58 protein-coding genes (2 of these 58 cut by a window edge) are annotated in these 57,671 nt (G+C 39.4%); 12 read left to right on the top strand and 46 right to left on the bottom strand.

The features are described 5' to 3' along the window. From murD to MKX73_RS11460, 16 genes are all read right to left on the bottom strand, one after another. Nucleotides 1–935, bottom strand: partial view of a UDP-N-acetylmuramoyl-L-alanine--D-glutamate ligase gene (gene murD, locus MKX73_RS11535; RefSeq protein ID WP_340717554.1) — the 5' portion only. Its footprint begins 418 nt before the window's first position; 935 of the gene's 1,353 nt are visible here — the first part of the coding sequence; its start codon is at nucleotides 933–935; its stop codon lies off the left edge, out of view. Then, entirely contained in the window at nucleotides 932–1,906 is a 975-nt protein-coding gene (gene mraY, locus MKX73_RS11530; protein ID WP_340717553.1) for a phospho-N-acetylmuramoyl-pentapeptide-transferase, read from the bottom strand. The genes murD and mraY overlap by 4 nt, the downstream gene beginning before the upstream one ends. 142 nt (nucleotides 1,907–2,048) lie before the next feature. Beyond that, nucleotides 2,049–3,965, bottom strand: a complete 1,917-nt coding sequence (locus MKX73_RS11525; protein ID WP_340717552.1) for a penicillin-binding transpeptidase domain-containing protein — start codon at nucleotides 3,963–3,965, stop codon at nucleotides 2,049–2,051. Nucleotides 3,966–4,024: 59 nt separating this feature from the next. Next, the gene (locus tag MKX73_RS11520; protein ID WP_340717551.1) at nucleotides 4,025–6,214 is read right to left on the bottom strand and encodes a penicillin-binding protein; all 2,190 of its coding nucleotides are present in this window, start codon (nucleotides 6,212–6,214) and stop codon (nucleotides 4,025–4,027) included. A 38-nt stretch (nucleotides 6,215–6,252) separates the two neighbouring features. After that, nucleotides 6,253–6,633 carry a cell division protein FtsL gene (gene ftsL / locus MKX73_RS11515; RefSeq protein WP_340717550.1) on the bottom strand — a complete coding sequence of 127 codons (381 nt, stop codon included), beginning with the start codon at nucleotides 6,631–6,633 and terminating at the stop codon, nucleotides 6,253–6,255. 3 nt (nucleotides 6,634–6,636) lie between these two features. Next, on the bottom strand, nucleotides 6,637–7,587 hold the full coding sequence (rsmH, locus tag MKX73_RS11510; RefSeq protein ID WP_340717549.1) for a 16S rRNA (cytosine(1402)-N(4))-methyltransferase RsmH: 951 nt from the start codon (nucleotides 7,585–7,587) through the stop codon (nucleotides 6,637–6,639). Between the two features lie 119 nt (nucleotides 7,588–7,706). Next, the gene (mraZ, locus tag MKX73_RS11505) at nucleotides 7,707–8,138 is read right to left on the bottom strand and encodes a division/cell wall cluster transcriptional repressor MraZ (protein WP_014824545.1); all 432 of its coding nucleotides are present in this window, start codon (nucleotides 8,136–8,138) and stop codon (nucleotides 7,707–7,709) included. A 175-nt stretch (nucleotides 8,139–8,313) separates the two neighbouring features. After that, a complete protein-coding gene (bshC, locus tag MKX73_RS11500; RefSeq protein ID WP_340717548.1) occupies nucleotides 8,314–9,930 on the bottom strand; it encodes a bacillithiol biosynthesis cysteine-adding enzyme BshC in 1,617 nt (538 codons plus the stop codon). Between the two features lie 109 nt (nucleotides 9,931–10,039). Further along, entirely contained in the window at nucleotides 10,040–10,435 is a 396-nt protein-coding gene (locus MKX73_RS11495) for a DUF3397 domain-containing protein (protein ID WP_340717547.1), read from the bottom strand. Continuing rightward, entirely contained in the window at nucleotides 10,432–11,325 is an 894-nt protein-coding gene (locus MKX73_RS11490) for a ketopantoate reductase family protein (RefSeq protein ID WP_340717546.1), read from the bottom strand. The genes MKX73_RS11495 and MKX73_RS11490 overlap by 4 nt, the downstream gene beginning before the upstream one ends. Before the next feature lie 69 nt (nucleotides 11,326–11,394). Next, a complete protein-coding gene (locus MKX73_RS11485; RefSeq protein ID WP_340717545.1) occupies nucleotides 11,395–12,933 on the bottom strand; it encodes an acyl-CoA carboxylase subunit beta in 1,539 nt (512 codons plus the stop codon). A 17-nt stretch (nucleotides 12,934–12,950) separates the two neighbouring features. Next, a complete protein-coding gene (locus tag MKX73_RS11480; protein ID WP_079524997.1) occupies nucleotides 12,951–13,163 on the bottom strand; it encodes an acetyl-CoA carboxylase biotin carboxyl carrier protein subunit in 213 nt (70 codons plus the stop codon). A gap of 134 nt (nucleotides 13,164–13,297) precedes the next feature. Then, entirely contained in the window at nucleotides 13,298–13,684 is a 387-nt protein-coding gene (locus MKX73_RS11475; protein ID WP_339175443.1) for a transcriptional regulator, read from the bottom strand. Between the two features lie 127 nt (nucleotides 13,685–13,811). Further along, nucleotides 13,812–14,576, bottom strand: coding sequence for an enoyl-CoA hydratase/isomerase family protein (locus MKX73_RS11470; protein WP_340717544.1), 765 nt, complete (start codon nucleotides 14,574–14,576; stop codon nucleotides 13,812–13,814). A 155-nt stretch (nucleotides 14,577–14,731) separates the two neighbouring features. Further along, nucleotides 14,732–14,905 (bottom strand): 50S ribosomal protein L32, encoded by a 174-nt coding sequence (gene rpmF / locus MKX73_RS11465; RefSeq protein ID WP_008403415.1) that lies wholly within the window; start codon nucleotides 14,903–14,905, stop codon nucleotides 14,732–14,734. Nucleotides 14,906–14,928: 23 nt separating this feature from the next. Beyond that, a complete protein-coding gene (locus MKX73_RS11460) occupies nucleotides 14,929–15,462 on the bottom strand; it encodes a YceD family protein (RefSeq protein WP_340717543.1) in 534 nt (177 codons plus the stop codon). A gap of 184 nt (nucleotides 15,463–15,646) precedes the next feature. On the opposite strand from MKX73_RS11460, the gene MKX73_RS11455 reads away from it, so the two are divergent. Continuing rightward, nucleotides 15,647–16,855: a nucleotidyltransferase gene (locus tag MKX73_RS11455; protein ID WP_340717542.1), complete on the top strand. Its 1,209-nt coding sequence runs from the start codon at nucleotides 15,647–15,649 to the stop codon at nucleotides 16,853–16,855. On the opposite strand, the gene MKX73_RS11450 is transcribed toward MKX73_RS11455, so the two are convergent. After that, nucleotides 16,852–17,901, bottom strand: coding sequence for a SepM family pheromone-processing serine protease (locus MKX73_RS11450; protein WP_340717541.1), 1,050 nt, complete (start codon nucleotides 17,899–17,901; stop codon nucleotides 16,852–16,854). The two genes, MKX73_RS11455 and MKX73_RS11450, sit on opposite strands and share 4 nt — an antisense overlap. Before the next feature lie 212 nt (nucleotides 17,902–18,113). Here MKX73_RS11450 and MKX73_RS11445 point away from each other — a divergent pair, with 212 nt between their 5' ends. Next, nucleotides 18,114–18,992, top strand: coding sequence for a hypothetical protein (locus MKX73_RS11445; protein ID WP_340717540.1), 879 nt, complete (start codon nucleotides 18,114–18,116; stop codon nucleotides 18,990–18,992). Nucleotides 18,993–19,161: 169 nt separating this feature from the next. Here MKX73_RS11445 and coaD read toward each other — a convergent pair whose 3' ends face one another. From coaD to MKX73_RS11430, 3 genes are read right to left on the bottom strand one after another with little or no spacing between them, the layout of a single operon-like run. Further along, nucleotides 19,162–19,647, bottom strand: a complete 486-nt coding sequence (coaD, locus tag MKX73_RS11440) for a pantetheine-phosphate adenylyltransferase (protein ID WP_340717539.1) — start codon at nucleotides 19,645–19,647, stop codon at nucleotides 19,162–19,164. Beyond that, entirely contained in the window at nucleotides 19,644–20,216 is a 573-nt protein-coding gene (gene rsmD / locus MKX73_RS11435) for a 16S rRNA (guanine(966)-N(2))-methyltransferase RsmD (RefSeq protein ID WP_340718891.1), read from the bottom strand. Before rsmD ends, coaD begins: the two co-directional genes overlap by 4 nt. Before the next feature lie 41 nt (nucleotides 20,217–20,257). Beyond that, nucleotides 20,258–21,667 (bottom strand): RNA polymerase II, encoded by a 1,410-nt coding sequence (locus MKX73_RS11430; protein ID WP_340717538.1) that lies wholly within the window; start codon nucleotides 21,665–21,667, stop codon nucleotides 20,258–20,260. A 52-nt stretch (nucleotides 21,668–21,719) separates the two neighbouring features. Here MKX73_RS11430 and MKX73_RS11425 point away from each other — a divergent pair, with 52 nt between their 5' ends. Next, a complete protein-coding gene (locus MKX73_RS11425) occupies nucleotides 21,720–22,109 on the top strand; it encodes a DUF7147 family protein (RefSeq protein ID WP_251689531.1) in 390 nt (129 codons plus the stop codon). A 7-nt stretch (nucleotides 22,110–22,116) separates the two neighbouring features. Here MKX73_RS11425 and MKX73_RS11420 read toward each other — a convergent pair whose 3' ends face one another. Continuing rightward, a complete protein-coding gene (locus MKX73_RS11420) occupies nucleotides 22,117–22,389 on the bottom strand; it encodes a YlbG family protein (RefSeq protein ID WP_008403430.1) in 273 nt (90 codons plus the stop codon). Nucleotides 22,390–22,665: 276 nt separating this feature from the next. On the opposite strand from MKX73_RS11420, the gene MKX73_RS11415 reads away from it, so the two are divergent. Together MKX73_RS11415 and MKX73_RS11410 are read left to right on the top strand one after the other, a co-directional pair. Continuing rightward, complete coding sequence (locus MKX73_RS11415) at nucleotides 22,666–23,574, top strand: glycerophosphodiester phosphodiesterase family protein (protein ID WP_340717537.1); 909 nt, start codon at nucleotides 22,666–22,668, stop codon at nucleotides 23,572–23,574. 325 nt (nucleotides 23,575–23,899) lie between these two features. Further along, complete coding sequence (locus tag MKX73_RS11410) at nucleotides 23,900–25,468, top strand: IS1182 family transposase (RefSeq protein WP_340715958.1); 1,569 nt, start codon at nucleotides 23,900–23,902, stop codon at nucleotides 25,466–25,468. Between the two features lie 111 nt (nucleotides 25,469–25,579). Here MKX73_RS11410 and MKX73_RS11405 read toward each other — a convergent pair whose 3' ends face one another. The 3 genes from MKX73_RS11405 to MKX73_RS11395 all read right to left on the bottom strand — a co-directional run bounded on the left by MKX73_RS11405 (nucleotide 25,580) and on the right by MKX73_RS11395 (nucleotide 28,682). After that, nucleotides 25,580–26,026, bottom strand: coding sequence for a YlbF family regulator (locus tag MKX73_RS11405; protein ID WP_008403432.1), 447 nt, complete (start codon nucleotides 26,024–26,026; stop codon nucleotides 25,580–25,582). A gap of 48 nt (nucleotides 26,027–26,074) precedes the next feature. Then, nucleotides 26,075–27,556, bottom strand: a complete 1,482-nt coding sequence (locus MKX73_RS11400) for a UDP-N-acetylmuramoyl-L-alanyl-D-glutamate--2,6-diaminopimelate ligase (RefSeq protein ID WP_340717536.1) — start codon at nucleotides 27,554–27,556, stop codon at nucleotides 26,075–26,077. Nucleotides 27,557–27,632: 76 nt separating this feature from the next. Continuing rightward, nucleotides 27,633–28,682: a CAP domain-containing protein gene (locus tag MKX73_RS11395; RefSeq protein ID WP_340717535.1), complete on the bottom strand. Its 1,050-nt coding sequence runs from the start codon at nucleotides 28,680–28,682 to the stop codon at nucleotides 27,633–27,635. A 148-nt stretch (nucleotides 28,683–28,830) separates the two neighbouring features. Between MKX73_RS11395 and MKX73_RS11390 the strand changes: the two genes are divergently transcribed. Continuing rightward, the gene (locus MKX73_RS11390) at nucleotides 28,831–29,187 is read left to right on the top strand and encodes a YugN family protein (RefSeq protein WP_008403436.1); all 357 of its coding nucleotides are present in this window, start codon (nucleotides 28,831–28,833) and stop codon (nucleotides 29,185–29,187) included. Between the two features lie 84 nt (nucleotides 29,188–29,271). On the opposite strand, the gene MKX73_RS11385 is transcribed toward MKX73_RS11390, so the two are convergent. The 6 genes from MKX73_RS11385 to coxB form a co-directional block, all read right to left on the bottom strand. Further along, the gene (locus MKX73_RS11385; RefSeq protein ID WP_079524966.1) at nucleotides 29,272–29,733 is read right to left on the bottom strand and encodes a DUF420 domain-containing protein; all 462 of its coding nucleotides are present in this window, start codon (nucleotides 29,731–29,733) and stop codon (nucleotides 29,272–29,274) included. Nucleotides 29,734–29,820: 87 nt separating this feature from the next. Then, the gene (gene ctaG / locus MKX73_RS11380) at nucleotides 29,821–30,732 is read right to left on the bottom strand and encodes a cytochrome c oxidase assembly factor CtaG (protein WP_340717534.1); all 912 of its coding nucleotides are present in this window, start codon (nucleotides 30,730–30,732) and stop codon (nucleotides 29,821–29,823) included. Between the two features lie 429 nt (nucleotides 30,733–31,161). After that, nucleotides 31,162–31,509 carry a cytochrome C oxidase subunit IV family protein gene (locus tag MKX73_RS11375; RefSeq protein ID WP_251689544.1) on the bottom strand — a complete coding sequence of 116 codons (348 nt, stop codon included), beginning with the start codon at nucleotides 31,507–31,509 and terminating at the stop codon, nucleotides 31,162–31,164. A 1-nt stretch (nucleotide 31,510) separates the two neighbouring features. Further along, nucleotides 31,511–32,137: a cytochrome (ubi)quinol oxidase subunit III gene (locus MKX73_RS11370; RefSeq protein WP_340717533.1), complete on the bottom strand. Its 627-nt coding sequence runs from the start codon at nucleotides 32,135–32,137 to the stop codon at nucleotides 31,511–31,513. After that, a complete protein-coding gene (locus tag MKX73_RS11365) occupies nucleotides 32,137–34,077 on the bottom strand; it encodes a cytochrome c oxidase subunit I (RefSeq protein ID WP_340717532.1) in 1,941 nt (646 codons plus the stop codon). Before MKX73_RS11365 ends, MKX73_RS11370 begins: the two co-directional genes overlap by 1 nt. A gap of 39 nt (nucleotides 34,078–34,116) precedes the next feature. Beyond that, nucleotides 34,117–35,187 (bottom strand): cytochrome c oxidase subunit II, encoded by a 1,071-nt coding sequence (gene coxB / locus MKX73_RS11360; protein ID WP_340717531.1) that lies wholly within the window; start codon nucleotides 35,185–35,187, stop codon nucleotides 34,117–34,119. An 881-nt stretch (nucleotides 35,188–36,068) separates the two neighbouring features. Here coxB and MKX73_RS11355 point away from each other — a divergent pair. Further along, nucleotides 36,069–36,980 (top strand): COX15/CtaA family protein, encoded by a 912-nt coding sequence (locus tag MKX73_RS11355; RefSeq protein ID WP_340717530.1) that lies wholly within the window; start codon nucleotides 36,069–36,071, stop codon nucleotides 36,978–36,980. A gap of 238 nt (nucleotides 36,981–37,218) precedes the next feature. Here the strand turns inward: MKX73_RS11355 and pyc are convergent, their stop codons facing one another. From pyc to MKX73_RS11340, 3 genes are read right to left on the bottom strand one after another with little or no spacing between them, the layout of a single operon-like run. Next, complete coding sequence (gene pyc, locus MKX73_RS11350) at nucleotides 37,219–40,653, bottom strand: pyruvate carboxylase (RefSeq protein ID WP_340717529.1); 3,435 nt, start codon at nucleotides 40,651–40,653, stop codon at nucleotides 37,219–37,221. A gap of 17 nt (nucleotides 40,654–40,670) precedes the next feature. After that, nucleotides 40,671–41,843, bottom strand: a complete 1,173-nt coding sequence (locus tag MKX73_RS11345; RefSeq protein ID WP_340717528.1) for an FtsW/RodA/SpoVE family cell cycle protein — start codon at nucleotides 41,841–41,843, stop codon at nucleotides 40,671–40,673. Between the two features lie 60 nt (nucleotides 41,844–41,903). Continuing rightward, the gene (locus MKX73_RS11340) at nucleotides 41,904–42,185 is read right to left on the bottom strand and encodes a YlaN family protein (RefSeq protein WP_340717527.1); all 282 of its coding nucleotides are present in this window, start codon (nucleotides 42,183–42,185) and stop codon (nucleotides 41,904–41,906) included. A 170-nt stretch (nucleotides 42,186–42,355) separates the two neighbouring features. Between MKX73_RS11340 and MKX73_RS11335 the strand changes: the two genes are divergently transcribed. Both MKX73_RS11335 and MKX73_RS11330 read left to right on the top strand, forming a co-directional pair. After that, nucleotides 42,356–42,856, top strand: coding sequence for a peptidyl-prolyl cis-trans isomerase (locus MKX73_RS11335; RefSeq protein WP_340717526.1), 501 nt, complete (start codon nucleotides 42,356–42,358; stop codon nucleotides 42,854–42,856). A gap of 12 nt (nucleotides 42,857–42,868) precedes the next feature. Then, entirely contained in the window at nucleotides 42,869–43,072 is a 204-nt protein-coding gene (locus tag MKX73_RS11330; protein WP_340717525.1) for a YlaI family protein, read from the top strand. 103 nt (nucleotides 43,073–43,175) lie between these two features. On the opposite strand, the gene MKX73_RS11325 is transcribed toward MKX73_RS11330, so the two are convergent. From MKX73_RS11325 to typA, 3 genes are all read right to left on the bottom strand, one after another. Beyond that, on the bottom strand, nucleotides 43,176–43,814 hold the full coding sequence (locus tag MKX73_RS11325) for a fucose permease (RefSeq protein WP_340717524.1): 639 nt from the start codon (nucleotides 43,812–43,814) through the stop codon (nucleotides 43,176–43,178). A 126-nt stretch (nucleotides 43,815–43,940) separates the two neighbouring features. After that, nucleotides 43,941–44,339, bottom strand: coding sequence for a YlaH-like family protein (locus MKX73_RS11320; RefSeq protein WP_340717523.1), 399 nt, complete (start codon nucleotides 44,337–44,339; stop codon nucleotides 43,941–43,943). Between the two features lie 24 nt (nucleotides 44,340–44,363). After that, nucleotides 44,364–46,214, bottom strand: coding sequence for a translational GTPase TypA (gene typA, locus MKX73_RS11315; RefSeq protein WP_340717522.1), 1,851 nt, complete (start codon nucleotides 46,212–46,214; stop codon nucleotides 44,364–44,366). Nucleotides 46,215–46,342: 128 nt separating this feature from the next. Between typA and MKX73_RS11310 the strand changes: the two genes are divergently transcribed. Continuing rightward, on the top strand, nucleotides 46,343–46,558 hold the full coding sequence (locus MKX73_RS11310) for a DUF5325 family protein (protein WP_340717521.1): 216 nt from the start codon (nucleotides 46,343–46,345) through the stop codon (nucleotides 46,556–46,558). A 38-nt stretch (nucleotides 46,559–46,596) separates the two neighbouring features. Here MKX73_RS11310 and MKX73_RS11305 read toward each other — a convergent pair whose 3' ends face one another. Next, nucleotides 46,597–47,391 carry an inositol monophosphatase family protein gene (locus MKX73_RS11305; RefSeq protein WP_340717520.1) on the bottom strand — a complete coding sequence of 265 codons (795 nt, stop codon included), beginning with the start codon at nucleotides 47,389–47,391 and terminating at the stop codon, nucleotides 46,597–46,599. A gap of 143 nt (nucleotides 47,392–47,534) precedes the next feature. Further along, a complete protein-coding gene (locus MKX73_RS11300; RefSeq protein WP_008403454.1) occupies nucleotides 47,535–47,732 on the bottom strand; it encodes a hypothetical protein in 198 nt (65 codons plus the stop codon). A 171-nt stretch (nucleotides 47,733–47,903) separates the two neighbouring features. Between MKX73_RS11300 and MKX73_RS11295 the strand changes: the two genes are divergently transcribed. Then, on the top strand, nucleotides 47,904–48,527 hold the full coding sequence (locus MKX73_RS11295) for a YktB family protein (protein ID WP_340717519.1): 624 nt from the start codon (nucleotides 47,904–47,906) through the stop codon (nucleotides 48,525–48,527). 201 nt (nucleotides 48,528–48,728) lie between these two features. Here MKX73_RS11295 and MKX73_RS11290 read toward each other — a convergent pair whose 3' ends face one another. Together MKX73_RS11290 and MKX73_RS11285 are read right to left on the bottom strand one after the other, a co-directional pair. Continuing rightward, a complete protein-coding gene (locus tag MKX73_RS11290; RefSeq protein ID WP_340717518.1) occupies nucleotides 48,729–48,998 on the bottom strand; it encodes a UPF0223 family protein in 270 nt (89 codons plus the stop codon). A gap of 22 nt (nucleotides 48,999–49,020) precedes the next feature. After that, nucleotides 49,021–49,980, bottom strand: coding sequence for an NAD(P)H-dependent flavin oxidoreductase (locus MKX73_RS11285; RefSeq protein ID WP_340717517.1), 960 nt, complete (start codon nucleotides 49,978–49,980; stop codon nucleotides 49,021–49,023). 126 nt (nucleotides 49,981–50,106) lie between these two features. On the opposite strand from MKX73_RS11285, the gene MKX73_RS11280 reads away from it, so the two are divergent. Next, nucleotides 50,107–51,576 (top strand): aminotransferase class I/II-fold pyridoxal phosphate-dependent enzyme, encoded by a 1,470-nt coding sequence (locus tag MKX73_RS11280; RefSeq protein WP_340717516.1) that lies wholly within the window; start codon nucleotides 50,107–50,109, stop codon nucleotides 51,574–51,576. A 36-nt stretch (nucleotides 51,577–51,612) separates the two neighbouring features. Here the strand turns inward: MKX73_RS11280 and MKX73_RS11275 are convergent, their stop codons facing one another. The 6 genes from MKX73_RS11275 to MKX73_RS11250 all read right to left on the bottom strand — a co-directional run. After that, the gene (locus MKX73_RS11275; RefSeq protein WP_340717515.1) at nucleotides 51,613–52,302 is read right to left on the bottom strand and encodes an LrgB family protein; all 690 of its coding nucleotides are present in this window, start codon (nucleotides 52,300–52,302) and stop codon (nucleotides 51,613–51,615) included. Next, nucleotides 52,265–52,678, bottom strand: a complete 414-nt coding sequence (locus tag MKX73_RS11270; protein ID WP_340717514.1) for a CidA/LrgA family protein — start codon at nucleotides 52,676–52,678, stop codon at nucleotides 52,265–52,267. The genes MKX73_RS11275 and MKX73_RS11270 overlap by 38 nt, the downstream gene beginning before the upstream one ends. A gap of 380 nt (nucleotides 52,679–53,058) precedes the next feature. Beyond that, nucleotides 53,059–53,622 carry a hypothetical protein gene (locus tag MKX73_RS11265; RefSeq protein WP_340717513.1) on the bottom strand — a complete coding sequence of 188 codons (564 nt, stop codon included), beginning with the start codon at nucleotides 53,620–53,622 and terminating at the stop codon, nucleotides 53,059–53,061. Between the two features lie 289 nt (nucleotides 53,623–53,911). Continuing rightward, nucleotides 53,912–55,324: a dihydrolipoyl dehydrogenase gene (lpdA, locus tag MKX73_RS11260; RefSeq protein ID WP_251689582.1), complete on the bottom strand. Its 1,413-nt coding sequence runs from the start codon at nucleotides 55,322–55,324 to the stop codon at nucleotides 53,912–53,914. A gap of 4 nt (nucleotides 55,325–55,328) precedes the next feature. Continuing rightward, nucleotides 55,329–56,702 carry a dihydrolipoamide acetyltransferase family protein gene (locus MKX73_RS11255; protein ID WP_340717512.1) on the bottom strand — a complete coding sequence of 458 codons (1,374 nt, stop codon included), beginning with the start codon at nucleotides 56,700–56,702 and terminating at the stop codon, nucleotides 55,329–55,331. A gap of 18 nt (nucleotides 56,703–56,720) precedes the next feature. Further along, nucleotides 56,721–57,671: the 3' portion of an alpha-ketoacid dehydrogenase subunit beta gene (locus tag MKX73_RS11250; protein WP_251689586.1), read on the bottom strand. 27 nt of this gene lie beyond the right edge of the window; the window shows 951 of its 978 coding nt (coding positions 28–978); the start codon falls outside the window, past its right edge — the gene reads right to left on this strand; it ends in the stop codon at nucleotides 56,721–56,723.

The raw sequence follows: 57,671 nt of genomic DNA, 5'->3' as shown, positions 1-57,671 counted from the left end.
CGTACCCCTGCAAATGTTGATAATACTTCTTCGATCGCTTCAACAGGACATTGCTGCAGTAGCGCTGCTGCCACAGCACATAAAATGTTTTCCAAATTATGCTCACCCGGCAATACAATATTATCACGTTTTAAGATCACATCGCCTTGCCAATAAATGTTTTCTTTATCAGCGCTGATTCCTTGTTTGGCATGACCTTTTGTCGTAAATGGAATGAGTTGGGCATTTGATTTTTGAGCATATTTCGCCACAACTTCCTGATCGGCATTATAAATAAAATAATCTTCGGCTGTCTGATTGCGTGTGACCCCAAATTTAGCCTCGGCATATTCTTCAAATGTCCCATGGTAATCCAAATGGGCTTCATACAGATTTGTCAAAATTGCGATATGCGGTCTGAATTCACGTGTTCCCATCAACTGAAATGATGATAACTCGGTAACGATGACCTCATCTGCTTTTGCTTCTGCTGCAACACCACAGGCAACGGTTCCAATATTCCCGGCGATTAATGGTTTCAAACTGCCAGCTTTTAGCATTTCGTAAAGTAAAGTTGTCGTTGTAGTTTTGCCATTCGAACCGGTAATACCGATAAATGGCGCTTCACTTACTAAATAGGCAAGTTCCATTTCTGTAATAACAGGCAGACCCTTTGTTATCGCATCGGCAACGATCGGATTTGTGTATGGAATCCCGGGGTTTTTTACGACAAGCTCAAAACCTTCATCAAGCAAATCTTCCGGATGTCGTCCACAAATTACGGTAATTCCTTTTGATAAAAGCTCCTGCGCTTCAGGATTTGCATCAAATGGCTTTGCATCATTGACTGTTACAAATGCACCTAACCGATGCAAAAGCTCAGCAGCCGCAACACCACTTTTCGCCAATCCTAAAACGAGTACTTTTTTAGCTTGTAATCCTTTATAATCCATCATAATAACGCCTCCGCTAATACTGCTATAAGTGCTACGATACATCCTGTTGACCAAAATACTACTACGACTTTCCACTCGGACCATCCGGATAATTCAAAATGATGGTGAATCGGACTCATTTTGAATATACGTTTTTTACGCAGTTTATAGCTTCCTACTTGTAAAATAACGGATAATGTTTCAATAACAAATACGAGACCGATTAATAGTAAAAGCAATTCCTGTTTTACGAGTACCGAAATCATTGCCAATGCACCGCCAAGCGCAAGGGAACCTGTATCTCCCATAAAGACTTTAGCCGGGTTTGCATTAAAAATAAGGAAACCAAGTAATGCACCAGTTACAGCAAATGCAAATAATGCGATATCGGCTTGTTCGTTAAATAATGCAATGACACCAAATGCAGCAAATGCAATTGAAGCCGTTCCGGATACGAGTCCATCCAAACCATCCGTCAAATTGACCGCATTCGAAAAGCCTACTAGCCAGAAAATTAAAAACCCGACATACAGGATTCCTAAATCAATTGATATATCTGTGTACGGAATACCTACAGATGTATCAAATGAACCTAAACGTAATAGTAAAAATGCTGCAATCGCAATTGCAATTTGCCCAATCAATTTTTGAAGGGATGTCAATCCTAAATTACGTTTGAAAATAACTTTTAGCCCATCATCTAAAAAGCCAATTACGCCAAATCCAACTAAAACAAGTAATAATACAATCGTTTGTGTTGTAAACAAGTCGAAAATCATTGCGACGATAATTGTCGAAATAATAATGGCTAACAAGAAAATTAAACCACCCATTGTAGGTGTACCCGCTTTTTTCATATGTGATTGAGGGCCTTCTTCACGTATGCTTTGCCCGAATTTCAATCGGCGTAAAAGAGGGATTCCTACTGGTGCTAAAATGACCGTTACTAAAAATGATGAAAAGAGTATGGTCAATGTTGTTGATAATGTCATAATATATCTCCTTTAAAACTTCTGTCTGAATATGGTGGAACGTTTGATTTTCAACGGTTACGATTTCTGATTTATTATTGTGAAAAAACGTCCTTCACTATAATAGTTGTTTTAGTTGCATTTTGAAAGATGGAAATTCTATTTAATTTCCTAAATATAGATGAACACTGTCACTTTGGAGAATGAGACTGTCAGCCGACGGTACTTGCTGAACTACTTTTTCGCCTTCTCCATGCCATTCAATCTTATACGGATATAAATGCGGAATCACTTCATTTTTTGTCATTCCAATAAAGTTAGGTGTACGCTCAGTCAATTCATCGCCCCAAACATAATCCCGTTCTATCTGGTCTTTTTGCTTTTCGATATTGTACAGAGGTGCTGCATCTTCAATAATACGGCCTACAATCGGTGCAGCGATAACACTTCCGAATTGCAGTGAACTTTTCGGATTATCGATCGCAACATAGACGATAATTTCCGGATCATTGGCCGGCGCAAACCCGATGAACGATACAATGTAATCACCGTCTTTATAGCGGCCATTTTCCACCTTTTGCGCTGTCCCGGTTTTGCCCCCGATGCGTAAGCCATCACGAAATGCCTGGCGACCGGAACCTTTCGCAACTACTAGTTCCAATGCATGACGCACTTTTTCAGATGTCTCTTCACTGATGACCTGTGCTTTTGCTTCCGGATTCTGTTCCATGATGACTTCGTTTGTTTTTGAATCCAGAATTTTCGAGACCGTATATGGTGTATATAATGTACCGCCATTAATAGCTGCCGAGACCGCCTGCATCTGCTGAATCGGCGTAACGGAAACTCCCTGGCCGAAAGAGGTCGTTGCATGCTCTACCGGTCCAAATGCTTCTTTCGAAAATAATATACCTGTTGATTCTCCGGCAATGTTCGAGCCTGTTTTTTTCCCGAATCCGAATTTGTGGATATACTCAAGCAACTTTGTTGAACCAACTCGTTGCCCTAGCTCTACAAATCCGGGGTTACAGGAATTTTGCACAACTTCGTAAAAAGTCTGGTCTTTATGCCCTTCTCGTTTCCAGCAGCGCAATCGCGCCCCCTCGACCATTGTATAGCCATGATCATGAAAGTGTTCTTCCTCCATATTGACCACACCTTCTTCAATCGCAGCACTGAGCGTAATGATTTTGAATGTGGAACCCGGCTCATAAGACATAAATACAGGAAGGTTCCGGTTGTATATACTTGGCTCGACTTCCGAAAATTTCGTTGGATCATATGTGGGGAATGATGCAAGCGCCAGTATTTCACCACTGTTTGGATTCATGGCAATGGCCAATGCCTGATCTGCGTCATACTCCAGCATTGCCTGTGATAATTCTCGTTCAACAATTTTCTGAAGCTTTAAATCAACCGTCAGCTGAATTGTCGCTCCGTCTTTTCCGTCTTTCCATTCATCATCCACATGTTCCAGTGCATTGCCTTTCGCATCAGTAAATAACCGAATGGCTGCATCCGAACTTTTTAATAATTCATCATACTCATATTCGATTCCTGCCAAACCTTGGTTATCCGCACCTGTAAAACCTAAAAAGCGTGCAAGCAAATTACCGTGCGGATAAGACCTTACATAGTCGACTCCGCTGTATAAACCCGGAATTTGGAGCTGTTGAATTTTCTCCGCTTGCTCATAAGTAATGTTTTTGGCTTCCGGAGCAATTTTCACCAAGGATACGCGCTGCTGCAATCGTTCCAATATTTTGGCTCGATCTTTATTGAGCACGTTTGCAATGGCATCTGCTGCTTGTTCTTTATCTTCGTTTTGTGAAGGCATGAAGTACAGAGTCGGGGCAAGTTTATTCGTTACAATTACTTCATTGTTACGGTCAGTAATTTCGCCTCGCTGTGTATGGAACGGAATCTCTCTGTCCCAGTTTTCTTTTGCCTTTGTCGAAAGCTCATCATACTGAATAATTTGGACGGATACTAATTTAACAAAAATCGCCACGCCGTATAGTCCAAGTGCGATGGCGATCCATGTTAAACGTTTTTTAGATTTTGTAGTTACCCATTTCATAATATGACACCTCACCTAAAACAACGTATGTTAAAGATGAAGTTTGTATTCAAATCTCTCTAATCTTGTGGAATTTCTTCAATAAATTCTTCGTCAACCTCTTCTTCCAGCTCCATATCCACCGCCGGAGGGGTCAAATGTTTTTCCTCGGGAGTTTTCAGCTTGACGACGATCGGTGAATCATCTGTTATCGGCGTCCCTTGGGAAACACTTTGGCTTTCTACATAGCCTTCCCCGACAATTTCAATCGGCAGTTTAGATAGTGATTTATAAACAAGTAAATTACGAAGTGACCACTCACTAAACGATGGTAATGTAATTTCTCCATCTGTCTTTAAGAAAACGATGCTCCCACTTGTTAATGATGCATCTGCTGCAGGGAACTGTTCCGTAATTTCTCCGCCTTGACCAATAATTACAGGTACCAGTCCTTCCGCTTCCAATTGAGCCATAACCGTATCTGTCTGATTCCCAACATAATTATCAACATTTGCCGTTTCGACTTCCGCTACGTCCGAAGGATTGATATTCATGTACTTTAAACTGTTCAGAACAACAGAATTGAATACTTGGGAAACCGGATCAGAGCCTATTTCCGTTGCTTCCAGTTTCGGCTTTGCAACGGCAATAAATACAGCCAGCTGCGGATTTTCTACTGGTGCCATCCCTAAGAATGAATAGAGGAATTCATTTTTCCCCCAGTCATAACCGATACCATTGGCTTTCGGCATCTGGGCAGTTCCTGTTTTCCCCGCAACTTTATAGCCATCAATCTGGAAACGTTTCGCATTCCCGGCTTCCCCGTAAATAGTCGAAGCCAGAACTTCACGCGTTTGCTTTGCTGTCTCTGCCGAAATCGGCTCACCTTTTATAGTAGGTTCTGAATCTACTACAGTCTCACCTGTGTTCGGGTTGACAATTTTATCAATTACGTATGGCTGCATCATTTTCCCGTCATTTGCTACTGCAGTTAAACCTTGAATTAGCTGGATCGGAGTAACAGTCGAACCTTGACCGAATGTTGTCGTATACTTCTCTAAAGGATAGCGTGAGTTAATAATGCCGCTCGCTTCATTTGGTAGGTCAATGCCTGTTTTTTGCCCGAAACCAAAATCCTTTAAATAGCTCTCATACGTTTCCCATCCCATAATATCAAGCAAATTCGTCATTGCCGTATTTGAAGAGCGCTGAATTCCTTCTAAATAGGAGATTTTCCCCCAGCCATGTGTATTATGGTCACGTACCGTGTTTTCATAAACTTTGTACTGTCCGGACTGGTATGTGGCATTCGGATGCCAGTTCCCCGAATCGATTGCGGCTGCAACCGTAAATGTTTTAAATGTGGAACCCGGTTCAATTGTATTTTCAACCACATCATTCAGCCAGTTGCCATCTAACCCTGCACGCGTGTCAGGATTGAACGTAGGCCGTTGTGACATCGCCAGGATTTCTCCCGTTTTCGGGTTTGCCACGACAGCAACCATAGACTGTGGTTTATATTGATCATTAACTCGTGACATTGCTTCTTCCAGGAAGTTTTGGATTGTTTTATCGATTGTCAAATAAATATCGTTCCCGTCCTGTGCTTCCTGTACGACTTTATCGCTGCTTGGCAATAAGTAGTTACGGGCATCGCGCTGGTAGGTTAACTTCCCGTCAGTTCCTGTCAATTGCTTGTCATAAATATATTCAAGTCCCATTTTCCCGACTACCGACGAATTTCCGTCATCATCGGTTTCACGCAATGCAAAACCTATAAGATGCGAGGCAAAGGCGCCGTTCGGATAATAGCGTTTTTTGTCGCTGTATAATAGAATGCCAGGCAGATTCAGCTCTTCAATCTTCTTTTTTACTTCATGACTGATGCCGCGCCCTGCCAGACCAAACTCTACCTGATATAAATCTTTGGAAGGATTTAGCCGTTCATAAATTTTTTCTTCTTCCATCGGAATGTATTGTGCCAATAATTTTGCTGTTTCGGCTTTATCGACGACATGCCGTGGATTTTTTTTATTTTCTGTTGCCGATTCTTTAATTACGGCTACAAGACGGTAGCTTAATGTATCTTCGGCAATGACATTTTCATTGCGGTCCAGAATCTTCCCACGGTCTGCAGATAACACATATCCAGTTTCGTACCTTGATAATGCTTCTTCTTCCAATTCATGCCCTTTTACCATTCCTGTCGCCTGGATTGACGCAAAACGCCAATATAATAGTAAAAAGAGCCCTCCAAAGAATATAAACATTAGAAAGGCTCCTATCTGGTAACGAAATCTTCTCTTTTTCATTCTCCCGGCACTACTTTCACATTTTTCTCATTTAGTGTTAATCCGAGTTCTTTCGCTTTTTCCCAAATACGTTGGTGAGTGGAGCGTTCACTTACTTGTACTTTTAAATCTGTATTATTATTGTTGACTTCAGTTATGTCGTGTTCGATTTTTTGGATTTCCATACTGAGCGTTTGGATTTCTCCTTGAGTATGTAATATGGAAATAGCGAAAGATGCTACTACGATTGCAAATACTAGGAACAAAAACTTCTCCTGCGCCGAAAAATACTTTGCTTTGCGTTTTTTCGGCTGGACCGGCAGTCTTTGTTCCTGCTGCTGATGTTGAGGTAGTTCTGGCTGCTGTTGTATATAGGTTTGTCTTGCTCTTACTGCCATTTTTTACCCACGTCCTTTATCGTTGATTTTTTCAGCAATGCGCAATTTTGCTGAACGTGAACGATTATTCGCAGCTAACTCCTCGTCTGATGGTAAAATCGGTTTTCTTGTCACTAATTTAAGTATTGGTTTCATATGCTCCGGAATCACAGGTAAACCTGGAGGTAAATCCGGCAATGATGAAGCCTCTTTAAATAGTGTTTTTGTTAAGCGGTCTTCCAATGAGTGGAAAGTAATCACACTTATACGACCACCAATTTTCAATAAATCGATTGCATCTACTAAAGAATCTTCCGCTGCACCTAATTCATCATTTACAGCAATTCGAATAGCCTGGAAGATTCGTTTTGCAGGATGTCCACCTTTGCGACGTGCAGGGGCTGGAATACCATCTTTTATAAGCTCTACTAATTGACCTGTCGTTTCAACAGGAGCAATTTCTCGGGCTTGTTCAATTTTGCGCGCAACTTGTTTTGAAAATTTCTCTTCTCCATAACGGAAGAAAATACGTACTAGATTTTCGTATGACCATTCATTCACAACTTGATATGCGCTCAATTCTGCAGTCTGATCCATCCGCATATCGAGCGGTGCATCATGATGGTAACTAAATCCTCGTTCAGGTGTATCAAGCTGTGGTGATGAAACACCTAGATCATATAAAATTCCATCTACCTGATGAATGTTCAGATTGTATAATTCTTCTTTTAAATAGCGGAAATTTGAGTGTACGAAAATCACTCGATCCAAATAATCGGCTAGTCGTACTTTTGCGTTTTCAATCGCCGTTGTATCCTGGTCAAAGCAAATCAAACGGCCTTTTTCTGACAATTGTTGTACAAGGTACTCGCTATGGCCTGCACCACCTAATGTGCAGTCTACATAAATACCATCCGGATTGATGTTCAACCCATCAACAGTTTCTTTCAATAATACGGTTGTATGATCGAACATAGTTTAAAGCACCTCTTAATATTAATTCAATTACGTGTCGGTACCATTACACCCGGATTAAAAGTTCATGTCGGTTCTGTAATAGTGACCATTTTTTAATTTTTCAACTTCTACTAAATTTAAAAATCAAAGCCTATCAGATTTTCTGCGATTTCATCAAATGATTCTGCCGATTGTTCGAAGTATTGCTGCCAAGATTCTTTTGCCCAAATTTCAATTTTGCTCGATACCCCTAATATCACGCATTCTTTTTCAAGATTAGCGTATCCAATTAGTGTAGATGGAATATTAATACGGCCCTGCTTGTCCACTTCTACTTCTGTTGCCCCAGAAAAGAAAAATCGCGCAAATGCACGTGCATCTTTTTTGGTCATCGGTAAATCCTTTAATTTATCTTCGAGTTTTCGCCATTCATCCATAGGATATCCAAAAATGCATTGATCTAGCCCGCGAGTTATTACAAAGTGTTCTCCAAGTGATTCTCGAAACTTTGCAGGGACAATCATACGGCCTTTTGCATCGATTGAATGTTGATATTCTCCCATGAACATGCTACTCACCCCACTTTAATAAATAATGTACCACATCCCCCCACTTTCTACCACCAAATTCATTGCTTCTCATACCAATAAAACAAAATTACGTAAATGAGCATATTCTCACACATATGTTCGGTGCCAAAAGACACAAAAAGGAGTTATCTACATATGAGATAACTCCTGTTTTTTAAAAGGTAATAAGTTGGTGTTTCATAGAGATACTCATTGGCAACTCCAATAAATCATCAATCAACTTTTCCCCATAGGTATTTAGAAATAAATAAGGATTATACAGTCGCTCTTGGTAACTATTATTCGGATATAGCAGCGACTGGATTGTTTTATAGTGGCGAATAGCCACTTCATGCTTTTCTATATTTTGCTGTTCCAGTTTCGAACGTAAATATTGGAACTGGCGTTCATGGTAATTTTTATTCTTCTCCAGTAAATCTTCTACATGATAGTTGCCATGCTGCAGATAACTCGTCAGCTGTTCATACTGCTCTTCCATCTGTTTTTGCATCTGTTCAATTGCACGCGTTACTTGTTCGTCTTTCACACTTTCCACAAATTGCGATAAATGTTCTTCTACCTTACCAGTCAGCACATCCTCTACAGACAGCTCTTTTTGTTCCAGTAATGCATCAACTTGTCGTGTAATAAGCGTAATGCTGAGCCTTGGCGCAAATATCGGCATTTGCAGCTCCAACGTATCAAATGCAGGCTTTAATGTTGCCCAATAAGCCAGTTCGCCGGGACCGCCGACAAATGCCAGTACCGGGAGAGCCATTTCCTGCATTAATGGTCTCGTCACAACATTATTACTTAAATGTTCAGGGGACTCATTCGCAATAGCAACTAATTCTTCTTCTGAAAAATCCGCATGGGCTGATCCATTTTTAAAACGGCCGCCACTGCGCTCAAGCAGAAATCGCTCGCCTTCTTTAATGTAGAATAAATTCGCATTTTGCTCTGTAGCTTCGATCGGCATTGTATAGCCTGCCTCGGCAAGCTTTCTTTCCTGAGCTACTACACCTGTTGCAATCGATTCGTTCTTTTCAATCAATTGGACAAAATATTGTTTTTCATATTGTCTGAACGGCCCATATGTCGCATCCAGCATTAATAAACCGTGATTTTCAAATAAATCATTCATGAGCAATGTAAAGAAATCAGTGAATGTTTCACTGTTTTCCGCATGATTCATTACATTACTCAGTAAGTCTGCAGTATGTTCTGTTTCCCCGAAATCTTTAAATACCGTTAAAATAAACTGTTGCAATGCTTCTTTATTCAATTCTGTAGTCGAAGCCATTTTCTTCAGCTTAGAACGTTCACTGTAACCACGTTTTTTCACTTCGCCGTTTGCCATTGTATACGTATGATTGATCTCTTCAATATCGTGATCTTCACCCGCAATCCAAAACATCGGTACGACCGGGGCATTTAGTATTTTTCTTTGTTGTTCCGCCAGCAGAATAACCGTAATCGCTTTATGAACAGAATAGAGTGGACCTGTCAGCAAACCAGCCTGCTGACCACCTACTACAACTACCGCACCTTGCTCTAGTTCATCTAAATGGTGCGCAGTTTTTTCCGAGATGCCATACCGCTCCATAAAACTGCGGATAACTTGAGCCAATTCTTTCGAACGATATGTACGATTTTTTAAATATGCAAATCGTTGATCAAAAGCTCCCTCATTATATTTATATTCAAAAAACGAATGGATATCGGCATTTTCCGACCAATAGTCCGCTAATAGCTTATTCGTTACTGGTGAATTTATTTGTTCTAGCTCCATGAAAATTCTCCTCTACTTCTCTTTACTCAATTTTGAAATTACCTTTATCATTGTTTTGCTTTATGTTTTCCCGGATACTAGTTTACAGTAAAAGAAAAGTTTAGCCACCCTAATCAACCAGCATAAACATCATAACTGAATGGGTGATTCCAACAATCCAAATTATAAAATAAGTGATGCTGAACAATAGAAAGTAAAAGCGCCAAACTTTTTTCAGTAATGGCTTCAATTCAATTTCTTTTTTCGTTCGCCAATCAACATATGTAAAAACAATCGCGATTACGAGCATGACAATTAGCATCGGCATTAATATACCAATATTCCATATGCCTTGTAACGCAATTGGTATCGAAAATAACAAAAGAAATGTTGTAATATCCGCTGCAATGCCAATCGCTTTATGTTTTTTCACCCGAAGCTTACGGCATACGAGCAGCACAGTGATAAAAACAATAATCGGACATACAATAATTGTTGCCGCCAAATATCGGAAAAATAATATCACAGGTGTTCACCGCTCTCTTCAAATGCTTTCACTAGATGATAAAGTGTCTGCAACACAGGTAATTCTTTCTCATTTTGCTCCGCTTTTTTCAAAATCGCCCCCGCTATAGTATCAATTTCGGTTTTGCGGTTTGCAAGACGATCCGCCAGCATAGACGATGTATTCTCTGCTGTCCTTTCACAAAGTGCAACAACTTGTTCAAATTGGAACGATTCTTTAAATTGCGGAAATGCCGTCATAAGTTCGTTATATAAATTATTCAGTAATTGCAATGTATCGCTCTTTGTAATCAGCTGTCCATTTTTCACCTGCAAAATCGCGGTTAACGGATTGATAAAACAATTCAGCAGCGCTTTTTCCATCAGCATCATTTCGGCATCCTGCTCAAAGACAATCGGCAATCCGGACGTCGAAATTTCGTTCAGGAAATCAAACTTGCTGTGATTCCCTTTTGCTACAGCAACTTTCATCACACCTTCCCCTTTATGGGAGACATGATACTGTGACAGTTTAAGAGCCCCGAACTGAATCGAGCTAAATGCAATATGGGCCTTATTTAATCCAAGTGCTTCGTCATAATGTGCTAAACCATTCTGCAAAAATAATAGTGGAACAGATTCCTTTACATGCTCCATACTTGTATACACTTCATGAAGTTGTCCATATTTCACAGCTACAATGATTAGATCTGCTTCATTGGAAATTGCCGAAATATATTTAACGTTGACGGTTGTAACAGACTGATTCAAGTTTGTCCTGGCAATCTGGATGTCCTTATATACAGTTTTCTCAGCAGGTTTTCCGACAATGTACACATCCATATTCTTTTCAGCAAAATAACTTGCTACTAATAAACCAACTGCACCTGCCCCAATGATTTCAATTCGCATTATATTATACCTCAAATTTATTTCGAATTAAAAAGGTCTGCCTTCAAGACAGACCTTTAGGTAAATTTATTATACTGGATATACCGGATGTTTTCGATACGGTAAGACAATTTGTTTCGAATTATAGTAATTAAAGCGTTGAATTAATGTATGTCTTAGTTGATTTGGCGCGACAATATCATCAATTACCATTTCGGAAGCCAATTTGTATAAATCGATCTCTTCCTTGTATTCTTCGATTTTTTGTTTCACAAACTGCATTCGCTCTTTCAGATCTTCAATCGCCTCAATTTTATTTGAATAAACAGCATTTACGGCCGCTTCAGGACCCATTACTGCAATTTGGGCAGTCGGCAATGCAATGACCGCATCCGGTTCAAATGCCGGTCCGCACATCGCGTAAAGGCCCGCTCCATACGCTTTACGAACGATAACCGAAATTTTCGGTACTGTCGCCGAACTCATCGCCGATATAAATTTCGCCCCATGTCGAATAATGCCCGCCTTTTCAACTTTTGTACCGATCATAAAGCCCGGTACATCCGCCAAAAATAGCAGCGGAATCGAGAAAGCATCACAAAGTGTTATGAACTTCGCCGCTTTGTCGGCAGAATCGATGAACAATACGCCGCCTTTTACTTTCGGCTGATTGGCGATGATCCCTACAACCTGCCCATCGATACGGGCAAGCCCTGTTATCAGTTCGGAAGCAAAAAGCTTTTTAATTTCAAAAAAGCTGCCCTCATCAATCAGCTGTTCAATACATTCATACATATCGAATGGCGCATTTTGATTTTCCGGAATAATCTCTTCCAGTGTTCTCCCGCTTTTCGGTGCCTTCGCTTCATCAATCGGCGGGAATTCCGCAAAGTTTGCAGGGAAATAACTGATATAACGTCTCGCTTCACGGATTGCCTCTTCTTCGTTTGCAGCCAATACATCCCCACAGCCGCTGACCGTACAGTGCATACGCGCTCCGCCCATTTCTTCAAGCGAAACTTTTTCACCGATAACTTTTTCAGCCATTCTCGGTGACCCTAAGTACATTGAAGCATTTCCGTCCACCATTATCACGATGTCACAAAAGGCCGGAATATAGGCTCCTCCTGCAGCAGATGGACCGAATAGAATACATATTTGCGGAATCATTCCGCTCATACGTACCTGGTTATGGAAAATACGGCCTGCCCCGCGTCGCCCAGGGAACATTTCCAGCTGATCTGTAATGCGAGCCCCTGCAGAATCGACTAAGTAAAGCATTGGTACTTGCATTTTTTCCGCAGTTTCTTGGATACGGATTATTTTTTCAACTGTTCGCGAACCCCATGACCCAGCTTTGATGGTAGAGTCATTTGCCATGACGCAAACAGTTTGCCCGTCAATTTGCCCAATGGCTGTTACAACGCCATCTGCAGGTAAATCACCGGCCTCAAAATTTGCGAAACGTGCATCTTCCTCATAGATTCCATCATCAAATAGTTGTTTCAAGCGATCCCGGACAAAAAGTTTATTCGTTTCTTTTAACTTTTCATGATATTTTGGTTGCCCGCCTGCATATATTTCTTCTATTTTTTGCTGTAAGTGTTCGTTATAAGTAGGCTGTGTCATTATCTTTCCTCCATCACTTAAGCTAATTCTACTAAAATATCATTTTCTTCAACAAAATCTCCTTCAGCAACAGTAATTTTTGCTACTGTCCCATCCGCTTCCGCCTCATGCGGAATTTCCATTTTCATCGATTCCAAAATGATGAGTGTCTGCCCTTTTGTCACACTGTCCCCTTCTTTAACACTTACCTCGAATACTGTTCCTGCCATCTGTGCTTTTACTTCCGCCATGCAAAAGGCCCCCTTGTTAGAAGATATTTGCGCATCTTGCGCTATGTTTCTACTTCTATTGTAAGTAGCCTTAAAATTAATTACAATTATTTTCTCGAAAAATTATTTTATTTCTATTTACAACTCATTTTTCTTTAACTTGGTTTCCCTTTAGTTAAAGCTACGCCTTGTTGTAACCACTTCGTTATTTTATCGTACTCTGATTGCAATTCCGAATATTTCATTTCTAGTTCGTTATATGCTTCTGTCAATTCTTCAAAACTAGATAACGCCAGCTTTAAGTGACTGCGCATCAACTGCTTCGGGCGCTTTCTGACACTGTTCAAAACCTGTCCATACTGCGCTCGCAATGTTTTATTCCAGCGAAAGCCGCAAGCTTGCTTTGTCCGGTTTAATTCCTGTGCCGCCTGTTCAAAAGCTTCTAGTTGTGTACGCCCGTTTTGAACTGTCTGAATCACAATTTCCGCTAACTTTTCATCGTCTGCAATTGTCCATTGATCTTTCCTTCTTTTTTGCTCCACAGTTGCACCACCTCATATTTTTTACTACTATATGCCATGATGAACAAAATAGACTTAAAAACAAAAAAAGTTACGAGAAAAATAGTTTTCGTCGTAACTAGGGTTCGTCAGGCAATTTGCTGACGGATTATTTTTTCTTCTCAAGGAAGTTCTGCACTGCTTTATGATGAGCTTCGGACTCCCACAGCTTTGCACATAGTCTGATTTCTTCCATCACTCGCTCATACATGTTGCGTTCACGCCATTTTCTTAATTCAATCTCTTTATATGCCTGGTGGACAGAAGGATGGATCTTCGCCATATGCTCGATGAAATCTGCAAGAGCCTGTTCTTTTGTTCCTTCAATATAGACACGCATTGCCCAGCCGATCTCATATAACGTTTGCGCGTCATACGGTTTTGCATCGACCAGCATTTTTAATGCACGGTCATGACGAAGCCCACGCTCAAACAAATACGTTCCTCCGCCCCATCCAGATGTAATCGCCAGAGTCCCTTGGATAAATCCGGCTTTGGCGTGTGATGAAATCAGCCGGAAATCGCAGGCTGTCGCAATTTCACAACCGCCACCAACAGCCGTACCATTTATTAAAGCAATTGTCGGTACAGGCAATGTCGCTAAGTCATACAAAATATGCCCCATTTTACTCAGCATGCCGAACGCCTCTTCTTCTGTTTCCAAACTGTGAAACTCCGACAAGTCCCCACCTGAGCAAAACGACTTTTCCCCGGCGCCTGTAATAACTAAAAAGCGCACATCATTATGTTCTTTTATGTAAGCAATAACTTCTTTTAAACCATCCATCACCGCATAGTTTATAGCATTTCTTTTTTCTTCCCGGTTAATCGTAAATGTAAGAATCCCATCTTCATTCTGAATTAAATAATCCACTTCCCCATCCCCTTTAGTAATTATTTCGATATATCAAACTATTCTAATAATAGTGGAGTGCTATTGTTTTGACAATGCTTCTATACAAAAACAGAAAAAAGACTAGTTAAGAGCCATGGTCTCTTAACTAGTCTTTATATAGCGTAAATACTGAATTATTTCGCTACTACTTCTTTACCTTTGTATTGTCCGCAAGCTTTGCAAACACGGTGAGATAGTTTAGCTTCTCCACAGTTTGGGCAAGCTACCATACCAGGTACAGATAGTTTGAAATGCGTACGACGCTTTCTTTTTGCAGTTTTAGAAGTTCTTCTAAATGGTACAGCCATTGATGGCACCTCCTTACAGATATTTATTCATCTGTTTGATCAAAATACTTAGCTAAAGCAGCCAGTCTTGGATCCAATTTTGGTTCGTCAACTTCCTTAGCTTTTTCTACATCTTCATCCGTTGAATAGTCCCAGCCTTTACCGCCATGCACTTGTCCTTCGGTATTCTCTTTGAATACTTGCATCGGTACTTCCAGAAGAATTAATTCCTCCAGGACTGGTTTCATATCAACAACGTCACCATCAACATAATGGATATCGCCCTCAACATCCCCGCGATTTCTCTCATCGGTCCAGCTGAAAACTTCTACCGTTTCAATGTTCACAGGATATTCAACATCTTCCCACGTGCGTGCACATGGAAGCGTCAACGTAGTGCTAATCGTTAATTGACAAGTCATTTGCGATGCACCAAAAGTACAAAGCCCTTTTACATGAACGGGTGAAACGCTTCGAATATCGGGGTTACGAGTTTTTACTTCATCCAACTGAACAACTGTATCAATCGGCATTCCGTCTTTTCGAAACTTTGATAATTGATGAATTGACCATTTCATTCGTTAATCACCTCGAGACAACACTGTTTATTATATAGCCCATAAAAAAAGATGTCAAGATAATTTCTTGTCACTATTACAAAACGTGCTTATAATCAAATTAATTCTAACATATTGCAAAGATACATTCATTTCGAATGTATTGATGCGAACAAAAAACTATTTTAGCGTAAGGGGGAAGTTTATGCAAGCCGTCGGTATTGTTGTTGAATATAATCCGTTTCACAATGGCCATTTACATCACGTAAATGAAGCAAAACGCACAACGGACAGTGATATTGCAGTTGCTGTTATGAGCGGTCAATTTTTACAGCGAGGAGAACCAGCACTCGTCGACAAATGGCATCGGACAAAGATGGCACTCGCAAGCGGAGTGGACGTTGTAATCGAGCTTCCTTATATTTTCAGTACCGCTCAGGCAACTGATTTTGCTTCAGGTGCTGTACAGCTGCTGGAAGCAATGCAATGTACCACATTAGCATTTGGGAGCGAACAAGGAAGCATCACGCCCTTTCTAAACACCTATCACTTAATTGAGAGCAATCGCACACTCTATAACTCCATCATTAAAGAAACAATCCAGCAGGGCAAAAGCTACCCGCAAGCTCTTTTTCAGGCATATGAACAGCTTAAACAACTTTCCCCGGATGCATACATTGATTTAGGGCAACCAAATAATATATTAGGCTTCCATTACGTCGAAGCAATCGAGAAGAATCGGACAGTTATGCGGCCTGCCACCATTCAGCGAATTGCTGCAGGATATCATGATGCGATAGATACAGACAGTGAAATTGCCAGCGCTACCGGCATCCGTCAGGCATTGTTCAACGGTAAATCGCTCGAGCAGGTTACACAATATTTACCCGGACCAAGTATTGATCAACTAGAAAACTGGCAGGCTGAACATGGTCGTTTTGCAAGCTGGGAAAGTTTCTGGCCACTTTTACAGTATGCTATTTTAAGACATACTCCCCAGCAGTTAAAACAGTACGCAGATGTTTCAGAAGGGCTTGAAAACTCACTTATTAAGTATGCAAGAACAAGTTCTGACTTTGAGGAGTTTATGAATGCGTTGAAATCGAAGCGCTATACATGGACAAGGCTCCAGAGAATGCTGACACATATTTATACAGGGGTCACGAAAGAGCAGTTACACGCCTATTCAAGCCCTGCGTACATTCGGATATTAGGCATGACTTCAGCTGGACAGCAATATATTTCAAGTATTAAAAAGTCCCTTTCCCTGCCGCTTATCAGCCGGGTTGCAGCTGTCAGCGATCCGGTATTGGCCATTGATCTGCACGCAACCCAAATGTATCAGTTAGGCATACAGCAGTTTTCAAATAAAAAAATAGACGAAGATTATAAAACTCCGCCTATTCGCTATTAATTTTTCGGTTGTAGTTGATTTAAATAATTCAGAGCATCATCTATTGTTTTGACAGGTATGACTTTCATGTCGGAATCAATGTCTTTTGCTGTTTGGGCTGCCACCTCATAATTTGAAGTAATGCTTGGGTTATACTCAAGCATTTCTTTTGTTATTTCATCATCAGGTGCAAAGAAAATATCGACGCCTTCTTTATCCGCAGAAACTACCTTTTTCTCAATCCCGCCGATTCGGCCAACCGTTCCATCCTCCAGCATTTCACCGGTACCTGCAATTTCGTAGCCTTTCGTTAAATCTTCATCAATCAGCTGATTTAACAGCTCCAGTGTAAACATTAATCCGGCGGACGGTCCGCCAATATCCTCTGTTTTGACGGTCACTTTCGGATCGGTTTTGATTGATTTACTTTCTGAATAGGTAATACCGATACCGATACGTCCATCAGAACCTGGTATTTCTTTAATTTCCAGCGTTTCATCAATAAGTTTTCCATCACGTTTTACGACTAGATTAATCTGATCTCCCTTTACTTTCGGTGTTATGAGAGTAAGAAACGTCTCCAAACTATCAATACGCTCATTATCCACTTCAACTATTTCATCTCCCGGTTTTAAATGTCCGTCTGCAGCACCATCTGCAAGTACATTCAATACATAGAGTCCTTTGTACGTCACCTGATACTCAAGCCCTGCGCGATTGAACGCTACATACGTTGCATTAAACTGGGAGTCCGTCATATATTTCAACTGACGAACATTATATTCTTCGTCATCTTCTTCCTCTTGGCGTACATCTGTTAATTTTACAATATCATAATAGTCCGCTACGGCTGCCATTGCATAAGTTAACGGAGTCGCCTGCCCCATTGCAACGGTCGTCATATAAAATGAACCTTCATCGTCCTGGTCACCATTTTGAATCGCCAAAAATTCGCTTACATTATATGTACCACCCGGTTTTGTAATATAAAAATCCAACCTGTAGAAAGACAAACCCATTAATATAATCAGAAACAAGCCGAATGCTATTTTACCTTTATTCCCCATTTTTTTAGACTCCTCTATATATAATCGATTTCGCATTGGCGTAATTGTATCAGGACTAATTTTTGTCAGCTACCAACAAATTATAAGACGGTTTTATGTAAAAATTCGTTCCTTAAAAATTACTTGCCGATTAGTTGAAATACTAATTTAAACTTCAATTGCATACAATTAGTGTAGCATTTGAACGAGCGAATGACAAAATATTGAAAAGGATGAAAAATATTTGGACAATCCTTTTATGTATTGCATTAATTAGTTTATTATTATTTTTCCCGGAAGTGACACATGTAGGTGCAGATATTGGTGTATCGCTATTTATGGAAGCTTTATTTCCATATTTACTGCCGTATTTAGTATTGACGACATGGCTTTTAAAATTGACGCATTCTTATAATAACTCACCGTTTTTCGTTTTTTTGCAAACTTACGGAATTAGTGCCGTCGGGGGGTATCCTACAGGTGCTGCTACAATTACGCAACTCGTTAAACGTAATTCGATTACAAAGCAGCAAGCAGCCTATTTGCTAGGTATTTGCCATTGTCCAAGCCCCCTTTTTTTATTCGGCTTTGTCGGTAGCGATTTATTAAATTCCACAACATTCAGCTGGCAATATTTGATTTTATTACATAGCTTCTCATTCATTTTATTGATTGCCGTATACAAATTATGTCCTCCGCTTTCTAAAGAAGTGCATAGAGCACCTAAAGACCCGACGCCATTTACGTCAAGTATCAAGGAAAGTGCCCCTACTATATTAATTGTGGCAACAACGATCATCTTTTTTACGACGATTTACCAAGTGTTTCTACATAGTGTCGAAATGGTTTTCAAATCAATTCCTACCTATTTAGAAATTGGAATTGCCAGCTTTCTTGAGGTGACGAACGGGTTACATTTGCTACACCAGCAACTATATGGCGACATGCTCATATTATTCACAGTCATATTTTTGACGACTCAAAGTTTAAGTATTCATCTGCAGGTTATTGTAATTGCACGATCAGCCAATATTGCGATACGTCCGTATATTTTTACACGTGTTCTTTACAGCATCGTCATCCCTATATTATTTTTCCTGCTGTTTTTGTAGAAAAAGTTTTTTAATAAAGTCCGTTGATTTCCGTTGCGGGCTGACGCTTTCCACTCCAATCAACTCCGGTTTTATATAGGGTGTGTTATGCAACTATATATCCCACAATAATTATGCGAATACCAAAAAAGCTTCTGTGTAAGGGGTTATCCTTCACAGAAGCTCTTTTTTATTTGGCGAATTTTTCGTTTAGTGCTTGTTCAACGTGAGCTGGTACGAGTTCACTGACGTTTCCACCGTATTTCGCTACTTCTTTAACAATACTTGAACTTAAAAATGAATACTGATTTTTTGACATGATGAAAAATGTTTCAATATTTTCATCAAGCACTCGGTTCATCGAAGTAATCTGCATTTCATATTCAAAGTCGGAAACTGCGCGTAAACCACGTACAATAGCTTTCGCTTTCTTTTCGCGGGCATAATCGATCAGAAGTCCCGAAGAAGTTTCGATTCGAATATTCGGCAAATCTTTTGTCACTTCTTTAATTAGGGCTGTGCGCTCTTCAATTGTAAACAATGGTTTTTTAGCTGAGTTATTTAATACTGCGACATATACTGTGTCAAAAACATCGGCTGCCCGACGAATGATATCAATATGACCATTCGTAATCGGATCAAAACTTCCAGGTACTACTGCGATTTTTTCTGTCAAACGATTTCTCCCTCTTCCTCTTCATGACGATAAATAGAAATGATCGTACTCCCGTATTCTTCTTGTCTCACCAGGTTAAAGCAGCCGTAGTTTTCCGGCAATGTAACGTCCGTTGAATGCTCGCACATTATGATTGCATCATTCGCCAACTTCCCGCCTTCAACAAGTGTTTCAACTAAATCATAATATTCCTTTTTGTGATATGGCGGATCTAAAAATAGATAGTCAATGACAATATCTCTTTTTAATAATGCCTTCACCGCACGCGTTGCATCTGTACGGAAAAGTTCAGATACATCCTCATAACGGCATTTTTTTATATTTTCCTGGAGCACTTGGAAAGCACGGGCATCTTTCTCGATAAACAGCGCATGATCTGCGCCCCGACTTAGTGTCTCAATACCCAGCCCGCCGCTTCCGGCAAATAAATCAACCGCCAAGCCACCATTAAAGAATGGTCCAATCATATTAAAAATGGATTCCTTTACTTTATCTGTTGTCGGTCGTGTTGTATTTCCTGTAATCGCCTTTAAAGGCATCCCTTTTCTGTCACCTGCAACAACGCGCATGATTTCCACCAAACTTTCCTACTAAATCGTGTTCATAATTTTTAAGGAGCCGTAATATCAATTCGGTCTTCCGTTTTTTCAATTTCAACTATAAACAGGCGCTTTAACCACGATTCCTCAATGAAATATTGACCCGCAACCTGTTTAACCGGCAACGATACCGTATCATAGCGCCGCTGATTAAATACATAAAAACCAGGTTCATTCGGGAATCGGAATTCGCGTGTTTCACTTACTACATAATACCCGTGTTCTCCTATACTTACATCATACCCGATCGATTCCAGCAGCAAATCTGCCCCGTACAATACTTCGCCGTCTTTTAATACAACCTGAACGGCGGGCTGCTTTTCCGAATTGACATATAGATTTCTTGGGTCATTATATAAGAACGGATAGGACTTTTCTGATTGAGCATTCATTGAAATATATTTCGTAGAAGCTCCCAATACTTCAGAAAGCTCCTTGTCGAGCATTTCTCCACTAATCTTTTTGCCTTCCAATGCCTGTAACCGCTCTTGCCAATCCGTCAGCTGAGCGTCTGTTAATTGGGCGGTAATTGTTGCGGCGACTTCCCTTGTTTTCTCACCGCCAAATACTGTACCCGTTAAAAATGATGCCATTAATTCTTTCAGCCAATACGGACTGTCACCAAAATCATAAGTTGCTTCAAGTTGAGTAATCAGTACATTCTGCTGCACCTTTGCCACTGTTGCATTTGGCACAAAAAGCATACGGAATCCGTCTATACCATCAATATTCGTCCCATTAATTATTGCAAAATGATCCTTGCTTAAAAAATTGACTTTTTCAAGCTTTTCATAAAATGCAGCTTTTAAAGGAGTTCTTGAATAAATGGAAACCACGCCCACTTCATTTTGCAGGGCAAAGTCCCCATCTTGCCAAAAAAGATCTTTAACCGGGCCTTCCCCGCTAAACATCGAATAGTTGACCAGTGACAAATTTTGCTCTCCGATTAACGGCAAACCTGTTACCCACTGTCCATTTAGTTCTTTTCCAGTGGATATATGCACTGTAGAGAATTGAACATCACCGTTTTTTAATGTAGCAAAAACATTTTTCATCAGCTTCCGGGACTGTAAGCCGTTCGTTAACGGAATGACATAGGAAATCGATTGTGCCCGTGTTTCTCCCGCTTTAAACTTCGTGGAGTCTTCACTTAAACGTGCACAGCTATGTTCATTTTCTATAAAACAATCCGGATTAATGGAAGCTTTCGGCCATTCAATCGTTAGTTCTTCATTCGGCAAATTTTTGAAATGCTGACGAATATCCAGGCTTTCGCCACGGTACACAATTTCAATTTCCTGAGAATAACGATAGCCTTTTTCTGTCGAATCCACATTATCCGAATAAACTTGGAACTGCATAAAAAGTATAGTTCCGATTAGTATCATTAAAAATGAAAAAATACTAACGGCAATTTTCAAGTGCCTGACCTCCTGCATCATGTTACTATTATAAAGAAAGGATGTGCTAAAAATGATTCAACAATTTATCGAACTCGGTCAAGGCTATGGCGATATATATGAGCTTTGCGAACTGGTCAAAACAAATGAGCATCGATTCCATAACGCATTTATTTTCACCGCAACTCATGATGGCAATTCAGTCGCTTCAATAGCCGTGGCTTTTAAACCATCAGGTGAAAGCAAATTCATGCCAATATATATTTGCCGCGAAGGGATTCCATATAGCGAGGAAAAACTGTCAAAGCGAATTGAGATATTTAAACAAACGATTCAAGATGTTAAGCAGCAAGAAAACATTCTTGAAATTAAACACTCATCTGTTTTTTCGGAAAAAAATCAGTATTATCAATACTTAATTGGTATTTTAAGATTAAATCGTTACATACCACCGATGCAATAAGCAAAAATTATAGGCCTATTTTATAGTCATACTCTTTTGCCTTATCCGGCTTTGCATTTTCGAATTCATTTTTAACAAATGGACGGTATGATTCAACAACGTCTTTCACAAATGGAAGGCGTTGTATTTTATTTTTCAATGTTTCGATTTCGTCTCGATTACAATAAATCACAACATATTTTAATCTTCTGGAGATGAAATTTACGTGACCATACTTTCTTAACGACTTCGCATGTTTTAATTGATGAACGTATATAATTAAACCTTGTCTTTCATTCATGGAAAACTCCCCGTTTCTTCATAAAAAAATTTATATTCAGCTTAATCACGCAACAAATTTCTGTAAATTCCCTCAGTTTCAAGCCGTCTTTTTCACTAAAAGCATACCAAATGTGCAAATTGTTAGCAACAGAGTTTAGACAGTTCCACTTCTTTTCCGTTATAATGGAAAATAGTAGAGTGAGATATACACTTCATACTATTTTAAGCTTTTAAAACTCATTTATTGCACATAGCTTTCAACGAAACAATGTACGGTTAGAGGAGGACGAATTTAATGGGTAAGAAAACAAAAGTAGCTTTAGCAATCGCGGCGGCTAGTGCGGCGGCATGGGCAGGAACAAAAGCGATTTCGAAGCCGCAAAAACGTGAATCAAAAGAAGCGTTACAATTTGAACGTCCAATTATTATCGCACAACATGGAGGCGCGGGTCTGGCACCTGAAAATTCGTTACTTGCTTTTGAACGAGCAGCGGAAATCGGTGTGGATGGCTTTACAGTAAGTGTCCGCCTTTCAAAAGATGAAGAAATTATCGCTTTTCATGATGCAACGGTAGACCGCACAACAAATGGCTCCGGCTTTGTTAAAGACTTTACATTTGAACAATTAAAAGAACTCAATATTGGCTATAACTTTGAAGATTTAGAAGGTACTTTCCCTTACAGAGAACAGCATATACTAGCCGTAACATTACGCGAATTAATCGAGACATATCCGGATAAACTATTTATCGTTAACATTCAGGATAGCCCTGACACATATGAAGGCAGCTTAATGCCTTCTAAACTATGGCGCCTGATCGAAGAATTGAATATTCAATACCAGGTAATCGTTACAAGTCCTTATAGCGAACAAATCGACCGCTTCAATTTATACGCGCAAAACCGCATCGCTCTTGGTGCCGGTGAAGGCGATATTAAAAAGGCAATGACATCATTTACAAGCCAATTCGGCCATCTGTATCATCCGAAAGTAGACTTGTTCATCGTTCCATTAAAGCAGGGTGTTTTCAATTATGATTCACCGCGCTTCATTAAGTTCTTATCGGAACTTAATGTACCGACGATTTACAGCGACATCGATGATCTTGTAACAATGAACCGTGTCATCCGCCAAGGCGCGATGGGCATCGTGACAAACCGTCCGGATATCGCAGAAGTACTCATCCAAAAAGTATCGCAATAACAATAAAAGGGGGTGGGACAAAACCCGCCTCAAAATCAAAAGCCGTTCAAATTTTACGATGAGTAAAGTTTGAACGGCTTTATTATTATGTGTCTACTATGTAGTCGTTGTTCTCCGTTACGGCGGACGCTTTCCTGGGGGCACGGCTCGAGCCTGTAGTCTCTCCCACGTGCTTGTCCCCTGGGAGTCGCCGCCTTCACTCCGAACAACTAATTTTTCTTCTATATCAAGTAAATCTCTGCATAATTTCAGGCATGAAAAAAGGACATTCTCTGTTAAAATTTAAGTATCCTACAACCAAATTTCAAACGAAAGAAGTGTCCCTATGTTTAAAGATTATAACATGAATCAAATTATATTACCGCTAGATTTAGAAGTAAAGTTACATAAAAATGATATTGCCTTTTCTATCCATCATTTGGTCGAAAGCATTCCGAACGAAGCTTTCGCTCCTTTTATTCACCATACTGGTTGTCCATCATATCATCCACGTATGATGCTAAAGCTGATTTTATGCGGTTACACACAATCCACTTTTTCAGGAAGAAAAATAGAGGATCTGACAAGAGACAGTATCCGTATGATGTGGCTTGCCCAAGGATATGAACCAAGTTATCGCACTATTAACCGTTTTCGTGTACATCCCAATATGAAGGAACTCATTCGCCAATGTTTTGTACAATTCCGCTGTCAGCTAGTTGAAGAAAAACTCATCGATCAAGAAGCGATTTTTATCGATGGCACAAAGATTGAGGCAAATGCCAATAAGTTCACATTTGTTTGGAAAAAATCAGTGGAAAAACATCATACCAACCTCGTAGAAAAATCAAATAAACTTTACGATGAGTTATTGGAACATCAAATTATTCCTGAAATCAAACGTGAAAGTGATGAGCAGTTATCGATAGAAGAGTTAACTCAAGTAGCACATCACCTAGAAGAAGTAGTCGACGACTATACAAGCAAAATAGAACATTCTGAAGATGTCATTGAGCGAAAAAGATTACGTAGCGAACGAAAAACACCGAAGCAAATCCTCAAACAAGTACATGATTGGATCATAAGAAAGCAGAAATACCAAAAAGATTTTGAAGTGTTTGGCACACGTAACAGTTATTCAAAGACGGATCATGAAGCAACATTTATGCGGATGAAAGATGACTATATGCAAAACGGCCAATTGAAGCCAGGGTATAATGTACAAATCGCTACAGAAGGTCAATATACACTCGCGTACGATGTATTTCCAAATCCAACAGACACGAAAACACTTATTCCATTTCTTAGTCAAATTGAAGAAAATTATTTCGAGTTACCAAAACATATTGTAGCGGATGCCGGATACGGCAGTGAACAGAATTACCATGATATTCTTAACAAACGCAAACGAACTCCACTCATTACATTTAATCAATACTTGAACGAACAGAAGCGAAAATATAAAAATGATCCTTTTAAGACAAGTAATTGGGTGTATGAGAAAGAAAACGATGTCTACATTTGCCCAAATGAAAAGAGATTACGATTCCAATATAACTCTGTTCGTACAGATAAATCGGGTTTCCAACGAGAATTTAAAATCTATGAATGTGAGGAATGTACAGGGTGTCCTTTCCGTACAAAATGTACAAAAGCTGCAGAAGGTAAAAATCGTAGACTCATGATTAATGAGAAATGGGAAAAACAAAAAGAAGAAGTAAGAGTGAAGCTTTCAGAAGAAAAAACGGCTGCCATTTATCGTCGACGTAAAATCGACGTGGAACCAGTTTTTGGATTCTTGAAGGCTAATTTGTGTTTCCGTCGATTTTCTGTTCGTGGAAAATCGAAAGTTACTAACGAAATAGGTTTGGCATTAATGGCCACAAATTTAAGGAAGTATGCGGTAAGAGGATAACACCTCTTCCAATATTTTCTTTATAAAACGCAAAAAAGAGAAATTGCATTGTGCAATTTCTCTTTTTGCGTAAACTGGAACTAATTCTGTCCCAACCCCTTTTTTATTACATTAAGCTGAACACGAACAACCGCCGCCTGTACCGCATCCGCTGCCGCAAGAAGAACTGCTCGCAAAAAACGGATTGCTTACCGGAACTTTTACAGCTTCCGAAACGGAATGGCCGATAAGCAGGCTGATTTCATCAAGTAAATCCTGAAAATCATTTTCGGCTACTTTAAGTGCAGCAATTTGTTCATTCATATCGATCAGACGCTTTTCTGTTCGAATTTTTTTCATAATTATATTGTAATCAGGATGATATTTGCCAAAGCGTTGTACATCCTCATATTGGTCTTTTAATCGTTGAAAGGCCATAATCTGTGCGCTTAATTCCGCATCCTCGTAAACTGCCTTTTTCGCAAGGCGAAGGTTTTCGGCTTGCTCAGAGGAAAGGATCATCGCATTTAATTCATCGACCTCATCTAAAATAAAAACCCAATCAGAAGTCATGAGCATTGTTTATTCCTCCAATCTCACTTTATCATAACAGAATTGAAGGGAAAATCAATGATTGTTCAACCGGCGTTTTTCCAATTGTCTTACCATTTCCCGAACAAATACTAAATCGGAAAAATATTTTTGTTTGTCTCCTATTTGCTGTGTTTTTTCATGACCTTTTCCTAAAAGTACGATTGTATCGCCTTCTTCCGCATAATTAAGTGCATGCTCAATCGCTTCTTTTCGGTTGAGGCATTCAATATGCTCCTGTGAGGAAGAGAAGCCTTCACGGATCTGTTTATTGATCTGCTGGGGGTTTTCATCGCGCGCATTATCTGTCGTTAAAATTATATAGTCCGCATAAATCGAGGCAATCATTCCCATTTTCGGACGCTTTGCCTTGTCTCGGTTACCACCGCAGCTAAACATGACAATTAGCCTGCGCTTTGTATGCTTTTTCAAAGTTTGCAAAATCATTTTCATCGCATCCGGTGTATGGGCATAATCGACGACGATCGATAATCCTAACTGGTTTTTCACATGCTCAAACCGGCCTTCAGGCAGTACTAGATTTACGACTGTTTTGCATATATCAGTTAGCGGAAAACCAAGTTGTGCAACACAGCTTATCGCTGCAAGCACGTTGCTGCATTGATAGTCACCTACTAACGGGATGTTTACTATATGCTTCTCTTTTTTATGCTGAATACAGCAAGTAGTTGATGCCGGTCCGTCAACAAGCGTTTGGAAAAAGTAGTCGACATGGCTTCCCTTGCCGAAAAAAATACGCTTGCCTTTTGTCGCTAAACCAATGGAGCGACAAACACTGTCATCACTGTTGATAATATTTTTTTTCGCCAAGGTCGATAAAATCTGCTTTGATAGTTTGTAGCGTTCAAAACTGCCATGGTCTTCAATATGATCTTCTGTTACATTCAAGAAAATACCGATATCAATATCGCAATGATCCAGACGGTGTTTTTCCAGACCAATGGACGAAGCTTCCAGAACAACGTAAGGTACATCAAGGCGGATTGCTTCTTTAAACAAAAATTGAATATTTTTCGCCTGTAATGTTGTCAATGCTTCCATTTCCGGATAACATTTTTCACGGTCGATAAAAACACCGTTCGTACCGATTACCATAGTCCGCTGATCCAATTGGTTTAAAATTTGTCCGATAAAATGCGTAACAGTTGTTTTGCCGTTTGTGCCTGTTACTGCAATCACGGTTAATGCTTCTGCGGGAAAATTATAAATTTTTGCACTCGCATAGGCGATAAAACTTAAACAATTCGGTACCCAAATAATCGGTACAGGTAAATCGGCTTCATTAAAGTAATTTTCATCATCTACCACAATTGCTGCTGCGCCTTTTTCCAAAGCGCTATCAATATACGAAATACCATTCGATTTCTTTCCCTTCCTGGCGATAAAAGCATCTCCAGGCTGAATAAGGTTCGCATCGTCTTCCACTCGTTTTATTTCTACTCTAATGGAGCCCTTCATAGTGCACGGCCAATCTTTGATCAATTCTCCAATTTGCACAGTTTCACTCCTTACCATACTTTATGAAGACAAAAAAAAAACGCTACATATCGCAGCGTTAATTTTTAATTTATTTTTATTTTTGTTTCACGTACAGCTGTGTATAGTAATTCATGAAAGCCCCGGAACCGATATGCGTAAATTCCTCATCTGTAAGCAATGTCCGATGTTCTTTCGAGTTCATCCAGCCATGAATTACCTCTATGGCATCTTTATAGTTTGTTGCCACATTGATACCACGCCGCTCATAACTCTGCTGCATTTCATTCAAATGGTCTTCAATCTTATAATCATCATCAGTCACTTGAGAATCCATCATTTCCAAAAACATATGTTCACTATTATAATCCGCCAACGAAGCGAGCGTATCAGAAGGGAGTAAGGCTGGCAAACCATATTGCATACGCAGGGAATTGGCCAAATCCGTCAACTGTCTCCTGTTCGCCAAATTAATATCAATTTGTATATAGCTGGAAGGAGTACTCGCTTCATAAAGCTCCCCTATAAATTGCATTTCATACGGCTTATGCAATACGAGTGTTTCCCCATCCAGAAAACGGACACTGTATAATTGGTTCGTTTCATCATCTATGTATAATTGCGCATACAGATTCTCATATTTTACTAAAATACGATTATGTAAATCTTGTTCATTCATTGCAAAAATATAAATATTATCCTCGAGCTCCACCGTTATTTCCTGCCCCAATACTGTCGAACGGTAAATATCGTCCAATGGCTCTCCGATTATAAACGGTGCTATATCAAATTTACTATTATTTGTATAAATCTGATTTACTCGATCTTCCTTCATACTCACCATCAACAGTCCATTGTCTGTATCATAAATCCACCATTCATACCCATATTCCGATGGATCGATTCGCTTCGGAGTACTGTAGGTTTCCAATACTTCCTTAGATGTTTTTCCTATTAATGTTGAAATACCTGTAGCAGGTCGTGGAAGATACTGTTCAGCCGGTATGGCAGGTTCGGGTTCGACTACCGGTTTCGTAATACTCGGCGGACCTTCAAGTAATTCCGTTTGAGAGGTCTCTTCATTTGAATAATAAACGACAATCCCGATGCAAGTTGCAATAATTAATATGCGAAATAAAACTTTCATTAAAATCCTCCACCATTATTTTAGGTAGTATAATTATACCAATTATGGACTCTATGACACAATGTTGTCATTGCATCAATTACCATTTTGTTCTATTATTAGAATTGACCGTAAACTTATGTACGATAGGCAAAGGGAGGATAAAGAAATGTATTTTGAAAACACACAACTCGAACATGTTAAAGTTGATCAAGAAGTTTTAACGACAGTAATGGGCAAATTCGGTTTAGAGTGCCACGGTGCTTGGGACTATGACCGAATGACATTTGACCGCTGCTATGATGTACGTGAAGGTCGTTTTTATTTACGTGTTTTTTGTAATGCAGTATCAGGTGATGTAGGTGCACATAATGCAACTTTAAATATCAACAAACCTGCAATTGGAAAATACTATTATCCACACGGTGTTGAATACACAGATGAGGTATTCCCGGGACATCTTGTAAAAGAATGTGAAAAAGTACTGGCAGATGTTCGCCGAGAGCTATCAGCATACGGTATTTAATCCCTTTAAAAGCTGGCAACCCAACCCAGCTTTTTTAATTTGCCAAAAAAGCTCCCTATATTAAAATATAGGAAGCCTTCAAACTTAAAATCCTAAAATTGCCTTAAAAACGGATGTCGTTTCGCCGCCTTCATAAATAACATAAAGCAGTGAATATACAATAACTCCCGTAATCGCTACGAAGAACCAGATAATACTTGTAATCGCACCAATTTTGCGGTGTAATTTCAGATTGGATTTAAGACCTGAAATTATACTTGTCAGACCAAATACTGCACCCACTGTCGCTAATGTAATATGGAAAACTAAAAAGATTGTGTAATATATTTTCAGCTCATCCGGTCCACCGAAGGCCGTATTGCCGATGAACACAGTACGTGATACATAAATAATAAAGAATGCCAATGCCGAAACACCAGCTGCCAGCATTACTTTCCGATGTGCTTCCACATTTTTCTTTGCGATCAATACCCAGCCAATCGCTACGAGCACTGCACTAAGGACAATAAACGTCGTGCTTATTGTGGGTAATATAGGTAAATTCATTTGCAAATCTCCATTCTTACTTAATAATCAATATGAACAACATCAGTATGTTGATTGCTCCATTTTTACACAGTTTAATATCTCTATTTAGTACTGTGTTCTGTTTTGAAATTCTTTTAAAGCATTATCTGTAATTTCCTGCTGATTCGAACGCTCTGTATTCCACCACTTACGGAAAATTTTAAATAAAATAACGCCGAATATAATTTCCTGAATGATTTTCATCAAAACTCCACCGACTTGCTGATCGCTCAATAAATCCATGCTTGAGAACAACTCCGGACCAGATAATGTAAGCCCTGATAATGTAGAGGAAGGAACACATAATTCCATCGCCTTCAGCCACATATCACTATCACTGTATGTACCGTACATCGGGTTCGAAGCAAATATAATAAGCGCACAAGCTGGTGTGATTAACACGGCATTCGATGCAATATACGCCAATTTATTCATATTCTTCATTTCATGCTGTCCATCAACATTATTCAATAATGGCCAATACATAAAAATAGCAGAAATAAACAGAAGCGCTGTATATGCCAGGTGGTATATTTCGTTTAATTTAATCGTGTCAAATACAGATGGTAAATGATAGACCGAAAATAAGCCAATAAAGACGATGATAGAAACGAGCGGTTTTGTGAAAATCTTAAAAATTGTTCGCATAACCGGTGCTTCCACAACTACTTTCCAAACCCACCAAGGAATTCCTTTAATAAAGAATATCGGCACTAATAATAGTAAAAACGCCATTTGCGTCATATGCATCGTAAACATAATATGACCAAGCAAATCAATTGGAGATCCTTTAATTATATAAAAAGAAATGATTCCTAATACAAAATAAGCTGCTTCACTCTTTTTTAACGGTTCACTCAATTTAAACTTCTCTCGCCATGTAACAGTCAGTAAAAAATAGAACGCCGTTACAAGTAGTAAACACCCGAATAAATATGGGCTCCATAATGCTTGAAAACCGAATATACTTATTGGCATATGACCATGCTCCTTTAAACATCAGTAATTTTATCCCGCATTAGCGGGTAGTAAAAGCCGGATTGGTTCGGATAAACACGATGTTGGTCACACAAGCTTTGTCGTTGTCACAGGACGTGACGGCTTCAGCTAGTGTTGCTTCTATTTTAGTGGTAGATAAAAATCACTAATTGTACTATCACTTTATTATAGATGGCAATTTCCCCAACATCAATGAAAGAACTATGACAATTGCTTGAATCAAACATATATATTATATACAGGTTAGATTATCCATTACTTACAATGAAGCCAAAGTTTTCCTTCTCCTCTCCTTCAAGCCCCGTTTAACCCGAATATGCTACCTGATTTTAATGTATGTAAATCTATCCCTGTTAAAAAAACAAAAAACGTCCCCAGCATTTGCTAAGGACGTCAATTGTTATGCGATTAGTTCCCCCACCAGATAATTGTCGTAAACGCCAGGAAGAACGTGAACGCGATGAAGGCTGCACTCCAGATGAAGAACTCAATTACACCAACCATATGGGTTGTGCGATCTTCCAAGTGCATAAAAGCATAAAGTTGCAGTACTACTTGTACTCCAGCCAATAATAAAATAATCGGAATGATAAATGTCGGAGCAAAATCAGCCAGTACAGCGGCAAATGCGATAAAAGTCAGGAAAATCATGATCGCAAAGTTTACTACTTGTTTACGCATATGCGCTTTGGCATGTTCTCTGTCATATTCGAATTGTGCCTGAGTACGTACTTCTACATGAGTTTCGTGTCCCATTTTATCCAACCACTCCCATCAGATAGACTACTGTGAAAATGAATACCCATACAACGTCAATGAAGTGCCAGTACAGTGAAGCTGCAAAGAACTTCGGCGCGTTGTATAAGTTCAATCCACGGCTACTATTGCGGATGATTAATCCCGTAATCCAGACTAAACCGATAATAACGTGTAAACCGTGCATCCCTACGAGCGTAAAGAACGCAGAAGAGAATGCCGATTGTGTATAACCAAACCCGATGTGTACATAGTGCTGGAATTCATAGATTTCCAGTGCAAGGAAACCTAAGCCTAATAAAACTGTAATTCCCATCCAAGTACGGACACCGGAATAGTTAAAGTTTCTCATATGGTACATCGCATATACGGAAGTTAATGAAGATGTTAATAATAACATTGTCATCACAAACGCCAACGGTAATTCATAAAGATCCTTAGCTGCGAATTCCATCCCTGCCGGACCGCTATCTTTAAGCGCGATATATGTAGCAAATACACTCGCGAATAATACTGTATCCGATGCCAGGAAAATCCAAAGTCCAACTAACTTGTTTTTCCCTTCCAGAGTAGCTTGTTCAGGGTGTTTCGGCCAAGTTTGTGGAGTAAATTTTTGATTAAGATCCATTACTTGATACCCCCTTTATTACCTGTTGCACGGTAGTGAGCTAAATCCGCTTCCACTTGTTCAATTTCCGGAACTGTTACATGGAATCCTAAATCGTCTTTGAACGAACGGATGATCATACATGCAATTGTTAATCCAAGACCACCAATAATCAATGCTAATGAGATTGCGGGAGTTGTTCCAGTAGCTGTACCAGCCTGTACCTGATCTCCCCACGGGCTGTATAGAGCACCAAATGCGGCAATCATCATTCCGATTGACATAATGAACGGCAAAATTGAATTGTTTGGCATATGGATTTCACCTAACGGCTCAGCATACACCATACCTTCTTTGTTGCCCTCTTCTTTTTCAATCCAGTAAGGGTCATAACCACGAATAAGTGGTGTTTGTTTAAAGTTATAGAATGGCAGCGGTGTTTCAAGCGCCCACTCAAGTGAACGACCATCGCCCCAGTAATCACGGCGGTTAACCGGTTCTGATTTGATCGATAATATTGCATCGATTACTAATAATACTACCCCGATTCCCATCATAATAGCACCGATTGACGAGATAAAGTTGAATAAATCCCAACCTTGACCTTCCATGTAAGTGAATACACGACGAGGCATACCCATTAATCCTAGGAAATGCTGGATGAAGAATGTTAAGTGGAACCCGATAAAGAACATCCAGAAAGTAATCATTCCCAGTTTAGGGTTGAGTGCACGGTTGAACATAATCGGCCAGTAGAAATGCGCTGAACCGAATAAACCTGTTACGATACCACCTACAATTACGTAGTGGAAGTGAGCAACGATAAAGTAAGAATCATGCAGCTGATAGTCAAGTGGTGCAGTTGCCTGCATTACCCCTGTAACCCCACCAGCAACGAATGACGGGATAAATCCAAGTGCATAAAGCATTGGTACTGTAACTTTAATCGAACCGCCCCAAATTGTAAGAATCCAGTTGAATACTTTCATCCCTGTCGGAACAGCGATCGCCATTGTAGCAACAGCGAAAATTGCGTTCGCAGTAGCACCTAAACCAACTGTGAACATATGGTGAGCCCATACCATGAACCCTAGGAAACCGATTAAAATCGTAGCGAATACCATTGAAGAGTATCCGAATAAACGTTTACGAGCGAAAACCGGAATAATTTCCGAGAATAAACCGAATGCCGGCAATACTAAAATGTATACTTCAGGGTGACCGAAAATCCAGAATAAGTGCTCCCAAATAATTGTATTACCACCCATTGTATGATCAAAGAAGTTTGCCCCAAACATACGGTCAACCAACATTAAGAACAGTCCGCCAGTAAGCGGAGGGAATGCGAATAAAATTAGTGAACTTGCTACTAAAGTCGTCCAAGTGAATAAAGGCATACGCATGAACGTCATACCCGGTGCACGCATCGTAATAATTGTTACGATGAAGTTGATACCTGAAATCAGCGTACCTGCACCCGAGATTTGCAGACCAAGAATATAGAAATCGATACCATGGCCCGGTGAATATAAAGATAATGATGCATATGAAGTCCAACCTGCATCAGGTGCTCCACCTAAAAAGAATGATAGGTGAAGGAATACGGCACCAATAAAGAACAGCCAAAATCCTAATGAGTTTAAGAACGGGAATGCAACGTCGCGTGCACCAATTTGAAGTGGTACGACCGCATTCATAAAGGCAAATATTATTGGTGTTGCTGCTAAGAATAGCATCGTTGTGCCGTGCATTGTTAATAGTTCGTTAAATAGGCCTGCAGAAATGAACGTACTTTCAGGGAACATTAATTGAATACGCATCAGTAACGCTTCAAATCCTGCAATTGCGAAGAACAGAGTACCGGCTGCTAAATACATGATAGCGATCTTTTTATGATCGACCGTTGTTAAATAGTCCCATACATGTGCTCCAAAGCCCTTTTTCTGTGTAACAGAGCTCACACCTTTAACCTCCTTCAATGTTTCTCTCTAATGTGTTAATTACTTTTCAACTGATAATGTCATTAAATACTCGGCAATCGCCTGGGCTTCTTCCCGAGTAACATCGTATTTACCTGTCATTGTATTACCTGGTTTATACGGTTCTGGATCAACAATCCATTCAGTCGTGTTTTCAACTGTATGCTCCATGAAACCAGCAACACGGTTACGGTCGCCGAAAGTTGTTAAGTTAGGTCCTAATCCGTTGCCTGCCACTCCGGATACTGCGTGACATCCTAAGCACGAGTTCGCGAAAGTCGCTTCACCTAAATCAGACGACTCTTTATCCGCTGTAGCGCCTTCAGTTGCCTGCATTGCAGTCACCCATGCGTCGAACGCGTCCGGCTCAAGTGCTTTTACTTTGAAGTCCATTAAAGCATGTGAAGGACCACATAACTCCGCACATTTACCATAGAATACGCCTTCACCATCATTTAAACCGGCTGATTCTCTATCAAACTGTAAATAGAATTTGTTGATACCATCAACGTTCGTATCCATCTTACCGCCAATAGCCGGAATCCAGAATGAGTGCTTAACATCAGATGCGATTAAATTGAAGTATACTTTTTCTCCAGTAGGCACAACCAGTTCCTGTGCTGTAATAATTCCTTGATTTGGATATTCAAACTCCCACCAGTATAACTTTGCCGTAACATTTACTGTAAGTGCAGTATTGTTACCGCTTTCGTCTACTTCGTCCATTGCAGCAACGTTTGAAAATTTATACGTATAGTGCAGCGTTGGAACAGCTAAGACTAATAATAAAATAATTGGAATAACTGTCCAAATTACCTCTAAAGTATGGCTGCCTTCCACTTGCTTCGGCATATGGTCTTCGCCAACTTTTGAACGGCGGAATTTAAAGAAAGCAACTAAATAAATTGTCGATACGACAATAACGACTAACGCCATAATAGCTATGGATAAATATAAGATGTTTAATTGCTCTTTACCGACCTGACCAGATGGACGAAGCGTCGAGATATACTCTTCACCACATGCTGAAAGGAATACTGTCATTACTGTTAATAACGAGAATAAACGCCATTTTTTAAGCCCTTTCATCATAGCTTAATAAACCCCTCTTTCTTTGTTGTATTTTCATGTGTAACCATGACTGCGGTTATGTCTATGTGAATTCTTGTACAGCGCATTACTGTACTGGAAAGAATCCCGATTTTTCAGCCTCACTACTAGCTGCTTCCCTTTATAATCAAATATGGATTAGTCTTCTGTTCTTCAAATCGGGTTAAGTAATACAGATCGATTGGAAAATTCCTAATATATTTGAGTAAAGTTTCACTTGGCTCAGAAAATTATAAGTCCTCACATACTGACAGCAGTCACTGCTATCGGTTACAAAAATCCGCTTACGCTATAAGTAGGATTTTGAAATTACTGAGACATTTTTACTTATATCCCATTCTACTACCAACTTCTAGTTTATACTATTTTGCTAGAAAAATAAGCAAAAAATCTAGAAAACTTCAATTCTTCTTTAAGTATTCATTAATGTGAAGTACCGATTTCTATCTTATAAGTGCAAGAAAACTTAAAGAATAACTGTGCTAAAATAATCTATAGTTCGACGGGATTTTGGTAAAAGGGTCCAATAACTTACTTCTCCTTTCAAATTTGTAAGCATATTCCGTTAACATAACTATATCTAAATTTGGATAGGATTTCTAGACGTTTCATGAAATTTCAAACTACTTCATGTCAAACTTGACGAAACATGCAGAAATCTATATCAACAACTATATAGTAATGTATTTTTTACCAATATTTGTGAATGTAAGGAGACGAATTTATGAACAATTTGTGAAAAAATGGTTGCGTTTACAATCCAATCCTTAATACTGTTGTATTTTTCAGATATATTCGCTATTATCTACAATTAGAGACGCTTTTTGTAGCGAAGCGAAAATTAAAGTAGGTGAGCTCATTTTATGCAAAAAAAATATTACAGATTTCTAAAATGGTTTGCTGTTTTGTCTACCCTCGGCATGTTGCTCATCCTTCAAGGTGGAGCACTAGTTACAAAGACCGACAGCGGTTTGGGTTGTGGAAGAAACTGGCCTGACTGTAACGGATCATTAATACCGAAAGAAATTACGACAGAAGTATTAATTGAATTTTCTCACCGTCTTGTAACAGGGTCAGTGTCCATCTTTATCCTTATACTCGTTATTTGGACATGGCGTGCACTAGGTCATATTCGGGAAGTTAAGCTTTTAGGATTTTTGGCATTATTTTTCCTTGCTCTTCAGGCACTCATTGGGGCTGCCCAAGTATTATGGGGACAAGGTGACTTTATTTTAGCGTTACATTTCGGGATTTCATTGATCTCATTTGCGGCTGTACTGCTGCTTACCTTGATTGTATTTGAAGTCGACAAAAAGTTTGATGCCGATCGATTGTACATGAGCAGGAAATTAAAAATACATACTATTTGCGTTACTTTATATTCATATATAGTTGTTTATACAGGGGCTCTTGTACGTCATACCGAAGCGAGTCTTGTTTGCCCGGACTGGCCGTTCTGCCGTAATGATCAGCCAATGACGATGCCGTACAATATGTATGAGTGGGTTCAGATGGGTCACCGTTTTGCCGTGCTGATCTTCGTAATTTGGATTGCCTATATTGCCATCCATGTTATCAGAAACTACAAGAATCAGCGGATCATTTTCTGGGGCTGGACAATCGCTCTTTCACTTGTCATTTTACAAGTGATTGCCGGCATGCTTGTAGTCCTGTTGAAACTACACTTATTCGTATCATTGATGCACTCGTTATTAATTACACTTCTATTCGGTTTATTATGTTATTTGATTATGCTCGTTTCAAGGTCGAAATAAATTGAATAGATTTGATAGTTACTAGAAAAGGGAGATTGCCAAGTGCAGTCTTCCTTTTTCTTTTGTTGGAATTTGGTGGAATAACCAAATTGGAAGGGTGCAATATTTATCTTCAAATTCATTTGGATTTTTATACAGTAATAAGAATAATGGTTTTCAACAATAAACAAAATAAAGCGCCGCAAATTTTTAATTTCAAATTTGCGGCGCTTTTCATATTGATCCAGATAGACGTATTCTATTCTAATTCAATAAGCAGATCGCCTGTTGAGATGGCGTCCCCTGCTTTTGCATAGATTTCTTTTACAATACCGTCTTTTGGGGCTTGGACTGTTGTTTCCATTTTCATTGCCTCAGTAATGAGTAAATGTTCGCCACGTTTTACTGTGCTTCCTTTATTTACTACAACTTTAAGGACAGTACCCGGCATTGTTGCACCGATTTGATTCGGGTTGGCCGGATCGGCTTTCAATGCAATGCTGCCGTCTACTTCAACCGTTAAGTCTTGAATTACCAGCTCACGGGATTGGCCGTTCAGTTCAAAATAAATGATGCGTGTTCCGTCATGCTGCGGTTCACCGATTGATACAAGCTTAACAATCAGAGTCTTTCCTTTTTCGATTTCCACTTCAATTTCTTCACCAAGCTTCAACCCATAGAAGAATGTAGGCGTATCGAGTACAGAAACATCGCCGAATGAATTTACAGCGTCAATATATTGCTCAAATACTTTCGGGTAAAGCGCATATGCGAGTACATCTTGTTTAGACGGTGCTCGTCCACACTTTTCAGCTAATTCTGCTGTCAGCTGATCGAAATCAACAGGCGGCAATAATTCTCCCGGACGAACTGTAATAGGTGTACGATCCTTTAATACAACTTTTTGAATTTCTACCGGGAATCCGCCATGCGGCTGCCCTAAATAACCTTGGAAAAATTCAATAACGGATTCCGGGAAATCAATCGTTTGTCCACGCTCGACAATATTGTCTTCCGTTAAATCATTTTGTACCATGAATAACGCCATATCCCCTACTACCTTTGAAGACGGTGTTACTTTTACAATATCACCGAACATTAGATTTACACGGGAATACATTGTCTTCACTTCATCCCAGCGGTCGCCTAAACCGACTGCTTTTGCTTGTTGCTGCAGGTTACTGTATTGTCCGCCCGGCATCTCATGTACATAAATTTCAGAATGTGGTGCATTCATGCCACTTTCGAAATCAGTATAATATTTACGGACATCTTCCCAGTAGTACGATAATTTTTCCAGGCTTTCAATATCTCCGCGTACATTACGTTCAGAACCTTTCATTGCATAGTACAATGAGTTGGCGCTTGGCTGCGATGTTAAACCAGCCATTGAACCTAATGCTGTATCAATAATATCAACTCCCGCTTCAATTGCCTTCGCATATAAATAAATTCCGTTTCCGCTCGTATCATGTGTATGCAAGTGGATTGGCAGACTAGTCGCATCTTTCAGCTCGGAAATAAGTCGGTATGCAGCCTGTGGTTTCAACAGTCCCGCCATATCTTTAATTGCCAGAATATGTGCGCCTGTTGCCTCCAGTTCACGTGCCATATCTTTGTAGTATTGAACCGTGTATTTTGCACGGCTGTCATCTAAAATATCGCCTGTGTAACAGATTGCCGCTTCCGCTACTTTTCCGCTGTTACGTACTTCATCGATCGCTACTTCCATCCCTTTAATCCAGTTCAGCGAGTCGAAAATACGGAAAACATCCACACCTGAAGAAGCGGATTCCTGGATGAACTCACGGATCAGATTATCCGGATAGTTCGTGTAACCAACCGCATTCGCTCCGCGTAATAACATTTGAAACAGAACATTCGGAATTTTCTTTCTAAGTTTTTCCAAACGATCCCAAGGATTTTCACTTAAGAAACGATATGCAACATCAAATGTTGCTCCACCCCACATTTCAAGTGAGAAATAATCATGCATCAGACGGGATGTTTCGTCTGCGATTTCAAGCATATCCTGTGTACGCACTCGCGTTGCCAGCAATGATTGATGGGCATCACGGAATGTCGTATCCGTCAGTAATACATCTTCCTGCTCTTTAATCCATTTCACAAGCCCGTCTGCACCTCGTGCATCAAGAATTTGCTTTGTGCCTTCCGGGGAAGGAATAAGAATATCCACTTTTGGTTTATCCGGCTGTACAAAAATCGGCTTTGTCCGTTTTTCAACACCTGGGAATCCATTCAATGTAACATTTCCGATATAGTTTAATAGTTTTGTTCCACGGTCTTTACGTTCCGGGAATTCAAACAATTCCGGTGTCGTATCGATAAAGCTCGTATCAAACTCGCCTTTTATAAATTTTTCATGCAATACAACATTACCTAAAAACGGGATATTCGTTTTTACACCTCGAATACGGAACTCACGTAAGTTACGGTCCATTTTTGCCGCCGCTTCTTCAAACGTCATTCCCCATGTCGAAATTTTCACAAGCAAGGAATCATAAAATGGTGTAACAACAGCGCCCTGGAAGCCATTTCCTGCATCCAGACGAACACCAAAACCGCCACTTGAGCGGTAAACCATCAGTTTCCCTGTATCCGGCATAAAGTCATTTGCAGGATCTTCTGTCGTTACACGTGACTGGATCGCGTAACCGAACAGCGGAATTTTGTCCTGTGCAGGAATTCCTACTTCTTTCGAATGTAGATCAAGCCCTTCTGCAACTTTAATTTGTGCATGCACAATATCAAGGCCGGTAATCATTTCAGTAATCGTATGTTCAACTTGAATACGCGGATTTACTTCAATGAAATAAAACTGATTGTCTGCAACTAAAAATTCTACAGTCCCTGCATTGATATAGCCGACATTTTTCATCAACTTAACAGCTGCATCACAAATTTCATTGCGGAGCTGATCGGAAATCGAATTTGACGGTGCAATTTCCACTACCTTTTGGTGACGTCGTTGAATTGAACAGTCACGTTCATATAAATGGACGATATTGCCGTGTGTATCCCCGATAATTTGTACTTCAATATGCTTCGGCTTAATAATCGCCTTCTCCACATATACTTCGTCCGAGCCAAATGCCGCTTTCGCTTCAGATTTAGCACGCTCATAAGCTGATGCCAGTTCTTCTTTGGAATTCACCAGACGCATCCCACGTCCGCCGCCCCCTAGAGCTGCTTTAATCATGATCGGGAAGCCGTGTGTTTCACTGAACTGTTCTACTTCCTGCAAGTTTGCTACAGGACCGTCTGTACCCGGAATAACCGGAATTTCCGCAGAAACTGCCTGTTCACGCGCTTTAACTTTATCGCCAAACATATCAAGATGTTTAGAAGTCGGTCCGATAAACTGAATGCCTTCTTCTTCACAACGGCGTGCGAAATCAACATTTTCCGATAAAAATCCGTAACCAGGATGAATCGCATCCACGTTGGCCTCTTTTGCAATCTTAATGATGCCTTCAATATCCAAATAAGCATCGATCGGTTTTTTGCCCACGCCTACAATATATGCCTCATCAGCTTTATAGCGGTGATAAGATCCGCTATCTTCACGAGAATAAATTGCAACTGTTTTAATATGTAACTCATTACAGGCGCGTAAAATACGGATGGCGATTTCGCCTCGGTTTGCAACTAAAATCTTTTGAATCGACTTCATTTCTCCTTAACCCCCAATTACTTTCTTTTTTCCAATTTGTGATGTGTGGATACATTAATAAGTATCCCCATTGCTACTGAGAGCAATAATATAGAAGTACCGCCATAGCTAATAAAAGGTAACGTTACTCCGGTTAACGGGATAAGTCCCGATAATCCACCTAAATTAATAAAAGTCTGTAATCCTATCCATGTAGAAATGCCCGCTGCCAACATTCGTGCAAGCGGATCTTTTGTTGACATCGCGATAAAATAACCGCGCATCACAATAAAGCCTAAACCAAGAATAACAATTGATACACCAAAAATCCCTAACTCTTCGGCAATGATCGCCATAATGAAATCGGTTTGCGGTTCAGGTACATACCCCAGCTTTTGAATCGACTGCCCAAGCCCCCGACCTTCCAAGCCCCCCGCTCCAATTGCATAATAACCGTTGACAACATGATATCCGGAATTAAGCGGATCGCTGAAAGGATCTAAAAAGGATGTTATACGACCTCTACGACTTGCGTTAAAAACCGTGTCCCATTTAAATATTAAAATCCCGATCATTCCGACAACACCAAGAGCCGAGAGAAGTCCAAAAATTCTGCCGAGCGTTTTACCCCTAAGTCCGCTCGTGATAACAACAACAAGTGCAATAGCTACAATAATAACAAGTGCACCAAGATCGGTTTCAAAACCGACAACAAGAACGATAAATAACCACATACCCAGTGGATACGACACATCATCAAATGTTAACAGCTGCATCGAACCCCGGTTCACGCTTTTACGGTAAAAAGTTCCCGCAAAGAATATAATAATAAAGAGTTTGGCAAATTCTGACGGCTGGAAATTCATAAGGCCGAACAGGCTGATCCAACTTCTTGAACCATTAACACTTTTGCCGGCAATTAAAAGCCATAACTCTAGTATAAACATAAATGCCAGCAAAAGACCTAAAATAGATTTATTGGATAATCTTTTATAGGGTGTAATAACAGCGACTGTAAACAAAATCAGCGCTAAAATTATATTGACGAGCTGGCGATTGTAATAAAAGTTCGGATTTGCATCATATTGAATAATAGAAACCCAAATACTCGAACTGTAGATCATGACAAGTCCAAATAACATTAATAAAATGTAGACGAATAACAAACCATAATCAAAATTGCGGAAATAATTTTTAAAATACTGTTTCATGTAGTAAACCTCATCTTTGAAAAAAAAACTCAAACCGCAATGTAGCGTTTGAGTTTTCTTTTATTTGTCTGTATACGCATCATGTAATAAAGAAAGCTCTTTCTCTAAAGAATCGAGAATTTGCTTGCCTTGTTCACGTTCGATCAGCCCTAGTTTCGCGGCAAAGTCAATTTCACGCGATAAACCAAACATTTGTGTATCTAAAACTTCTTCATATAACGGACAAGATGGCATTGTCAGATTATCCATTTGTACGCGAATTAATCGAGCAATTTTATCTGCATCCGCAGTTAACAGCTCTAATGCTTTTTCCTGAAAGGAAGCTTGTGCTTTCGTATCCATGAGGACGCCCCCATCTATGATATTTCTTCGATTCTATCTTAGTAAAGTGTATCTTTTTACATTCAAAAATGCAAGTGTCTTTGTATGTTTTACATTCAATTCAATTATATTTCTTTCTATGGAGAATCGCGTTATAATTATGAAGGAACTTAGTGAAGGGGGACTTACAAATGACCGAAACAATCATTCCAATTACAGGTGCGGTTAAATTTGAACTAACATTAGATCCTACTGTATGGATTTTTGATGATCGTAAACTGGATCTGAATACATATTTTGTTTCAGAAAAAGTTGAAGAAAATAACGAAAAATATTTACGTGAAATGGGCGCACACTGGTCACGTGAAATTATGGAAGGTGCAGTATTTCCGCCTACATTGAAAACTGAACGTAAATTTGACCGTAAAGGCATGATGACAGGCACGTTTGGAATGGAAATTAAACCATTTCTGAAAAATGCCGAAGTTGCAGATGGTGCAAATGAAGTTGTTTTTGAATGTACAACAGACGAGGAATTTGCTTTTCCATTACAGCAGGCTGAAAGTTTCATTTTCAAATTCAGCCAGGATGGGAAGCCACTTTCAGAAGATGGACCGGTACATGTATTATTTGCTGATGGTTCAAATGTTGAAAATCCAATAAAGAATGTGCGTGCGATTCGTATTCAATAGGAGGGTTTCGTCATGCGTGTAAAATGTGTCATTTGCGATACACTACATGAACTACCAAACGATTTACCTTTAGCGAAAAAATTACGCAATCGTCCTATCCATACGTTTATGTGCCCGGAATGTTCAGAACGTATTTCCGAAAACACGCATAAACGAATAGCAACAGGAAAATTCCGCTTTTTCCGAACATCATCAAAATTTGATGAAGAATTTTAAAATATGATTCGAAAAAAACCATTTTTCTCATTTTGAGAAAAATGGTTTTTTGAGTATAAAATTCCCGTTTTCTTATAAGGTTTTTCCTTATTAAACGGTATCATCAATATTCAAAAGACTGTTCGTGGAATTTAAAGTCAACGAAACTTTCTCCGTTAATTTTGCTTAACTGGAAGAAATTCAATACTTCTGTTTTTACCCCTTCAAAAACACGTTCTTCATCAACAACATACGCTTCTACCGTAACCGGAATTTCACCGAATTGCGCTTTAACAGCATCTGCAATTTGCTGTGCTGTTGCTTCAGAAACTTCAGCGTCAACTAATAAATGCACAGTCGCTTTTTCCGCTGTCACATTTTCAAGTGCTGTCTCTTCTTCCAAACCTTCCTGGAAGACATTCGACATTACCAATATCTCTTCCCCAACGATCGGTTGAATCAGATCATTCACTTGCATATTTACATTTTCACCATAATATTCACCAAAGTATTTACCGTCTTTTACTTCAAAATCATATACTGTTTTTGAAGTTTCCGATTGGACCGTCACTTCAAAATCATCACCGATTGCAGGTGCTGTAGATTTTGTAACGACAAATTGATCGTTATAAATTTCACTTAGTTCCGCCGCTGCATTATCTTCATTTTTCGCCGATAATACTGCAGGTATAAAAATAACGCAAGATATAATAATCAGCGCTAATCCAACAATGATAAAGATTTGCTTTTTAGTAAGATTCATTTTCCTCTACTCCATCTTAGTTATTATCCCCAATTATGAATTATAACGCTCCGAATAAAGCGTTTTCAATCAAACTGCCTTAAAAAAAGAAGGGAATGTGTCCAAAATAACACACTCCCTTCTCTATTAGCTTAGTTGTTTCGCTTCTTCACGTTTTTCACGCCATAGACGTGATTTATAAATGATCAGAATTAACGCAGCTACAATTAAACCTTCAATCATCGGTAAGAATAGAGCTAAAAATGTTAACACCATACATCCTATAAACAGGAATGTATAGATGATGACATTTCTGCCGAATGAAAGTTTTTTTGCAAAGCCAAGTTTGTATACAATTGCCGACATAAGGAATACAAGAACGAATGTTGCATATCCGGCTATTTGGTAGCTCGGTAAATTTTCGTATAAATATCTTGTAATTCCGGACATACGATTAAATACGTAATCACTTTCATTTGTAGATACAGTTGCCAGTAATACTAAATTAAAATAGCTACCAAAAACAGCCATAATATTCAACATCATTCAACCTTTCCTTAATGACGCCAATTAACCTTCTAACTCAGCGTTCTTTTTCTTTTTAGCAACACGTTCACGTTCACCTTTATCAAGGATCTGTTTACGTAAACGGATTGATTCTGGAGTTACTTCAAGGTACTCATCATCACCTAAATATTCCAATGCTTCTTCAAGCGTTAAAATACGAGGTTTTTTAATAACATTCGTTTGGTCTTTGTTCGCTGAACGGATGTTTGTTTTTTGTTTTTGTTTTGTAATGTTAACAGTAATATCAGCATCACGTGTATTTTCACCCACGATCATACCTTCGTATACTTCAGTACCCGGCTCAATGAATAATGTACCACGATCTTCTACACCCATCATACCGTAAGTTGTTGCTTTACCGTTTTCCATAGATACTAATACCCCTTGGTGACGGCCGCCAACTTTACCAGCTACTACTGGTGCATAGTGATCAAATGTATGGTTAATGATACCGAAACCTTTAGTGATCGACATGAATTCAGTTGTATAACCGATTAAACCACGTGCCGGTACGTTAAAGATTAAACGTACTTGTCCAGAACCGTTGTTAACCATATCCAGCATTTCACCTTTACGAGTACCGATTGATTCGATAATAGATCCTACAGAATCCTCTGGTACGTCGATTTGAACGCGTTCGATTGGCTCAGATTTCACGCCATCGATATTACGGATGATTACTTGTGGTTTAGAAACTTGTAACTCATAGCCTTCACGACGCATGTTTTCAATTAGGATCGCTAAGTGAAGCTCACCACGACCTGAAACTGTCCAAGCGTCCGGAGATTCTGTATCTTCTACACGTAGAGATACGTCTGTTTGTAATTGTGCACGTAAACGCTCTTCAATTTTACGAGAAGTTACCCATTTCCCTTCGCGGCCTGCGAATGGTGAGTTGTTTACTAAGAATGTCATTTGTAACGTCGGCTCATCGATACGTAATGGCGTTAATGCCTCTTGATGCTCGATTGGACAAACTGTTTCACCAACGTTAATGTCTTCCATTCCTGATACTGCGATTAAATCACCGGCGATTGCTGTTTCAATTTCTTCACGTTTTAAACCGAAGAAACCAAAGATTTTTGTTACACGGAAGTTTTTAACTGTGCCATCTAATTTCATAAGAGAAACTTGTTGACCTACAGAAATTTTACCGCGGAATACGCGACCGATACCGATACGTCCAACGAAGTCATTATAGTCAAGTAATGCTACTTGGAATTGTAATGGTTCGTCCGAGTTATCTACTGGTGCTGGAATTGCTTCAATAATTTTCTCGAACAAGCATTTCATATCTTCTTCTTGGTTTGCTGGTTCTGGATCCAAAGATGCAGTACCGTTTACACCTGAAGCATAAACAACCGGGAAATCTAATTGATCTTCATCGGCACCTAGTTCGATCAATAATTCTAATACTTCATCTACTACTTCTAGTGGACGAGCTGAATCTTTATCTACTTTATTTACTACAACGATTGGTGTTAAACGTTGCTCTAACGCTTTCTTTAGTACGAAGCGCGTTTGCGGCATACAACCCTCATACGCATCGACAACTAAACAAACGCCATCTACCATTTTTAAGATACGTTCTACTTCTCCACCGAAGTCTGCGTGTCCAGGCGTATCAAGGATGTTGATACGAGTCCCATTGTAATTTACTGCAGTATTTTTAGCTAAAATCGTAATTCCACGTTCACGCTCTATATCACCAGAGTCCATTGCACGTTCTTCAACACGTTCGTTTGAACGGAAAGTCCCTGATTGTTTTAATAATTGGTCTACTAACGTTGTTTTACCATGGTCAACGTGAGCAATAATCGCGATATTACGAATATCTTGACGTAAATTTGTCATTATTCCACTCCATATTCTTTTTTCAATTGTTTAACTGTGATATTATAGCACATGAAAGATTAAATGTCTTTTCACAATAATTAATTACATTTATTGTCACATATAAAAAGTATATGGAGGTATAAACGATGAATAAAGCAAAATTTGTGATGTTTATTTACGCATTAGCTGCAATCCTTTCAATGATTAGCATTGGATTCGCATTCTCACTTGTTTTCATGACAGGACCAAAGTATGAAACTACCGGCTGGATCGGTGTTATTTTAGGTGTTATCGTTATGTGCGGAGTCTTCGGTATGGCATTTAAGACAAAACGTAAATTCAGAGATCAAGGTTTACTATAGAAATAAAAACTTCGGTGCAGCGATGCACCGAAGTTTTTTTATTTTTTTTCTTCAATATATTTATCCAAAATCAACTGATGAATAGAAGGATTTGCGATTAGGAATGTATCTTTCGATAAATAATCGAAATCTTTGCCTTTTAAATTAGTGGCGATTGCTCCTACCTCTTTTGCAATGATGACTCCCCCGCCAATATCCCATGGTGCAAGACGCATGGACATATAGGCATCCAGCTTTCCGCTTACAACAAAGGCGATTTCCATTGCGGCAGAACCGTATGAACGTGTACCGCGTACCTTGCGAACAAGTTCGATAATTTTTCCGTGATTGATGCGATTATTCGGTGTAACCCAGTTAGCATTGATGCCGATTACCGCCTCTTCGATTTTGACCGGCTGCAGCTTCCGCAGTGGAGAATCGTTATACCATGCCCCTACCCCTGCAATTGCATTAAATAGATCTTCCCGCATTACATCAAATATGTAACCTAATACTCCGACACCATCAACATAAATACCGATTGTAATCATGAAATGACGATGCTGCTTCACAAAATTCATCGTGCCGTCAATCGGATCGATAATCCACACAACACCTTCAAGACTTTCAACATTTTCGCCCATTCCTTCTTCACCTAAAATACGATGGTCCGGATTAAATGCCTTTATTTTTTCAATAAAAAATAATTCCGTTTCCCGATCTATATTCGTTACTAAATCATTGGGATTCGACTTTGTTTCGATTTCAATATTATAGGAAAATGCTGCTCGAATATTTTTTCCTGCTTCAAAAATTATTTCTTTTGCAAATTCATCCAATTTTTTTATATCCATCGTTCATCCACCTTCCGACAACAATCGCTAGTCTATATATGTAATTATGTTGAGCATTTTTAAAGTATCCTTATTATTATAACAAAAAATCACTTGCTTTCTTACGTCGGCAAGTGATTTTTTATTTTGGAAATGTTTTTTTGTTACGCATATGCATGTAGACCTTTTAATTCCTCTTGGATTTCGGTTAATCGTTTTTTAGATTTATCAATTTCAGATTGATTTTTATCATTCATCGCCGCATAGAGAGTAGCTAGTTCATAATCCATTTCCAACATTAAAATCTCTTCATATTGCTTTTCAATATCAACTTTGCGTATAATCTTAATCATCTGTTTCATAATAAATCACTTCCTTATCATAATTTTTCAGACTTAAACCAAACTGGATAATATAAGTAATTCCTTAAGACTTATAGCCTTTTTATATTTTCCATTGGTATAAAGTTTCTATTACAAGATTTTTTCCCAAAAAATTAATAAAATAAACATAAAACGAAAGGAAATATAAAAATGAGTATTGTCAAATGGACTAAAGAAGACTTCCAAGTATTTGATATTGACGGTCTGGATGAACGTATGGAAGCTTTAACAACAATTATCCGCCCAAAGTTCAATGAGCTATCAGAAACATTTCCAGGGTATTTCAGTGCACAAACAGGAGAAGAGTTTTTTGGTCATGTAGCCAAACATGCCCGCCGTACTGTAAACCCGCCAAAAGATTCCTGGGTTGCATTCGCTCCTTATAAGCGTGGTTATAAAGCTTTGCCGCATTTCCAGATTGGGTTATGGGGTACGCATCTTTTCATCGTCGTTGCAGTGATTTACGAAGCGCCTCAAAAAGAGGAAATGGCACAGCGCTTACTGAAAAATATGCAAGTGATTAAAGATTTATCCGATGATTTCGTACTTTCCGGCGATCATATGCAGCCGGATACGATATCTTTAAAAGAAGCGCGCACCGAAAAGCTTGAACAGCTTCTTATACGCCTGCGTGATGTAAAAAAAGGAGAATTTCTTATTGGGCGTCGTATACCTGCAGATGAGGCAATTAAATTGTCTGCAGAACAATTTTTACAATTGGCTGAGCAAACATTTGATGAGCTTCTCCCTGTGTATGAAATCATCAAAGGTTAATTTCAACCATTTATTATTAATATGTACAAAAGACTGCTAAACATTCCAACAATTTAAAAATAATTAAAAAAATTCTCAATATTAAAACTAAAGCAGCATTTTCCCCGCAGGAAAAATGCTGCTTTTTGCTGTACAGAAAAGCCGGTTCTTTTATAAGCGTCTTACCTTAACACATGAAATTTTTCCGTCACAGCATTTTAATTACATTCTTACAATTTGTCCATCCGTTAATTCTTTTGCCAGTTTAACGACGCGATATGGTACATATGAGCTTGCCTGTTCAAATTCACGGCAGATCGTTTTTTCTTCCGCCTGGGAAGGTACAATCTCTTTAAAACGTTTATAACGTGCCATGACCAGTTCACGCTTTGCTCCTTTTTCGTATGCCAATTCAACAACTTCAAAAAAGCGTACAACATCCACCATTTCATCTGTCGTCCAGTCCGTTGATAATGGGTATGAATATTCCATAGTTATAACCTGCCTTTAATCATTACTGTCCCCATTTTAAACGGATTTTTTCCGCTTGTACAACCATACGCTGAATTAATTCTTCCACTGACGGTACATCCTGAATTAATCCCGTCACTTGGCCTGCCCACCCGAAACCTTTTGTTGCATGGCCATCGTAAATGAAATTTTTGTTTGCTTCACCGCTAATATATGATTTCAGCGCTTCATATGTAGGCGTTTTTTGCTCCACTTCTAAAATCTCATCTGTAAATGCATTGCGGATAACTCGGGCAGGTGCACCGATTGAGCGTTTAATAATCGTTGTGTCTGTTTCTTCACTATCCATCAGTGCCTGTTTATATGCTTGTGAAGCGTGGACACATTCTTTTGTCGCAATAAAGCGTGTACCCATCTCAATTCCTTCCGCCCCTAATGCATGTGCCGCCATCCATCCGCGGCCGTCTCCGATTCCCCCTGAAGCGATAACCGGAATCGAAACACTATCGACTACTTGCGGTACGAGAACCATTGTTCCTACATCATCTCTGCCTAAATGGCCTCCGCCTTCTTGCCCGACAACCATTACTGCATCCGCTCCCAGCTGCTCTGCTTTTTGTGCCTGTCGTTTTGCAGCAACAAGTACGAGCTTTTTACACGATGCATCTTTTAATATGTCGAATATCGGGGCAGGATTTCCCCCGGTAATTGTTACTACAGGTACATCCATTTCACCGGCTACTTCAATCATCTTTTCGTATCCTTTTCCATGCATTCCTATCGCAAAGTTTACTCCAAATGGCCGATCTGTCATATCTCTCACTTTTTTTATTTCTTCTTTTAATGCTTCCGGCGATGGTAAGCTCATCGCGGTAATCTGTCCTAATGCTCCTGCATTCGAAACCGCCGCAGCAAGCTCAGAATAGGCCAGGTACGCCAATCCGCCTTGAATAATAGGATATTGAATTTGCAATAAATCAGTTACTTTTGTTTGCCATTTCATTGTTATTCCTCCTAAAATAATAGCTGTCATTTCAATTGATTGAAATATTTATATAGTCAGCAACTTTAATAGGTGCTATAATTCACTTGTTTTTAAAAAATACTAAATAGTGAGGTGGTACCTGCGTTGTCACAGTTAGAGACTCCTTTGTTTGATGCATTACTTAAGCATCGCAACAGACACCCTATCCAGTTCCATATCCCAGGCCATAAAAAAGGGCAAGGAATGGATCCAGCTTACAGAGAATTTGTGGGCGACAACGTTTTATCAATTGATTTAATCAACATTGCTCCACTAGATGATTTACACGCTCCTAAAGGTGTGATTATGCAAGCGCAAAACCTTGCTGCTGAAGCCTTTGGTGCTGAACATACATTTTTTTCCGTGCAAGGTACTAGTGGCGCCATCATGACGATGATTATGACTGTCGTCGGTCCAGGCGATAAAATTATAGTACCGCGGAATGTACATAAATCGATTATGTCAGCGATTGTTTTTGCAGGTGCTATTCCTATTTTTATTCATCCGGAAGTTGACAGCGAGCTCGGAATTTCTCATGGTATTTCACCTGAGTCTGTTGAGCGTGCATTGACGACATATCCAGATGCGAAAGCCGTGCTTGTCATCAACCCGACATATTTCGGTTTTGTTGCAGATTTAAAGCGCATTGTCGAAATTGTACATGCACGTAATATTCCAGTTATTGTCGATGAAGCACATGGCGTTCATATAAAATTCCATGATGAGTTGCCGCTATCTGCAATGCAAGCCGGTGCAGATATGGCTGCTACGAGCACACATAAGCTTGGAGGCTCCATGACAGGCAGTTCTGTCTTAAACGTCAGAGAAGGCCTTGTAACAGCTAAAAGAGTTCAGGCAGTATTTTCTATGCTGACAACGACATCGACTTCCTATCCGTTACTGGCGTCTTTAGATACGGCACGTCGCCAGCTTGCTGTCCATGGATATGACTTACTGGACGAAGCAATCCGTTTGGCAAAAGATGCCCGTAAACGCATTAACACGATTCCGCATCTACATTGTGTAGGGCGCGAAAAATTAGGAACTTCCGCTACATTTGATATGGATCCATTAAAGCTGTTAATTTGTGTAAAAGATTTAGGTATTACCGGACATGTTGCAGAAGAGTGGTTGCGTCAAAACGCAAACTTGGAAGTAGAGTTGTCCGATCTATACAATATTTTATGCTTAGTAACAATTGGTGATTCGAAAAAAGAGATTAATTTACTTGTTAATGCTTTGACTCGTATGTCGAAAAACTTCGAATCGGAAGCATCGATTACTGAAACAAATGTTCAAATCCCTGAAATACCTGCTCTTGCCATGACACCGCGTGATGCATTTTATGCTCAGACAGAAAGTATTCCTCTTGCACAGGCAGAAGGATATATTTGCGCAGAATTTATCATGGTGTACCCACCGGGCATTCCTATTTTTATTCCCGGGGAAATAATTACACAAAGCAATATTAATTTTATAAAGATGAATATTGAAGCTGGTCTCCCTGTTCAAGGTCCCGAAGACAGTACATTAAAAAATATTCGTGTTATCAAAGAGCGGAAAGCGATTTATTAATATTTCAGACAGACAGCCAAATGCTGTCTGTCTTTTTTAAAATAAATACATCGAAATAAGCGGAATAATGAAGGCCCCCACAACCGCACTAAGCCCCATAGAAAGCGACCCGATTGATAAATCTTCTTCACTGTACTCTTTTAATTTTGTCAATCCGACACCATGCGATGCACTTCCCATAGCGACACCTCGACTGATTGCAGTATCAATTTTAAATAGTTTAAATAATACCGGACCTAAAATGGCGCCAGTAAACCCGGCGACCATTACCATTACGGCAGTCAGCGGCGGTATTCCCCCAACAATTTCACTTACTTGCATTGCTACAGGTGTTGTCAATGATTTCGGTAATGAAGTAAGTATAAAATCTTTGCTCGAACCGAAAAGTATCAGTAATGCTACAACGCTGACCAGACCTGCGAGCATTGCGACAATAATGCTCGTAATAATCGAGTATTTGTATTTGAAGATAAGCTCCCGCTGGTTGTATAAAGGAAACGCCAATGCTACGACTGCCGGACCAAGCATTTTGGAAATCCATTGTCCTCCTTCCATATACGTTTCATATGGAATATTAAAAACCAGTAGGATAATGACCGTAATGCAAGTCGCGGTTAAAATAGGCAATAAAAATGGATGCCCCACCTTCAAGTACAGCCTGTTCAACAATACAAAAAGAAGAACAGTGCTACTTATGATGAATAGAATTAGCAGTAGATGCAGCAATATTCTCTTCCTCCTTCATTTTGCGTTCCTTTCTTTCTATTAATTTACTGATTTTCCCTGTAACAACCAGCGCAAATATTGTACTGATTATGACAGCTAAAACGAAAAGCCCTCCTGATATCGTGAGCAGTTCAGGATAATTGATGACGGCCACTGTCGAAGGAATAAAAAACAATGTCAAAAATGCCAGCATAAAACTTGCACCTTTTTGTATGTATTTTACATTTAAAATTTTAAAGTAGAGTGCAAGCCATAATATAACCAACCCGATAATACTCCCCGGTATAATGATCCCTGTAATAGAAACGATAAATTCTCCAGCGAGATAAAATAATATGATAATGCCAATTTGGGCAATAGTACGAATTATCTCCATCAGCTAACCCCCCTTTACACAGTTTTTGTCCTGCATTAACGTTTAGTAAATCTTCCCACACAAAAGATAAACCGAGCGAAAAATATAGGTGGGAGAACAACCATCCGTAAATGCCGAATTGTCGGACCAACACGATATTGACCACGCAAGCGCTGTCACCGGACATGTTTCTTTTAGATTGCGTTCCTTCCAAACAGCGGGAATGCCCTCAATGTTTGAAGTTTCACTTTATTGTACGTCTATTAGAAATATCTGTCTATTTTATTTTCCTGCTATAATTTAAGTCATTTCTTGATATTTAAAGTAATATAAAAAGCTACCTTGCTTAAATTAATACAAGGCAGCTCCATCAAGTTTGTATTCATTTAAAATGTTCTTAATCATTTTAGCTGTACATCCATTAAAGATTCTAAAACACTTCTTAAAGCAAAAATCAGTTCATGCGTCGTTACATTTTCAGCAGTAGTTTCTCTTGCCAATTGCAATGTCATATTTATTTGCTCAACAGATCGATCTGTTATTTCATTGTAGGGGAGTTTACTTACATTGAAGAGAATTGCCTGCAATGTACTCCGTAAAACGGTTTCGGCGTTTTGCATCGTATCTTCCCTGTTGATATATTTATACGGATCATGCAATTCCATCGGTAAAGGTCTTGTTTGAAGTTTCCCTGCTGCTGTAATCAGCCCGCCATAAGCTTGGACGATATTAGTTGACTTCATGTTGATAGCATCGAATATGGCGTGCTGTAACACTTCATATGAGTCTATTGTAAAATCTGCTTTTTGCACTTCAAGCAGCTTCCTTACTAATACATCAAGCGCGATTGTCGCAAAACGCTCTGTCCGGTCTTCATACTTTTCTTCTTTTAACTCTGTTAATAAAACAACTTGTGATGATATCCATTCATTTTGCAGATTCTTTTCTTCACTTTGATAATTCATACCGTGACAACTCCCTTAATCAATGAATCCTACAAGCAGTCCATTTCCTATAATTAGAGCTTATTTCAAAATTCATTTGAATAAATTTAGATTGTTTTTGCTACCTATTCAAATGGATGTTTCAGTTATATATAACCATAATTTATAATTTAAAAACCTTTTTTATTATAGTAGGGAAACTTCTCTTCCCTTTCTTTGAGTATGCATTTTTTGTTGTAAGCTTTCCCGTTATTTATAGTCATCAAAAAACACTGCCCATTTAAAAATGGGCAGTGTAAATTTCATAAAATTATTTAGTTACAATATGGATTGGGTTGCCTAGTAAAACTTCAGCAGCTTCCATTGTAATTTCACCTAAAGTTGGGTGTGCGTGGATAGTTAATGCGATATCTTCTGCAGTCATACCGCCTTCAATAGCAGTTGCCATTTCAGCGATCATATCAGAAGCACCAACACCAACGATTTGAGCACCAACTAATAAGCCGTCTTCTTTGCGCGCTACTAGTTTCACGAAACCTTCTGTTTCGTTTAATGCTAATGCACGACCGTTTGCAGCGAATGGGAATTTAGCAGCTTTCACTTCTAAACCTTCCGCTTTTGCTTGCTCTTCAGAGTAGCCTACAGTTGCCATTTCTGGATCTGTGAAGCATACTGCCGGAATTGCTAAGTAGTCAACTTCTGATGGTTCACCAGCAATTGCTTCTGCAGCAACTTTACCTTCATAAGAAGCTTTGTGAGCAAGTTGTGGACCTGCAACGATATCACCGATTGCATAGATGTTCGATACTGAAGTACGACTTTGTTTGTCTACTTCCAATAATCCGCGTTCTGCGAATTTAATACCTACTTCTTCTAAGCCCATTTCATCCGTATTCGGACGACGACCTACAGTTACTAATACGTAATCTGCTTCAACAGTTTTTTCTTCGCCGCCTGCTTCATAAGTAACGACTACGCCATTTTCGTTTTCTTCTACGCCTTTAGCAGATGCGTTTACTACAACTTCAACGCCCTTTTTCTTAAGACCTTTTTTAACGATTTGCGTCATTTGTTTTTCGAAACCAGCTAAAATATCTTTACCGCCTTCGATAATTGTTACTTGAGAACCTAAGTTAGCATAAGCTGAACCAAGCTCTGTACCGATGTAACCGCCACCGATAACAACTAATTTACCTGGTACTTCAGGGAATGATAATGCACCAGTTGAGCTTACTACACGTTTTGTAAATTTAAATGTCGGGATTTCGATAGGACGAGATCCTGTTGCTAAAATAGCGTTTTTGAATGTATAAGTTTGAGCATTGTCGCCGTCGATAACACGTACAGTGTTTGCATCCACGAAGTATGCTTCACCTTTTACGATATCTACTTTGTTTCCTTTTAATAAGCCTTCAACGCCGCCAACTAATTTTTTAACAACGCCGTCTTTGAATGCTTGTGCTTTAGACCAGTCTAATTTCACTTCTGATGCTGTAACACCCATATCATCAGAATGTTGGGCATTTTCAAAGCGGTGACCTACTGAAATTAAAGCTTTTGATGGGATACAACCTACGTTTAAACATACCCCGCCTAATGCTCCACGTTCAACGATTGTTACTTTTTGACCTGTTTGTGCTGCACGGATTGCTGCTACATAACCACCAGGGCCAGAACCTACTACAAGAGTATCTAGTTCGATTGGAAAATCTCCTACTACCATTTTTTTACGCCTCCATTAATAATAGTTGCGGCTCACTTAATAAACGTTTTAAATGATTTAAAGCGTTTTGTGCAGTCGCTCCATCGATCATTCGATGATCAAAGCTCAATGATAATGCTAACACATGTGCTGCTACAATTTCACCATTTTTTATTACTGGTTTCTCTGAAATACGCCCAATTCCTAAGATTGCCACTTCAGGATGGTTAATTACCGGTGTAAACCATTGTCCACCAGCTGAACCGATATTTGTAATCGACATTGACGCACCTTTCATTTCATGCGGTGCTAGCTTACCATCTCGCGCTTTTACAGCCAATTCATTAATTTCCTGAGACAAGCCAAACACAGACTTACGATCAGCATGTTTAATTACAGGAACTAATAAACCTTTTTCTGTATCAGCCGCAATACCAATATTATAGTAATGTTTATTAATAATTTCTTGTGTTGCATCATCAAGTGAACGGTTGAAATCAGGATATTTACGTAAAGTCGAGATTAAAGCTTTCACAACATACGGTAAATACGTTAATTTAACACCTTGTTCTGCTGCAATATCCTTAAATTGTTTACGGTGTGCAACAAGTTCTGTTACGTCCACTTCATCCATTAACGTTACGTGCGGAGCTGTATGTTTTGAATGCACCATCGCTTTTGCGATCGCTTTGCGGATACCGCTCATTTTTTCGCGTGTTTCAGGGAACTCGCCTTCAAGTGCTACAGGAGCAGCTTGTTTCTCTTCTGCTTGTGGTTGTTGTGTCTCTTTAACCTCTTCTGTTTCAGAAGCCGACTGTTGACCACCGTTCAGGAAGCTCTCAATATCTTCTTTTAACACACGGCCGTTTTTGCCTGTGCCTGAAACTTGCTGAATCTCTATACCTTTTTCACGAGCATACTTACGAACAGAAGGCATTGCGATAATGCGTTTGCCTGAAGTTTCTGTTTCAGATGGTGATGCAGTTTTTTCTGTTTCAGCAGGAGCTTCCGGCTGAGCAGTATCTGCACTTTTATCCGTTTTAGTTTCTTCTTTTTTCACATCTTGGCCAGCCTCAGCAGTAGACTGTACTTGTGCTTCTGTTTTATTCGATTCATTTGATTCGTGGTGGTCATCACCTTTTAGTTTTAAATCTTCATAGCCTGGTGCATCAAAGCGGATTAAGGCATCCCCGACAATCGCAACCGTTCCTTCTTCTACATAGATTTCTTCTACTGTACCATCAACTGGTGACGGAATTTCAACGACTGCTTTGTCATTTTGAACTTCTGCTAAAATATCGTCTTCTTTTACTTGATCGCCAGGTTTAACGAACCATTTGACGATTTCACCTTCATGAATACCTTCTCCAATATCTGGTAAACGAAACGTAAATGCCATTTATCTCACCCTCAATTCTTAGAATGTTAAGACTTTCTTTGCAGTTTCCATTACATCTTTATACGTAGGCAACCATACGCCTTCCGCTTGCGGGAATGAATAGATTGTATCTGGTGCAGCAACACGTAATACTGGTGCTTCCAATGATAGAATCGCACGTTCTGTAATTTCTGCGACTACATTTGCCGCAATACCTGCTTGCTTTTGCGCTTCCTGAACAACAATTGCACGACCTGTTTTTTCAACAGATGCAATAATTGTTTCGATATCCAACGGCTGAATTGTACGTAAATCGATTACTTCTACTGAGTAGCCTTCTTTTTCCAACTCTTCTGCCGCTTTTAGACTTTCGTGAACCATTAGGCCGTAAGCAATGATAGAAAGGTCTTTCCCTTCACGTTTCACATCTGCTTTACCCAATTCAATCGTATATGACTCTTCCGGAACTTCTTCACGGAATGATCGGTAAAGTTTTAAATGCTCTAAGAAAATAACCGGATTATCATCACGAATCGAAGCGATCATTAAACCTTTTGCATCATATGGTGTTGATGGGATAACAACTTTTAATCCTGGTGATTGAGCCATCAGCCCTTCTAAAGAATCCGAGTGCATTTCAGGCGTATGAACACCACCGCCAAATGGAGAACGGATTGTTACTGGCGCATTATACGTACCGCCTGAACGGTATCTCATACGAGCCAATTGCCCGCTGATTGAATCCATTACTTCGAATACGAAGCCGAAAAATTGAATTTCAGGTACTGGACGGTATCCAGTTAACGCTAAACCAATTGCTAAACCACCGATTCCTGATTCTGCAAGCGGCGTATCAAATACACGATCAACGCCGAATTCTTTTTGAAGACCTTCTGTTGCACGGAATACCCCGCCGTTTACACCAACGTCTTCACCGAATACTAAAACGTTCTCGTCATTTTTTAATTCGCAACGTAATGCATCTGTAAT

It is taken from the genome of Solibacillus sp. FSL W7-1436, from assembly GCF_038007305.1.
GTDB lineage: Bacteria > Bacillota > Bacilli > Bacillales_A > Planococcaceae > Solibacillus.
This window is presented reverse-complemented; position numbering and strand designations above follow the sequence as displayed.

What these genes read in the sequence shown, in the direction of transcription:
- mraY (WP_340717553.1), bottom strand. Translation starts at nt 1,906, where the DNA reads ATGACATTATCAACAACATTGACCATACTCTTTTCATCATTTTTAGTA.
- MKX73_RS11525 (WP_340717552.1), bottom strand. Translation starts at nt 3,965, where the DNA reads ATGAAATGGGTAACTACAAAATCTAAAAAACGTTTAACATGGATCGCC.
- MKX73_RS11520 (WP_340717551.1), bottom strand. Translation starts at nt 6,214, where the DNA reads ATGTTTATATTCTTTGGAGGGCTCTTTTTACTATTATATTGGCGTTTT.
- ftsL (WP_340717550.1), bottom strand. Translation starts at nt 6,633, where the DNA reads ATGGCAGTAAGAGCAAGACAAACCTATATACAACAGCAGCCAGAACTA.
- rsmH (WP_340717549.1), bottom strand. Translation starts at nt 7,587, where the DNA reads ATGTTCGATCATACAACCGTATTATTGAAAGAAACTGTTGATGGGTTG.
- mraZ (WP_014824545.1), bottom strand. Translation starts at nt 8,138, where the DNA reads ATGTTCATGGGAGAATATCAACATTCAATCGATGCAAAAGGCCGTATG.
- bshC (WP_340717548.1), bottom strand. Translation starts at nt 9,930, where the DNA reads ATGGAGCTAGAACAAATAAATTCACCAGTAACGAATAAGCTATTAGCG.
- MKX73_RS11490 (WP_340717546.1), bottom strand. Translation starts at nt 11,325, where the DNA reads ATGCGAATTGAAATCATTGGGGCAGGTGCAGTTGGTTTATTAGTAGCA.
- MKX73_RS11485 (WP_340717545.1), bottom strand. Translation starts at nt 12,933, where the DNA reads ATGACACAGCCTACTTATAACGAACACTTACAGCAAAAAATAGAAGAA.
- MKX73_RS11480 (WP_079524997.1), bottom strand. Translation starts at nt 13,163, where the DNA reads ATGGCGGAAGTAAAAGCACAGATGGCAGGAACAGTATTCGAGGTAAGT.
- rpmF (WP_008403415.1), bottom strand. Translation starts at nt 14,905, where the DNA reads ATGGCTGTACCATTTAGAAGAACTTCTAAAACTGCAAAAAGAAAGCGT.
- MKX73_RS11460 (WP_340717543.1), bottom strand. Translation starts at nt 15,462, where the DNA reads ATGAAATGGTCAATTCATCAATTATCAAAGTTTCGAAAAGACGGAATG.
- MKX73_RS11455 (WP_340717542.1), top strand. Translation starts at nt 15,647, where the DNA reads ATGCAAGCCGTCGGTATTGTTGTTGAATATAATCCGTTTCACAATGGC.
- MKX73_RS11450 (WP_340717541.1), bottom strand. Translation starts at nt 17,901, where the DNA reads ATGGGGAATAAAGGTAAAATAGCATTCGGCTTGTTTCTGATTATATTA.
- MKX73_RS11445 (WP_340717540.1), top strand. Translation starts at nt 18,114, where the DNA reads ATGAAAAATATTTGGACAATCCTTTTATGTATTGCATTAATTAGTTTA.
- rsmD (WP_340718891.1), bottom strand. Translation starts at nt 20,216, where the DNA reads ATGCGCGTTGTTGCAGGTGACAGAAAAGGGATGCCTTTAAAGGCGATT.
- MKX73_RS11425 (WP_251689531.1), top strand. Translation starts at nt 21,720, where the DNA reads ATGATTCAACAATTTATCGAACTCGGTCAAGGCTATGGCGATATATAT.
- MKX73_RS11420 (WP_008403430.1), bottom strand. Translation starts at nt 22,389, where the DNA reads ATGAATGAAAGACAAGGTTTAATTATATACGTTCATCAATTAAAACAT.
- MKX73_RS11415 (WP_340717537.1), top strand. Translation starts at nt 22,666, where the DNA reads ATGGGTAAGAAAACAAAAGTAGCTTTAGCAATCGCGGCGGCTAGTGCG.
- MKX73_RS11410 (WP_340715958.1), top strand. Translation starts at nt 23,900, where the DNA reads ATGTTTAAAGATTATAACATGAATCAAATTATATTACCGCTAGATTTA.
- MKX73_RS11405 (WP_008403432.1), bottom strand. Translation starts at nt 26,026, where the DNA reads ATGCTCATGACTTCTGATTGGGTTTTTATTTTAGATGAGGTCGATGAA.
- MKX73_RS11395 (WP_340717535.1), bottom strand. Translation starts at nt 28,682, where the DNA reads ATGAAAGTTTTATTTCGCATATTAATTATTGCAACTTGCATCGGGATT.
- MKX73_RS11390 (WP_008403436.1), top strand. Translation starts at nt 28,831, where the DNA reads ATGTATTTTGAAAACACACAACTCGAACATGTTAAAGTTGATCAAGAA.
- MKX73_RS11385 (WP_079524966.1), bottom strand. Translation starts at nt 29,733, where the DNA reads ATGAATTTACCTATATTACCCACAATAAGCACGACGTTTATTGTCCTT.
- ctaG (WP_340717534.1), bottom strand. Translation starts at nt 30,732, where the DNA reads ATGCCAATAAGTATATTCGGTTTTCAAGCATTATGGAGCCCATATTTA.
- MKX73_RS11375 (WP_251689544.1), bottom strand. Translation starts at nt 31,509, where the DNA reads ATGGGACACGAAACTCATGTAGAAGTACGTACTCAGGCACAATTCGAA.
- MKX73_RS11370 (WP_340717533.1), bottom strand. Translation starts at nt 32,137, where the DNA reads ATGGATCTTAATCAAAAATTTACTCCACAAACTTGGCCGAAACACCCT.
- coxB (WP_340717531.1), bottom strand. Translation starts at nt 35,187, where the DNA reads ATGATGAAAGGGCTTAAAAAATGGCGTTTATTCTCGTTATTAACAGTA.
- MKX73_RS11355 (WP_340717530.1), top strand. Translation starts at nt 36,069, where the DNA reads ATGCAAAAAAAATATTACAGATTTCTAAAATGGTTTGCTGTTTTGTCT.
- pyc (WP_340717529.1), bottom strand. Translation starts at nt 40,653, where the DNA reads ATGAAGTCGATTCAAAAGATTTTAGTTGCAAACCGAGGCGAAATCGCC.
- MKX73_RS11345 (WP_340717528.1), bottom strand. Translation starts at nt 41,843, where the DNA reads ATGAAACAGTATTTTAAAAATTATTTCCGCAATTTTGATTATGGTTTG.
- MKX73_RS11340 (WP_340717527.1), bottom strand. Translation starts at nt 42,185, where the DNA reads ATGGATACGAAAGCACAAGCTTCCTTTCAGGAAAAAGCATTAGAGCTG.
- MKX73_RS11335 (WP_340717526.1), top strand. Translation starts at nt 42,356, where the DNA reads ATGACCGAAACAATCATTCCAATTACAGGTGCGGTTAAATTTGAACTA.
- MKX73_RS11330 (WP_340717525.1), top strand. Translation starts at nt 42,869, where the DNA reads ATGCGTGTAAAATGTGTCATTTGCGATACACTACATGAACTACCAAAC.
- MKX73_RS11325 (WP_340717524.1), bottom strand. Translation starts at nt 43,814, where the DNA reads ATGAATCTTACTAAAAAGCAAATCTTTATCATTGTTGGATTAGCGCTG.
- MKX73_RS11320 (WP_340717523.1), bottom strand. Translation starts at nt 44,339, where the DNA reads ATGATGTTGAATATTATGGCTGTTTTTGGTAGCTATTTTAATTTAGTA.
- typA (WP_340717522.1), bottom strand. Translation starts at nt 46,214, where the DNA reads ATGACAAATTTACGTCAAGATATTCGTAATATCGCGATTATTGCTCAC.
- MKX73_RS11310 (WP_340717521.1), top strand. Translation starts at nt 46,343, where the DNA reads ATGAATAAAGCAAAATTTGTGATGTTTATTTACGCATTAGCTGCAATC.
- MKX73_RS11305 (WP_340717520.1), bottom strand. Translation starts at nt 47,391, where the DNA reads ATGGATATAAAAAAATTGGATGAATTTGCAAAAGAAATAATTTTTGAA.
- MKX73_RS11300 (WP_008403454.1), bottom strand. Translation starts at nt 47,732, where the DNA reads ATGAAACAGATGATTAAGATTATACGCAAAGTTGATATTGAAAAGCAA.
- MKX73_RS11295 (WP_340717519.1), top strand. Translation starts at nt 47,904, where the DNA reads ATGAGTATTGTCAAATGGACTAAAGAAGACTTCCAAGTATTTGATATT.
- MKX73_RS11290 (WP_340717518.1), bottom strand. Translation starts at nt 48,998, where the DNA reads ATGGAATATTCATACCCATTATCAACGGACTGGACGACAGATGAAATG.
- MKX73_RS11285 (WP_340717517.1), bottom strand. Translation starts at nt 49,980, where the DNA reads ATGAAATGGCAAACAAAAGTAACTGATTTATTGCAAATTCAATATCCT.
- MKX73_RS11270 (WP_340717514.1), bottom strand. Translation starts at nt 52,678, where the DNA reads ATGGAGATAATTCGTACTATTGCCCAAATTGGCATTATCATATTATTT.
- MKX73_RS11265 (WP_340717513.1), bottom strand. Translation starts at nt 53,622, where the DNA reads ATGAATTATCAAAGTGAAGAAAAGAATCTGCAAAATGAATGGATATCA.
- lpdA (WP_251689582.1), bottom strand. Translation starts at nt 55,324, where the DNA reads ATGGTAGTAGGAGATTTTCCAATCGAACTAGATACTCTTGTAGTAGGT.
- MKX73_RS11255 (WP_340717512.1), bottom strand. Translation starts at nt 56,702, where the DNA reads ATGGCATTTACGTTTCGTTTACCAGATATTGGAGAAGGTATTCATGAA.